Source organism: Cryobacterium sp. TMT1-66-1 (assembly GCF_004403435.1).
Lineage (GTDB): Bacteria > Actinomycetota > Actinomycetes > Actinomycetales > Microbacteriaceae > Cryobacterium > Cryobacterium flavum.
Genome location: NZ_SOGP01000004.1, coordinates 1 through 42,173, shown reverse-complemented (window position 1 = coordinate 42,173; position 42,173 = coordinate 1). Strand labels below are relative to the sequence as shown.

The 42,173-nt window shown below is 63.8% G+C and carries 44 protein-coding genes and 1 pseudogene; 19 read left to right on the top strand and 26 right to left on the bottom strand.

Going from position 1 to position 42,173, the window contains the following annotated elements:
- On the bottom strand, positions 1 to 716 hold a 716-nt coding region (locus E3T29_RS01995), incomplete at its 3' end, for a thiamine pyrophosphate-binding protein (RefSeq protein ID WP_255574942.1).
- On the bottom strand, positions 709 to 1,185 hold the full coding sequence (locus tag E3T29_RS01990; protein ID WP_134343864.1) for a PLD nuclease N-terminal domain-containing protein: 477 nt from the start codon (positions 1,183 to 1,185) through the stop codon (positions 709 to 711). The genes E3T29_RS01995 and E3T29_RS01990, both read right to left, overlap by 8 nt.
- A gap of 72 nt (positions 1,186 to 1,257) precedes the next feature.
- On the opposite strand from E3T29_RS01990, the gene E3T29_RS01985 reads away from it, so the two are divergent.
- Positions 1,258 to 1,575 carry a DUF4229 domain-containing protein gene (locus E3T29_RS01985; protein WP_092340478.1) on the top strand — a complete coding sequence of 106 codons (318 nt, stop codon included), beginning with the start codon at positions 1,258 to 1,260 and terminating at the stop codon, positions 1,573 to 1,575.
- Here the strand turns inward: E3T29_RS01985 and E3T29_RS01980 are convergent.
- Positions 1,549 to 2,433, bottom strand: coding sequence for a 1,4-dihydroxy-2-naphthoate polyprenyltransferase (locus E3T29_RS01980; protein WP_134343870.1), 885 nt, complete (start codon positions 2,431 to 2,433; stop codon positions 1,549 to 1,551). The genes E3T29_RS01985 and E3T29_RS01980 overlap by 27 nt on opposite strands.
- Before the next feature lie 177 nt (positions 2,434 to 2,610).
- The gene (locus tag E3T29_RS01975) at positions 2,611 to 3,750 is read right to left on the bottom strand and encodes an AMP-binding protein (protein ID WP_241987590.1); all 1,140 of its coding nucleotides are present in this window, start codon (positions 3,748 to 3,750) and stop codon (positions 2,611 to 2,613) included.
- A 279-nt stretch (positions 3,751 to 4,029) separates the two neighbouring features.
- On the opposite strand from E3T29_RS01975, the gene E3T29_RS01970 reads away from it, so the two are divergent.
- From E3T29_RS01970 to E3T29_RS01955, 4 genes are read left to right on the top strand one after another with little or no spacing between them, the layout of a single operon-like run.
- Positions 4,030 to 5,007, top strand: coding sequence for an RNA polymerase sigma factor RpoD/SigA (locus tag E3T29_RS01970; protein ID WP_166792308.1), 978 nt, complete (start codon positions 4,030 to 4,032; stop codon positions 5,005 to 5,007).
- Between the two features lie 40 nt (positions 5,008 to 5,047).
- Positions 5,048 to 5,398: an ATP-dependent DNA ligase gene (locus E3T29_RS01965; RefSeq protein ID WP_134343862.1), complete on the top strand. Its 351-nt coding sequence runs from the start codon at positions 5,048 to 5,050 to the stop codon at positions 5,396 to 5,398.
- The gene (locus E3T29_RS01960) at positions 5,395 to 5,649 is read left to right on the top strand and encodes a hypothetical protein (protein WP_134343861.1); all 255 of its coding nucleotides are present in this window, start codon (positions 5,395 to 5,397) and stop codon (positions 5,647 to 5,649) included. The genes E3T29_RS01965 and E3T29_RS01960 overlap by 4 nt, the downstream gene beginning before the upstream one ends.
- A gap of 48 nt (positions 5,650 to 5,697) precedes the next feature.
- Positions 5,698 to 6,702 carry an o-succinylbenzoate synthase gene (locus E3T29_RS01955; protein ID WP_134343860.1) on the top strand — a complete coding sequence of 335 codons (1,005 nt, stop codon included), beginning with the start codon at positions 5,698 to 5,700 and terminating at the stop codon, positions 6,700 to 6,702.
- Between the two features lie 83 nt (positions 6,703 to 6,785).
- On the opposite strand, the gene ccsB is transcribed toward E3T29_RS01955, so the two are convergent.
- The 8 genes from ccsB to E3T29_RS19520 all read right to left on the bottom strand — a co-directional run bounded on the left by ccsB (position 6,786) and on the right by E3T29_RS19520 (position 13,822).
- Positions 6,786 to 7,802: a c-type cytochrome biogenesis protein CcsB gene (gene ccsB, locus E3T29_RS01950; protein WP_134343868.1), complete on the bottom strand. Its 1,017-nt coding sequence runs from the start codon at positions 7,800 to 7,802 to the stop codon at positions 6,786 to 6,788.
- Positions 7,803 to 7,871: 69 nt separating this feature from the next.
- Positions 7,872 to 9,548 (bottom strand): cytochrome c biogenesis protein ResB, encoded by a 1,677-nt coding sequence (locus tag E3T29_RS01945; RefSeq protein ID WP_134343867.1) that lies wholly within the window; start codon positions 9,546 to 9,548, stop codon positions 7,872 to 7,874.
- Positions 9,532 to 10,293, bottom strand: coding sequence for a cytochrome c biogenesis CcdA family protein (locus tag E3T29_RS01940; protein WP_092340483.1), 762 nt, complete (start codon positions 10,291 to 10,293; stop codon positions 9,532 to 9,534). The genes E3T29_RS01945 and E3T29_RS01940 overlap by 17 nt, the downstream gene beginning before the upstream one ends.
- Positions 10,290 to 10,892, bottom strand: a complete 603-nt coding sequence (locus E3T29_RS01935) for a TlpA disulfide reductase family protein (protein WP_134343859.1) — start codon at positions 10,890 to 10,892, stop codon at positions 10,290 to 10,292. The genes E3T29_RS01940 and E3T29_RS01935 overlap by 4 nt, the downstream gene beginning before the upstream one ends.
- Positions 10,889 to 11,533: a histidine phosphatase family protein gene (locus E3T29_RS01930; protein ID WP_092340485.1), complete on the bottom strand. Its 645-nt coding sequence runs from the start codon at positions 11,531 to 11,533 to the stop codon at positions 10,889 to 10,891. Before E3T29_RS01930 ends, E3T29_RS01935 begins: the two co-directional genes overlap by 4 nt.
- A 47-nt stretch (positions 11,534 to 11,580) precedes the next feature.
- Complete coding sequence (locus E3T29_RS01925) at positions 11,581 to 12,687, bottom strand: hypothetical protein (protein WP_134343858.1); 1,107 nt, start codon at positions 12,685 to 12,687, stop codon at positions 11,581 to 11,583.
- Entirely contained in the window at positions 12,680 to 13,216 is a 537-nt protein-coding gene (locus tag E3T29_RS01920; RefSeq protein WP_134343857.1) for a hypothetical protein, read from the bottom strand. Before E3T29_RS01920 ends, E3T29_RS01925 begins: the two co-directional genes overlap by 8 nt.
- A 450-nt stretch (positions 13,217 to 13,666) precedes the next feature.
- Entirely contained in the window at positions 13,667 to 13,822 is a 156-nt protein-coding gene (locus tag E3T29_RS19520; protein WP_166792307.1) for a hypothetical protein, read from the bottom strand.
- Between the two features lie 220 nt (positions 13,823 to 14,042).
- Here E3T29_RS19520 and aspS point away from each other — a divergent pair, with 220 nt between their 5' ends.
- Positions 14,043 to 15,371, top strand: a complete 1,329-nt coding sequence (aspS, locus tag E3T29_RS01915) for an aspartate--tRNA(Asn) ligase (RefSeq protein ID WP_134343856.1) — start codon at positions 14,043 to 14,045, stop codon at positions 15,369 to 15,371.
- Between the two features lie 133 nt (positions 15,372 to 15,504).
- Here the strand turns inward: aspS and E3T29_RS01910 are convergent, their stop codons facing one another.
- The 4 genes from E3T29_RS01910 to E3T29_RS01895 all read right to left on the bottom strand — a co-directional run bounded on the left by E3T29_RS01910 (position 15,505) and on the right by E3T29_RS01895 (position 16,889).
- Positions 15,505 to 15,804 carry a Dabb family protein gene (locus tag E3T29_RS01910; protein WP_092340492.1) on the bottom strand — a complete coding sequence of 100 codons (300 nt, stop codon included), beginning with the start codon at positions 15,802 to 15,804 and terminating at the stop codon, positions 15,505 to 15,507.
- Positions 15,801 to 16,070: a glutaredoxin family protein gene (locus E3T29_RS01905; RefSeq protein WP_134343855.1), complete on the bottom strand. Its 270-nt coding sequence runs from the start codon at positions 16,068 to 16,070 to the stop codon at positions 15,801 to 15,803. The genes E3T29_RS01910 and E3T29_RS01905 overlap by 4 nt, the downstream gene beginning before the upstream one ends.
- A gap of 143 nt (positions 16,071 to 16,213) precedes the next feature.
- Positions 16,214 to 16,312 (bottom strand): 30S ribosomal protein bS22, encoded by a 99-nt coding sequence (locus E3T29_RS01900; protein ID WP_003792170.1) that lies wholly within the window; start codon positions 16,310 to 16,312, stop codon positions 16,214 to 16,216.
- 109 nt (positions 16,313 to 16,421) lie between these two features.
- Positions 16,422 to 16,889: a helix-turn-helix transcriptional regulator gene (locus E3T29_RS01895; RefSeq protein WP_134343854.1), complete on the bottom strand. Its 468-nt coding sequence runs from the start codon at positions 16,887 to 16,889 to the stop codon at positions 16,422 to 16,424.
- A 144-nt stretch (positions 16,890 to 17,033) separates the two neighbouring features.
- Between E3T29_RS01895 and E3T29_RS01890 the strand changes: the two genes are divergently transcribed.
- The 3 genes from E3T29_RS01890 to E3T29_RS01880 all read left to right on the top strand — a co-directional run bounded on the left by E3T29_RS01890 (position 17,034) and on the right by E3T29_RS01880 (position 20,590).
- Positions 17,034 to 18,425 carry a TrkH family potassium uptake protein gene (locus E3T29_RS01890; RefSeq protein WP_134343853.1) on the top strand — a complete coding sequence of 464 codons (1,392 nt, stop codon included), beginning with the start codon at positions 17,034 to 17,036 and terminating at the stop codon, positions 18,423 to 18,425.
- Positions 18,418 to 19,089, top strand: coding sequence for a TrkA family potassium uptake protein (locus E3T29_RS01885; protein WP_092340496.1), 672 nt, complete (start codon positions 18,418 to 18,420; stop codon positions 19,087 to 19,089). Before E3T29_RS01890 ends, E3T29_RS01885 begins: the two co-directional genes overlap by 8 nt.
- Before the next feature lie 115 nt (positions 19,090 to 19,204).
- Positions 19,205 to 20,590, top strand: coding sequence for a cobalamin biosynthesis protein CobQ (locus E3T29_RS01880; protein ID WP_166789820.1), 1,386 nt, complete (start codon positions 19,205 to 19,207; stop codon positions 20,588 to 20,590).
- 42 nt (positions 20,591 to 20,632) lie between these two features.
- On the opposite strand, the gene proC is transcribed toward E3T29_RS01880, so the two are convergent.
- Entirely contained in the window at positions 20,633 to 21,481 is an 849-nt protein-coding gene (gene proC, locus E3T29_RS01875; protein ID WP_104088147.1) for a pyrroline-5-carboxylate reductase, read from the bottom strand.
- 94 nt (positions 21,482 to 21,575) lie between these two features.
- Between proC and E3T29_RS01870 the strand changes: the two genes are divergently transcribed.
- On the top strand, positions 21,576 to 22,538 hold the full coding sequence (locus E3T29_RS01870; protein ID WP_092340498.1) for a cation diffusion facilitator family transporter: 963 nt from the start codon (positions 21,576 to 21,578) through the stop codon (positions 22,536 to 22,538).
- Between the two features lie 3 nt (positions 22,539 to 22,541).
- On the opposite strand, the gene tadA is transcribed toward E3T29_RS01870, so the two are convergent.
- Positions 22,542 to 23,018: a tRNA adenosine(34) deaminase TadA gene (gene tadA / locus E3T29_RS01865; protein WP_206750604.1), complete on the bottom strand. Its 477-nt coding sequence runs from the start codon at positions 23,016 to 23,018 to the stop codon at positions 22,542 to 22,544.
- 44 nt (positions 23,019 to 23,062) lie between these two features.
- Here tadA and upp point away from each other — a divergent pair, with 44 nt between their 5' ends.
- The 4 genes from upp (at position 23,063) to E3T29_RS01845 (ending at position 26,678) form a co-directional block, all read left to right on the top strand.
- Positions 23,063 to 23,695: a uracil phosphoribosyltransferase gene (gene upp / locus E3T29_RS01860; protein WP_134343852.1), complete on the top strand. Its 633-nt coding sequence runs from the start codon at positions 23,063 to 23,065 to the stop codon at positions 23,693 to 23,695.
- 533 nt (positions 23,696 to 24,228) lie between these two features.
- On the top strand, positions 24,229 to 24,933 hold the full coding sequence (locus E3T29_RS01855) for a winged helix-turn-helix domain-containing protein (protein WP_134343851.1): 705 nt from the start codon (positions 24,229 to 24,231) through the stop codon (positions 24,931 to 24,933).
- 330 nt (positions 24,934 to 25,263) lie between these two features.
- Positions 25,264 to 25,725 (top strand): MarR family winged helix-turn-helix transcriptional regulator, encoded by a 462-nt coding sequence (locus E3T29_RS01850; protein WP_370449092.1) that lies wholly within the window; start codon positions 25,264 to 25,266, stop codon positions 25,723 to 25,725.
- A 254-nt stretch (positions 25,726 to 25,979) separates the two neighbouring features.
- Positions 25,980 to 26,678, top strand: coding sequence for an SDR family oxidoreductase (locus tag E3T29_RS01845; protein ID WP_134343849.1), 699 nt, complete (start codon positions 25,980 to 25,982; stop codon positions 26,676 to 26,678).
- 2 nt (positions 26,679 to 26,680) lie between these two features.
- On the opposite strand, the gene E3T29_RS01840 is transcribed toward E3T29_RS01845, so the two are convergent.
- From E3T29_RS01840 to E3T29_RS01820, 5 genes are all read right to left on the bottom strand, one after another.
- Positions 26,681 to 28,144, bottom strand: a complete 1,464-nt coding sequence (locus E3T29_RS01840; RefSeq protein WP_134343848.1) for a cryptochrome/photolyase family protein — start codon at positions 28,142 to 28,144, stop codon at positions 26,681 to 26,683.
- A gap of 1,401 nt (positions 28,145 to 29,545) precedes the next feature.
- The gene (locus tag E3T29_RS01835) at positions 29,546 to 30,655 is read right to left on the bottom strand and encodes a sugar-binding protein (protein WP_092338736.1); all 1,110 of its coding nucleotides are present in this window, start codon (positions 30,653 to 30,655) and stop codon (positions 29,546 to 29,548) included.
- A 62-nt stretch (positions 30,656 to 30,717) separates the two neighbouring features.
- The gene (mmsB, locus tag E3T29_RS01830; RefSeq protein ID WP_370449091.1) at positions 30,718 to 32,058 is read right to left on the bottom strand and encodes a multiple monosaccharide ABC transporter permease; all 1,341 of its coding nucleotides are present in this window, start codon (positions 32,056 to 32,058) and stop codon (positions 30,718 to 30,720) included.
- Positions 32,058 to 33,578: a multiple monosaccharide ABC transporter ATP-binding protein gene (gene mmsA, locus E3T29_RS01825; protein ID WP_092338734.1), complete on the bottom strand. Its 1,521-nt coding sequence runs from the start codon at positions 33,576 to 33,578 to the stop codon at positions 32,058 to 32,060. Before mmsA ends, mmsB begins: the two co-directional genes overlap by 1 nt.
- 144 nt (positions 33,579 to 33,722) lie before the next feature.
- On the bottom strand, positions 33,723 to 34,904 hold the full coding sequence (locus E3T29_RS01820) for an ROK family transcriptional regulator (protein WP_134343847.1): 1,182 nt from the start codon (positions 34,902 to 34,904) through the stop codon (positions 33,723 to 33,725).
- A gap of 394 nt (positions 34,905 to 35,298) precedes the next feature.
- Here E3T29_RS01820 and E3T29_RS01815 point away from each other — a divergent pair, with 394 nt between their 5' ends.
- From E3T29_RS01815 to E3T29_RS01795, 5 genes are all read left to right on the top strand, one after another.
- Positions 35,299 to 36,195: a hypothetical protein gene (locus tag E3T29_RS01815; RefSeq protein ID WP_166792306.1), complete on the top strand. Its 897-nt coding sequence runs from the start codon at positions 35,299 to 35,301 to the stop codon at positions 36,193 to 36,195.
- Positions 36,188 to 36,511 carry a hypothetical protein gene (locus E3T29_RS01810; protein ID WP_134343845.1) on the top strand — a complete coding sequence of 108 codons (324 nt, stop codon included), beginning with the start codon at positions 36,188 to 36,190 and terminating at the stop codon, positions 36,509 to 36,511. Before E3T29_RS01815 ends, E3T29_RS01810 begins: the two co-directional genes overlap by 8 nt.
- Positions 36,512 to 36,756: 245 nt before the next feature.
- On the top strand, positions 36,757 to 37,542 hold the full coding sequence (locus E3T29_RS01805) for an acetoin reductase (RefSeq protein WP_134343844.1): 786 nt from the start codon (positions 36,757 to 36,759) through the stop codon (positions 37,540 to 37,542).
- Positions 37,543 to 38,336: 794 nt separating this feature from the next.
- Positions 38,337 to 39,266 (top strand): TIR domain-containing protein, encoded by a 930-nt coding sequence (locus tag E3T29_RS01800; RefSeq protein ID WP_134343843.1) that lies wholly within the window; start codon positions 38,337 to 38,339, stop codon positions 39,264 to 39,266.
- Positions 39,267 to 39,271: 5 nt separating this feature from the next.
- Positions 39,272 to 39,718, top strand: coding sequence for a hypothetical protein (locus tag E3T29_RS01795; RefSeq protein WP_198417704.1), 447 nt, complete (start codon positions 39,272 to 39,274; stop codon positions 39,716 to 39,718).
- 51 nt (positions 39,719 to 39,769) lie between these two features.
- Here the strand turns inward: E3T29_RS01795 and E3T29_RS01790 are convergent.
- The 3 genes and pseudogenes from E3T29_RS01790 to E3T29_RS01780 form a co-directional block, all read right to left on the bottom strand.
- Positions 39,770 to 40,012: pseudogene (locus E3T29_RS01790) on the bottom strand (helix-turn-helix domain-containing protein); the annotation flags it as partial.
- A 211-nt stretch (positions 40,013 to 40,223) separates the two neighbouring features.
- Complete coding sequence (locus E3T29_RS01785; RefSeq protein ID WP_134343841.1) at positions 40,224 to 41,660, bottom strand: integrase core domain-containing protein; 1,437 nt, start codon at positions 41,658 to 41,660, stop codon at positions 40,224 to 40,226.
- 200 nt (positions 41,661 to 41,860) lie between these two features.
- The coding region (locus E3T29_RS01780; protein ID WP_166792305.1) for an integrase core domain-containing protein at positions 41,861 to 42,173 on the bottom strand (313 nt) is incomplete at its 5' end.

Here is a 42,173-nt window from a genome sequence, read left to right as displayed (position 1 = left end):
CCGGCGCCGTCGCCGGCCACGACCACGGTGCGCGGCCCCGGGGCGAGCAGCATGGCCGGCCCGTCGGGCAGCGCGTCCGGCCCGGCGGCAGGCTCAGCCGCGGCCCCAGCGGGAATCATCGGCAGTCCGACCGGCACCGCAGCCGACAGCGGCTCGCGAAAGGCCAGGTTGAGCTGGGCGGGGCCGGGAGCTGCGTTGACAACGCCGGTGGCAGCATCCATCGCCTGCCGGGCGAGCGCCACGGCAATGGTGGCCTCATCGGGTTCGCCGACCGGTGCCGGAACGTCGAGGCACAGCCGGGTGGCAACCCCGAACAGGCCAGCCTGCACGGTGGTCTGGTTTGAGCGGATGCCGCGCAGCTCGGCCGGGCGGTCGGCCGTCAGCAGAATCATCGGCACTCCGGCATGGTGGGCTTCGAGCACGGCCGGGTGCAGGTTCGCGACGGCGGTTCCCGAGGTCACCACGACGAGGGCGGGCAGACCGGTCTCGAGGGCGAGGCCGACGCTCAAAAATCCGGCGCTGCGTTCGTCGGTGCGCACGTGCAAGCGGATACTCCCGGCCCGTTCCAGCTCAGCCGCGGCCAGGGCGAGCGCCTGCGAGCGAGCGCCCGGGCACAGCACGAGGTCACGCACGCCGAGCCGAACGAATTCGTTCAGGAGGGCGACGCTGAAATCGGTCGCCGGGCTACGGGGGTTGCGGGTGGACCGCTCAGGCATCCCGACGGCCAGGCTGTTCGCCCTCGCCCGGTTCGTTCTTCTTCTTCTTCGTCGGGTCAACGCCGGCCGTACCAGCGGTGCCACCCTTGCCCGGCGTCGGGTCGTTCTTGTCGAGGTCCGCGAGGTCCTGCTCCATGCGACGGATGCGCTCTTGCTGGTCTTTTTCGTTGAACGGACGGTTCTCGCCGCTGTCCGTCTTCACGCTGCCGCCGTTGTTAAGACCACGCAGGAACTCTAAATCGTCATCCGGGGCAACGGAACGAAAGGACCGCGTGGTCGGGGTGGCGCGGCCGTGGCCGACGAGCAGCCAGAGCAGCGGGCCAATCAGCGGCACCAGCACGATGACGAAAATCCAGACCCAGCGCGGCAAGCCGCGAATGCGCTTGCGGTCGAACACAGCACACTCCACGAGGGTGTAGACGGTGAGGATGACCAGGGCTAGTCCTAGTCCGATCAAGAGCTTGGGCATAACTAGATTGTAAGCCGTTTGACCGTGAGAGACATGTGCGCCCACTCAGCCGCGGCATTCTAAGCTGGATCCATGAAATCCGTGGCCCCCTGGCTGTACTACTCCGTGTTGCGCGTCTTAATGTTTGCCGTTCCACTGGCGATTCTGCTGTCTCTGGGATTCTGGCCCTGGGCATCCGCTGTGATCGCCGCCTTGATCGGGCTGTGCCTGTCGTACCTGTTGCTCGGCAAATCGCGTGAGAGCGTTGCGCGCGACCTCTACAAAGCGCGGCACCCCGACAAGGAGCCGGTGAACCCGGATTCCGAGATCGAGGACTCGGCGTTGAACGCCGCTGAGCAGCAGTCCAACCCCGTGCAGGCCAACTCAGAACGCGAAAGCAAGTCCCAGTAGCAGCCCGTAGGCCAGCGCCGCGAGGCTCGTCAGTTTGAGGGCGAGGATGAGTTCCTTTGCCGACGTCGCGGTGATGGTGATGAGGCAGGCGGGCAGGGCCAGCAGCAGAACGAAGAACGTGAAGATTCCGAGCGGGTAGACCAGGCTGAACAGTCCGGAGATCACGAACGGCAGCAGCAGGAAGACGCAGAACACGACCCGGGAGGCCCTACTGCCGATGCGCACGGCAAGGGTGCGCTTGCCGGCGGCCTTGTCGGGCACGATGTCGCGCAGGTTGTTGACCATGAGCACGGCGCAGGCGATCAGCCCGATGGCGACGCCGCCGAGCACGCTCTCGGTGGTGAAGTCGCCGACCTGCACGTAGGTCGTGCCAGCGGTGGCGACGAGGCCGAAGAAGAGGAACACGAATAGTTCGCCGAGGCCGAGATAGCCGTACGGCTTCTTGCCGCCGGTATAGAACCAGGCGGCGGCGAGGGCGACGACTCCCACCAGCAGCAGCCACCAGTACTGGGTCAGAATGACGAGCGTCAGGCCGGCCACGGCCGCGAGGCCGAAGCAGACCAGCGCGACGCGCAGCACGGTGCGCGGGTTGGCGACACCGCCGCCGGTGAGCCGGGCTGGCCCCACGCGAAAGGCGTCGGTGCCGCGAATACCGTCGGAGTAGTCGTTGGCGTAGTTGACGCCGATCTGCAGCAGCAGGGCCACGGCGAGCGCGAGGAGCGCACGCACCGGGTGATAGACACCAGGGCCACTCGCGACGATGGCGGCGCCGGTGCCCAGCAAAACAGGAGCGATGGCGAGCGGCAGGGTGCGCAGGCGAGCACCGGAGATCCAGTCAGAGGCCGTTGCCGGCTTCACCTTCGCCGGCCCCTTGCGGGGCGGTCCGTTCTTATACGCCGGGTGGCCCGATTTGCCGCTGCCCGCGGCCTTACCGGTCTTTGGAGCGCCAAGATCAGCGCCAGCCAGTGTCGCCTGGGGGTTCAATCGTTGTTGTTTGGGCCTGACCGGCCGAGCTCCTTGTGCCACGCCCCCATGCTACTGGCCACTCACGTGCAAAGCGGGCAGCTGCGCGGTCAGCGCTCTGCGGTCGGGCTTGCCCGAGGTGAGCATCGGAATTTCCGCCACCCGCACGATGCGCGCTGGCCTGGCCGCGCGCCCCAGCGCCGCCACAACGGATGCCGCCACCCCGGCATCATCCGCAGCCTCCCCGGCCACCACCACGACCGGCACCTGGCCCCACTTCTCGTGGTCAACACCGATCGCAACGGCCTGTTCGAAACCCGGGCATGAGCGCACGACGCGTTCGACGGCATCCAGGGACACCTTTTCCCCGCCGGAAATGATCACATTGTCGGCCCGACCGAGCACCGTGACGCGTCCGTCGACGATTTCGCCGAGATCGCCGGTGCGATACCAGCGCACGCCGTGCTCCAGCTGAAACCGGTCAGTGGTGCGCGGGTCATCATCGAGGTACCCCTCGGCGAGCACCGAACCGGACAGTTCAAGCTGCCCGTCCACGACCCGCACGAGGGTGTCGCCAATCGGCACACCGTTGTAGATGCAGCCTCCAGCGGTCTCTGATGAACCGTAGGTGCGCACGACCCGCACGTCTTGCTCGGCCGCCCAGGCGATCAGATCGGGTCGAATCGCCTGCCCGCCGACCAGAATCGCGGTGAAGCGACGCAGCACGGCCAACAGGGCCGGGTCATCCGCTGCGTCGAGCAGGCGCGCCAGCTGCACCGGAACCAGCGCAGTGTAGCGCAGCGGCTCGGTCATGGTCTCGGCCAGCCGCCGAAATTGCTGCGGATCGAAGTGACCAGGCGGCAACACGACGGGGCTGGTTTCGGACGCAATTGAGCGCACGAGCACCTGTACCCCGGCGATGTAGTGCACGGGTAGGGCGAGCAGCCACTGGCCTGCTCCGCCAAGGGCAACGGCCGAGGCAGCGGCGCCGGCGAGCAAGGCGTTGGTGGCGAGCATGACGCGTTTGGGTGCCCCGGTCGATCCCGAGGTCTCGATGACGACGGCGACTCGCTTCGGCACGTCGCTGAGAGTGACCGCGGCACTGCCCACCGGCACCGGCAGCACAGCCGGCCCGCTGCCGGCGAGCGCAGCTCGCAACACGGTCAGAAAGTCGAGCGGATGCTCCGGCGCCAGCGCCCGCAGCGCCCTCACGAGTGCGCTGTCACGGCCCGGAAGCCCGCTGAGAAGGGTTCGGACACCTGTTCGCTCATGGTGTCAGCCTACGCGGCGAGGCTGCCGACATCTCAAATTTTGCAACTCGTAAGATTAGGGGTTGAGAAGACGAAAAAACCTCAGGTACTGTGGACCAAGCAAGAAGTCAACCCCTTGTCATCCACCCCGTTCGGGGGTGTACTAATGACTTGGAAAGTACGGGGAGGTCGCCATGAAAAGCACGAACGGCAGCACGAGCAAATGTGGGGGCACAGAGCCATGACAACCACCGTTCAGGAATCACGCACCACGACCGCCACGCCTCGTCGCACCGTCTCCCCGGGTAATTACAACGCCGCCTCAACGGATGCCTTCGGCGATTACCTGCGGCGCATAGGCAAGGGGAGCCTGCTCAACGCCGAGCAGGAAGTCGATCTGGCTCGCCGCATCGAGGTCGGGCTGTTCGCCGAGGCTCGGCTGCTGCAGGGTGTCGGTACGCGCGATTCGGCCGACGAGCGCGAACTCGCCTGGCTCGTGCATGACGGGCGCCGTGCCAAGAATCAGTTCATCGAGGCCAACCTGCGTTTGGTCGTGAGCATTGCCAAGCACTACTCCGGTCGCGGTGTGCCCATCATGGACCTCGTGCAGGACGGCAATATGGGGCTCGTTCGCGCCGTCGAAAAGTACGATTTCATGACCGGCTACAAGTTTTCTACCTACGCCACCTGGTGGATCCGCCAAGCCATTCACCGGGGCATGGCCGACAAGTCGCGCATGATCCGCATCCCGGTGCACACCGCCGAGAAACTCAACAAGATCAAGCGCATCCGGCGCGACCTGACCAGCGTGCTCGACCGCGACCCCACAGCACGCGAAATCGGCGAGGCCGCCCAGCTTCCCGTGCGCGACGTGCTTCGACTGCTGCAATATGACAACGAACCGATCTCCCTGCACACCCCCGTCGGCGATGGTGCCGGGGACATGGCCGAGCTCATCATTGACGATGACCTCCCCCAGCCCGACGAACACGCCACTCTGACCCTGCGGGCTGCAGACATCCGCTATTTTCTCGACACGCTGCCGCCGCGGGAGCGCTCCATTCTGAGGGCCCGGTTCGGCCTCGACGGCAACGAGCCGCGCACCCTCGACCAGATCGCCCATATCGAGGGAGTAACTCGGGAGCGGGTGCGGCAAATTGAGAAGCGCGCCCTGGCCCTGTTGCATGTACCGCGGCTGGAGCACTACCTGAGGGACTAAGGCGCCGACCGCACCGATTGCACGCGAGCAGGAGCGAGACATGGGAAAGCTGACCTACGACTCCACCCTCACCGCGGACTTCGACGATCGGGTACTGGCGCATATTCAGGTTGTCATCGGCGCAAAGCTGCGCCGTGGGGAATCGTTCTACTTCAGTTGGCGCGACGACCCGCAGGCTGGCGACGGCCGCAGCACGATCTGGATGCACCCCGGCATCCCCATCGCCTACAAATACTTCGGCAGTCGCTCACCCACCCTGAACCGCGACTGGATCGAAGTACTCATGGCCACGGCCAATTCGTCCGCCGGATTGCAGATCGTTCCGGAACCCCGCTCTGGAGCCGCACAAACGTCGGCTGCACAATCGAGTTCAGTGAAGGACGAACCATGAACCGCATCGATATTGTCTATGGCGGCAAACCATATTCGATCGGCGGCCGGTCCATTGAAGCAGTCCAGGTGGAGATCGACGGCGCCCTGGCCGCCGGGCTCCCGTACTGGTTGCGCGTGAACAGCGGTGAAGGCCGGTTCGAAGACGCCTATTTGCTTATCGCGCCCGGCATCGCCGTGGCGATGGTCAACGTCAAGCCGAACGGTGTCGATCACGATCACGACGGTGACGAGCTGTACGAACAGGATTAGCGCCCCGCTCTGGCCGTCTATCCAGCCGGAGGCTGACACACTGGAACCATGAAGACCTCACTGGATGCCACGGCCCCCCCCCTGGAAGAGCTTCTCGGTTCCGCACATGTCGTATCCCTGAAACTGTTCGACCGGTTTCGCGGGTTGGACAGCCGGGAAGCACTGCTGTTGGAAGGCCCGGAAGGCTGGACCGAGTTCTCGCCATTCGTCGAGTATGCCGATGCCGAGGCCGCCAACTGGTTGCGGGCCGCGATCGACTTCGGCTGGCAGGGCACTCCCCACGCGCTGCGCACAAGCATTCCGGTCAACGCCACCGTGCCCGCCGTTCCGACCGAGAAGGTGGCCGAGGTACTCGCCCGTTTTCCCGGCTGCCGCACCGCGAAGGTCAAAGTCGCCAGCCCCGATCAGACCCTCGCGGACGACGTCGCCCGGGTAGCCGAGGTGCGCCGCGTGCTCGGCCCTGAGGGGCGCATCCGCATCGATGCGAACGGGCTGTGGAACGTCGACGAAGCCGAACACGCCATTCATGCACTGAGCGCTTTCGACCTCGAGTACGTCGAGCAGCCCTGCATGACCGTGCCGGAGCTCGCCGATATCCGTCACCGCACGACCTATCTGAGCGTGCCGATCGCCGCCGACGAGAGCGTGCGCAAGAGCGGCGACCCGCTTGCCGTGGCCAGGGCCGGCGCCGCCGACATTCTGGTGATCAAGGCGCAGCCGCTCGGCGGCATCCGTGCAGCGCTGTCCATCATCGGCCAGACCGGACTGCCGGTCGTCGTCTCCAGCGCCCTCGACACGTCGATCGGACTGTCGATGGGCGCGCACCTGGCAGCATCCGTTCCGGGGCTGTACTTCGACTGCGGTCTCGGTACGGCGTCGTTGCTGGCCGAAGACGTCACGACCGAGCCGCTGCTGCCGGTCAACGGCGCCGTCCCGGTGCGCCGGGTCGTGCCTGATGCCGCGCTGCTGGCGCAGCACGCGGCCAGCCCCGAGCGCCGCGACTGGTGGCTAGCGCGCTTAGCGCGCACCCACGCGTTGATCGCCGCCGAGTAGCCCGGGATTCTTCCTGCGACAGCGGAAAAACGTTGTTTCAGACCGACCGAAGCAACGTTTTTTCGCTTTCGCGTCGTTAACGGCTACAGGCCCGAATAGGCGTGCAGGCCCTTGAAGAACACGTTGACGATGCCGAAGTTGAACATGACGGCGGAGAAACCGATGATCGCCAGCCAGGCTGAGCGTGATCCGCGCCAGCCGCGGGTCGCGCGGGCGTGAATATAGCCGGCGTAGATGACCCAGATAATGAACGTCCACACCTCTTTGGTGTCCCAGCCCCAGTATCGGCCCCAGGCCTTCTCGGCCCAGATCGAGCCGGCCATGAGGGTGAAGGTCCACAGAATGAAGCCAATGATGCTGATGCGGTAGGCCAGGTTTTCCAACGTTACCGACGACGGCAGCGTGGCCAGAAAACGAAGACGCAGCGCGGATGCGATCGGCCCGCGAGGCGCGGCCGCCCCCTCCAGTACGTGGTTCTCCCGCCGGGACTGCAACAGTTGCACGGCCGACAGGGCAAAGCCCAAGGCGAACATTCCGGTGCCGAGTGACGCCACGAAGACGTGGATCACGAGCCACGCTGACTGCAGAGCCGGCGGCAGCGGAGCGACCTCCACGTAGAACTGCAGGGCGGCAATGCCGAGCAGTACGAGCACGAGCCCGGTAACGAAGGTTCCGAGAAAACGCAGGTCGGAACGGACCAGCACGATCAGGAACACGGTCATGATGAGCAAGGTGCCCGTCATGGCAAACTCGTACATGTTCGCCCACGGCACCCGATCCGCCGCGACACCGCGCATGATGGTCGCCGCGAGGTGCAACGCCCAAGCCAGCACGGTCAGGGCGACGCCCACGCGAAGGCTCGACGACCGGCCGTATGGCAGCGCGGCGTCATTGTCCATGCGGGCGCTGATCCGGCTCAGTACGGGCCGCTTCAGCGCCGGTCGCTCGAGGGTTCGGGTGCTGCCGACGGAGGCGGCGGAACCCGCTGATGAGGCGGCATCCGCTTCGATCGAATCGGCCTCCTCGATCGCACCGACGGCACTGGACCGGCGGGCCAGGTCGATCGCGAAGGCGATGAAGGCGAGGGCGTAGACGGCCATCGCCGAATACAGCGCGTAGAGCGAGTACGAATTGAGCAGTGCGGAGTCAGTCAGATTCACAATGTAAGCCTAAGTCGATTCGGGGGTGGCGGCGACGGTTTGGTGGGAGTTGAGCAGTTTCAGGTGCCGGTCGGCTACGGCCGTGACGGCGGCCTCGAGGGCCGGGTCGTCGCCGCGGGCGAGGCCGGCGTACTCGAGCTGCACGGTGCCGTCGGCGCGGGTCGTTGCCTTCACCCAGACTCGGCGGCGCGGCACGAGCAACCCGGTGAACAGGCCGAACAATACGAGCGTGGAGAAGGAGATGAGCCAGATCTGCGTCGGGTCGTAGTGAATATCGAAGCTGGCAAAGCGCGAAACCGACTTGGTGAAGTCACCGGCGGCCGACGCGGCCGGGTCATTGTCGACGAAGCTGACCGTGCCGAGGCCGTTCGGCAACTCAGCTGAGGCGCCCGGCTTGAGTTCGATCGATTCGACTCCGGTTTTGCCGCCGGTCTGCTGGGTCAGAGTGTCGGTGACGAGCGAATAGACGGATGTCGGCACACCGGCATCGAGACCGAGGTCGCCGGTGTACACGTTGAGGGTCAGCAGCGGATATTCGAGATCGGGATAGCTGGAGAAGTTCGCTCCCGACGCCGCTTTGTCCTGGGTGGGATAGAAGAAGCCGATCATGCCGAGCTGTTCGGCCAGGCCGTCGGGAACCTTCACGATGCCCAGCGAGGTGAGGTTGGCGTCCTGCGGCAGGAACGGCACCGAATCGGAAAACACGACGGTGCCGTCGGGGGCCGTGACCTGAATGGTCGGTGCGTACCCGTTGCCGAGCAGGTAAATACTGGTGCCGTTGGTGCGCAGCGGTCCGTTGACCTTGACGACGCCGGGCTCTGGAGCCTCACCCCTGGGGGTGACAGTGACGTCGGCGGTAAAGTCGATCGGCTGCCCGTAGGCCTGCAGGTTCTGCTGTTCGTAGGAGACCGAGAAGTCGTCGAGGCTCAGCGTGTACGGGTCGAGGGTGGTGTCATCGAAGAAGCGCCCAGGGTTGAAGGAGTCGTAGGCGAGCAGGGTGTTCACGAAGGTCTGGCCTTCAACCAGCACGCGCTGGCCGGCGAAGCCGTAGCCGCCACCGACGCCGACGGTCACCAGAATGCCCACGAGCGCCGCGTGAAAAACGAGGTTGCCGGTTTCCCGTAGGTACCCACGCTCGGCCGAAACGGATGATTCGGTGTCGGAATCGAAGCGGGCGACGCGGTAGCCGCTGGATTTCAGGACCGTGCGGGCGTGGGTGATGGCGGTGGCGGCATCCGCTTGCGCCGGCGCGTCTCGTTCGGTGAAACCCGATAGTCGGGAGAGCCGGGCCGGCGTGGTCGGCGGCTTGGCGCGCAGGGCCTGAAAGTGGTGCTTGGTGCGCGGAATGACGCAGCCGATGAGCGAGATGAACAGCAGCAGGTAGATCGCCGAGAACCAGGCCGAAGTGTAGACGTCGAAGGCCTGCAGCTTGTCAAGGTTCGGCGCGAGGTCGGGGTTGTCGGCGAAGTACTGGGTGACGCCGTTCGGGTCGGAGCTACGCTGCGGCACGAGCGACCCTGGAATGGCCGCGATGGCGAGCATCAGCAGCAGGAACAGCGCGGTGCGCATGCTCGTGAGCTGACGCCAGAACCAGCGCAACCAGCCGGTCAGGCCAAGTTTGGGCTGCACGACGCCGGGCCCCTGTGTCTGCGGGCGGGAATCGTAGTGGTCAGATGGCCGGGACAAAGTTGCCAATCACCCCTTGCAGATCGAGGAGCCAGGTGTTCCAGATGCCGCTCACCATGAGTACTCCGATAACGACGAGCAGAATCCCGCCGAACAGGTTGATGGCACGAATATGCCGTTTCAGGAATGCGACCGATCCGGTGGCCCAGTTGAGTCCGAGTGCGATCAATAGGAACGGAATTCCGAGGCCGAGAGAATAGAACAGGGCGAGCAGGCCGCCCTGCCAGGGCGATCCGGTGCCGAGGCTGAGCGAGTTGATGGCGGTGAGGGTGGGGCCGGTGCACGGCGTCCAGCCGACCGCGAAGACCGCGCCGAGCACCGGCGCTCCGGCCAGGCCCATCTTCGGGCGCCAGTTGGTCTTAATGGTGCGTTGCATGGCACCGAACTGCCCGACAAAGACCAGGCCGAGCAAAATGACCACGACACCGGCAATGCGGGTGATCAGGTCGCGATAGGAGTTGAGCCAGAACCCGGCGGCACCGAACACGACTCCGGTGAGCACGAACACCACGGTGAAGCCGAGCACGAACAGGCCCACGCCGGCGAGCAGCCGGGTGCGGCCGCGCCGGTCACGCTTGGACGCGCCGGTGCGTCCATCGGTGAAACCACCGATGTAGGCGAGGTACCCGGGTACGAGCGGCAGAATGCACGGCGAGGCGAAGGACACCAGCCCGGCAAGCAGTGCGATGGGAATGGCGAAGAGCAGCTGACCGCTGAAGACGATCTCTCCGAAGGGATTGTTCACTCGGTCGTGCCAGTCTCCGCGATCGTGTCCCGAATCAGGGTTTCCAGAATGGACGGCGAGGTGACCTGGCCGAGAATGCGCGCAGCGACCCGGCCTTCGGCGTCGAGCACGAGGGTGGTGGGTACCGCGTTGGGCGGGATACTGCCGCTGAAGGCGAGCTGCATGGCTCCGGTATCGACGTCGAGCACCGAGGGGTAGGTCACGCTGTAGGTGTCGTTGAAGGCGATGGCGTTCGGCGCCTGGTCGCGCACGTTGACGCCGAGAAAGCTTGCCCCGTCGTTTTCGAACTGGGCGTTCAGGCTTTGCAGGTCGGATGCCTCGGCGCGGCACGGCGCGCAGCTCGCGTACCAAAAGTTGACGACGAGAACTTCGCCGAGCTTGTCAGCACTCGTCACGGTCTCGCCCGTCTCGGTCACGCCGGAGAAGTCGATAGCGTCACCGCGATCGGCGAGGGCGATCTCGGTGACGCTGCCGTCGCCGGCGATGAAGCCCTTGCTCGAGCCCTCCCGGTACTGGTCGGCGAGCGGGTCAGAAGAGCAGCCGGCGAGGAGCAACGCGGCGGCCGCGAGTGCGATCAGTGGAAGGCTGCGGCGGTTCATACGGCACCCACATCGTTGCTCGGGTCGAGAAGGGCCAGTGCCGGGCTGGCGTAGGCGGTTTCGGCGAAGTGATCGCCGTGCCAGGAGAGGGTGGTGATGCTCGACAGGTCGCAGCGGCGCTGGCGCGGGTCATGGGCGAGCCGCTCATGGGCGAGGGAGCGATGCACCATCCAGATCGGCAGCTGGTGGCTGACCAGCACGACGTCGCCCTCGTCGACCGAGTTCCAGGCCTCGTCGATCGCCGCAAGCATCCGCTCGGAGACGGCGCGAAACGGTTCGCCCCAGCTCGGCTTCAGGGGGTTGATCAGGGCCGGCCAGTTGCGCGGGTCGCGGAGCGCGCCACCCTGGCCGCGCATCCGCTTGCCTTCAAAGACGTTGGTCGGTTCGATGATGCGTTCGTCGGTGTCGATCGACAGCGAAAAAGCTGTCGCGACCGGGGCGGCCGATTCCTGCGCGCGCTGCAGCGGCGAAGCGATGACGCGCACGACCGCGCGGCCGCGTTCGACTAGTTCGTCGGCGGCGGTGGCCGCCATGAGCACGCCCAGCTCGGAGAGCCGATAGTTCGGCAGCCGTCCGTAGAGCACGCGTTCGGGGTTATAAACCTCACCGTGACGCACGAGATGCACTTGACTGGCTACCACCCCACTAGTCTACGGAGGGGCCAGCCTTGAAACCGCCGTGAGAGCGCTCAGGCGTCAAGAATGCTGATGCTCCGAGCGAGGTCATCCACGATCGGCAGCAACTCGGTCATCAGCGCAATGTTGAAATTGGCGGCGATCACCACCACGTACAGGTCGTCACCCTTCCACGCATACTGCGCAATCGCGGCAATGTCATGATCGGGCTCCCCGACGTCGGCGTAGCGGATGGTGCGCACCCCGTCACCGAGCAGCTCCGACGAAAACGTGGTCGCCGTGACGGGGCTCGTCGCCGCGGGGTCGTGCACCGCCGCGAGGTCCTCGAGGGTCAGCTCGGATGAGCTGGCGGGGTACAGCACGCTCACAAAGAAGACGTACTCCGCCGGGTTCGCCAGGTAGACAAAGCGGGACTCGGTCTCCGGTCTGTCATTTGCGATCGAGTGCAACGATTCATCGATCCAGCTCGCGGTCGCCGCATCGAGGGTATAGGCATCCGTCAACAGACCCGTGACTGTGCCGGCCCAGGCGTCGAGATCCGCGAACGGGTTCCACGGCCATTCCTCGGGAACGTAGAGCCACAGGTCACGATCAAAGTCGACCCGAATGGTTGCTGTCATGCCCAAACCACCGATTCCATCATGACGTCGAAGAGCTCGGGGAGCGCTTCCACAATTGGTTCGAACTCCGCGATCGGCGCTCCGGAGACCGAGAGCGCTGACACCAGGAAGCTCCCCGGTGCGCCGGGGACCGGCCCTGGTGCGGGCGACCGTCGCGTTCGGTCCACTGGGCTGCATTCGTTCCATCAAAAGGGCGACGGCAGTGTCTGACGGAACGTCGGTGCGCACCTCGCTCATCACGATTCCCACTGAAACTGGAACCAGCCACGGCATCGCCAGTGGAAACACGAGGTCAAGCCCACCGGCTCGGCGCGCTTCGGCCGCGATGGTGCGCAGGCCGGCCCCGAGTCGTTTCTTCTGCGGGCCGTACGTGTCAGTGGGCAGGCCGGCAAATTGTCGGTCGACCAGATTCGTAATGGCAGCATCCGCCGAGTCGCCTACCGGAATCAGAACCCAGCCCGGGGAAAGCACGAGTCGGTAGGCGCATCGAACACGCGGCGCCGATAGTGCAGCTGGCTGCGGCGAAACGGATTCAGGCATCCGCCGACGCTGGCTTCCCTGCGCGGCGAGTGCGCACCGATGGGCCCTCACGCCAGGCCAGCGGAACGAGATGCACCCAGCCCAGGATGTCGCGTACGACGAAGACCAGCCACGCCACGAGGTAGACAAACAACGCCAGCGTGCCTTCGTTATGGATGCCGGGAGCCCCGAAATAGGCGGTGCCCAACGGAATGGAGAACAGAAAGGCCACGAAGGCAAACCAGGCGAACGTGGCGCGCCCCGGTTTGGGAAACCGCCGCAGTGGCAGCGGGATGGTCCAAATAGAGAGGAACAGCATTCCGGCTGCCGGGATGAACAGCGTCCACGATTGGGGGTTGAACGCCGGATACTCGGCGCTCCAGCCGAAGAACCCGCCCTGTTCCTCGGTCGGCGTCGAGCCGGTCAGGAGCCCGAGCACCGCGATGACGAGCGCTGGCCCCATACAGACAATGACGAAAAACACCAGGGACCCGAAGAACACGCGGTCCGAGACACGGAGTGCCATCTTCTGCCAACCCGGCTTCACCATGACGATCCCACTCTCCATGTTGCCTGGTCGTTGACCTGCTTGTACCACTCGTCGAGGGAGGCACCCGCGTTGAGGACGGGGCGGTTGCTTCGCTCACCGCGTCGGAATAGTGGTCGGCCCAGGACTGAGCGATCGCTGCTTCGCCCGCCGCGTAATCACGCGCATCGATCGCCTGCCGCGCCAATGTCTGGGCCGTTTCCAGGGAATCGGCGTAGGCGGAGAGCGACGAGCCCGCCGTTTCATAGCGGCCGTGCAGCTTTTCCAGCCGGCCGGCGACGTCGCCGGACAGCTCCACGAGTGCCGACACGGCCTCGCTCCGGCCCAGGTCATCAGAGGCAATGAGCCGGCGCAGTTCGGCGGCCGATTCGCGCACGGCATCCGCAGTCAGTGTGTACCTGGTCGCCGCTGAGCGCACGCTGGTCGGGTCGCCCGGGAGCGGATCGTAACCGCTCACGACGGAGGAGTTTCAGTCAACGCTCGAGCGGGTTCGGAATCCACCGATTCGAAGCCGTCCGCGATGGATTGCCCCATCGCATGCATCTGCGTGAGCTGCTCGGTCAGTTCGTTGCGACGGTCGTCCCACTTCGAAGAGAAATCGTCGATCACGCTCGCCAAATGAGCATGCCGACCATGCGCCCAACTCCGCGCTGACTGCGCTGGCATCGCTGAGGCCGCAACGAACGGCGTCGAAATTCTCGGCGAGGCCGCGAACGGCCCCGGTATCGACCTCAAGTTTGCTCTGCGTCATGAACCGTCCCTCCCGAACCACACTCTACCGGGAGGCCCTCGGCGGGTCCCCGCGAGCGGCTCCGGCTAAGCTCGAACAGTGACTTCGCGCGTATTAATCAAGAACCTGTCCGCTCTCGACGACGGCCCCGTATCGGTGTCCGGCTGGGTCGATACCGTTCGAGACCAGAAAAAGGTGCAATTCGTCGTGCTGCGCGACGAATCCGGTGCCGTGCAGCTGGTCAATCCCCGCACAACGGATGCCGATGGCCAGGTCGTCGCGGACGAACCAGCTACCAGCATCTCCGGCCTCGCCCAGGGAACCTTCGTGACGGTCACCGGGCAGCTCAAGCACGACGAGCGAGTCAAGCTCGGCGGCATCGAGATCAAGCTGGCCACCCTCACCGTGGTGTCCGCTGCCATTCCCGAGACGCCGATCGCGGCCGACTCGAGCCTCGACAAGCGCATGGACTGGCGCTTCCTCGACCTGCGCAACCCCAAGCAGAACCTCATCTTCCGCATCCAAACCACGTTCGAGCACGCGCTGCGCACGTACTGGATCGAGCACGACTTCATCGAACTGCACACTCCCAAGCTCATGGCGAGCGCGAGCGAGAGTCGCGCCGAGCTGTTCGAGGTCGGCTACTTCGACACCAAGGCGTACCTGGCGCAGAGCCCGCAGTTCTTCAAGCAGATGGCCCAGTCGGCCGGCTTCGGCAAGATCTTCGAGGTCGGGCCGGCGTTCCGTGCTGACCCCTCGTTCACCAGCCGCCACGCCACCGAGTTCACCAGTGTCGACTCCGAGATCAGCTGGATCAACAGCCACGACGACGTCATGCAGCTGCACGAAGACCTCATGGTCGCCGGGTTCACCGCTGTGAAGGCCAAGCACGGCGACGAGGTGCTCGCCCTGTTCGACGTCGAGGTGACCGTTCCGAGCACCCCGTTCCCGCGCATCCCGTTGGCCGAGGCCAAGGAGATCGTGAAGAGCCGCGGCTACGAGGTTCCCCGCGACGACGACGACATGGACCCGGAGGGCGAGCGCCAGATCGCCGCCTACGTGGCTGAGAAGTACGGGCACGAGTTCGTCTTCCTCACCGACTACGCCTCGAGCATCCGTCCGTTCTATCACATGCGTCACGACGGAGACGCGTCGATCACCAAGAGCTACGACCTCATCTTCAACGGCACCGAGATCTCCACCGGCGCCCAGCGCGAGCACCGCATCGAGGTGCTCGAAGCGCAGGCGATCGAGAAGGGCCTCGACCCGAAGGAGATCGAGGGCTACCTCGACTTCTTCCGCTACGGCGTGCCGTCGCACGGCGGTTTCGGCATGGGCCTGGCCCGGGTGCTGATGCTCATGCTGCACCAGGCGAGCATCCGCGAGGTCACCTACCTGTTCCGCGGCCCGACCCGCCTCGAGCCGTAGTAACCCCGCCGGGCCGGTACATAATGCCGGTAAAATTTGCGACACGCCAGCCCGAGCATCTGGCGTGTCGCAAATTTACCGGCATAGCCCACGCCAGCGGATGCCCCCGCCCCGTCACAGAGATCGGCGCCGGCTAGACCTCGAGGTCCACGGCCAGGCGATCAGCAACGACGGTGCGAATGAACGCGCCGACCTTCTTGTGCTCCGGGTGCTTCTGGTAGCGGTCGAGGGCCTCGAGGTCGTCGAAGTCGGCGATAAGCGCGACGTCCCAGTTTTCGTTACCGGCAACATCCGGCCCAACCGTCAACGCCCGAATCTCGGGAACGATACCCACCAGCGCCTCCAGGCCGGCCACAATGCCTGCGGCATCATCGGCCTTCTTGCGGGGCGTGAGTGCGGTGAGCTTCCAGCAGACGATGTGGCGAATGGTCATGAGACCTCCAGTAGGGCGGCGCGCAGGCGCACGGGATCGATGCGCCAGTAGTTGTGCACTTTGCCGTTGATGAGGAGCACCGGGATGTCCTCGAGGTACAGCTCGTGCAGTTCGGCGTCATCGAGAATGGAACGTTCCTCGAACGTGATCGTGGGCGCGCCAGGGTCGCCAGCGAGCTTGGCGACGACACTGCCGACCAGGTCGCGTGCGTCGTCGCAGAGGTGACAACCGGGCTTGCCGATCAGGGTCAGGTGTGCGGTGGCCATTGTCCCAGCCTAGGGCGACTTGCACGTCGAGACGACGGGCACGGTGGCGCATCGACCAGGGAACGGTCGGGGACAGCAAAAAGCGCCAGTCCCGAGGGGCTAGCGCTTTGCTCGATGAGCAGTTAAAAAACTACGAAGTCGATCTACTTTTTATTACGACGCTGGTGGCGAGTCTTGCGAAGCAGCTTGCGGTGCTTCTTCTTCGCCATACGCTTGCGTCGCTTCTTAATTACAGAACCCACACGGACCTCACAAGTATTGGTTTAGTCGCGGGGCCCGCGACTGACACGAAAACACCATTCTACCGGACAAAACCCGCTCCAACTACTCAGGGGGCGGATCGGGCCTGATCTAGCCGTTTCTGCGCCACTTTTTCGCGGTGGCATCTTTGACGACGTGTGACATTTGCGAAGCGTCAGCGAAGGCCTTCCCGATCGCCGAAGCGAACGCACGCTGCTCTTCTTTCAGGCCAGCGTCGGCCTCAAGATCGGCGTTCTTGACGGCCTGGTCGAAGTCGACGCTGAGGAACGGAATCAGCCAGTCCTCGATCTCTTCAAGCGGTGAATACTCCAACCGGTAGAACCGGTGCTGCCCGTCTTCACGCACGGCGACCAGGCCGGCTTCGCGCAACACCTTGAGGTGTTTGGAGACGGTCGGCTGGCTCAGACCGAGGTGCCCGACGATGTCGGACACGCTCAGCTCGCCTCGAACATCCCCGGAGGGACCGCGAATTTCGCCCGCGGGAACAGCGCGCTCCAAGAGGATGCGCAGGATGTCCCGCCTTGCCGAATCCGCCACCACGGTAAAGATGTCTGCCATAACTTCAGGGTAGTCATTACTGCTGGGTAATCACCACCGCTGCGTAGTACCATTTCAAACTGGCAATAGTCGCAGGTCAATCGGGGGTTCCAGGTGTTGTCTCGAACCGGAACTGAACCATTTTTTCCGCGCCCACTCTCCATTTTGGTGCGCCTCCGCGATGGCGTGGATTCGCTCGCCCACAAGTCGCCATCGCGCTTCGCCATTCTGGTGTTCAGCGCGCTCATCCTGGTGTTCACGGTGTTGTTCTCGCTGCCGATCGCCTCGGCCGATCGCACGATCACGCCCCTGCACGACGCGCTGTTCACTGCGGTCTCTGTCATCTGCGTCACCGGCCTCACCACGGTCGACATGGCAACGCACTGGTCAGCGTTCGGCAACATTCTCGTGTTCGTCGGCGTCAACATCGGCGGCATCGGCGTTCTGACGCTCGCGTCCCTGATGGGACTGGTCATCTCGCGGCGGCTCGGATTGCGCGCCAAGCTAATGGCGGCCAGCGACTCCAACCCCTCCCGCATCCATTCCGGCCCGGTCAACGAGGGCCAGACCGTTCGGCTCGGCGAGGTCGGCAGCCTGCTGTTGACCGTCGCGATCAGCGCACTCGTCATCGAGGTCGGCGTTGCAGCGCTGCTCTTTCCCCGCATGCTGCTTGATGGCGTCGCGATCGGCGAAGCTCTGTGGCACAGCTTCTATTACGCCGCGATGGCGTTCACCAACACCGGGTTCAACCCGAACTCCGGTGGACTCGACCAGTTCGCCGGCGACTACTGGTTTCTCGGCGCGCTCATGATCGGTGTATTCCTCGGCAGCCTCGGGTTTCCGGTGATCTACGCCTTTGCGCGCGGCTGGCGCAGGCCGCGCCGCTGGTCGGTGCACGTCAAGCTCACCCTGGTCACGACGATCGCCCTGATGATCCTCGGCATGATCTTCTACATCATTCTCGAGTTCGACAATCCGAAGACCTTCGGGTCACTGAATGCCGGCGACACCATCTTTCAATCGTTGTTCATGTCGGTGATGACGCGCTCGGGCGGTTTCGCAACGATTGACATCAGCGACCTGCACGGGTCGAGCCTGCTGCTCAGCGACATGCTCATGTTCATCGGTGGCGGGTCGGCGTCGACCGCTGGCGGTATCAAGGTCACGACCCTGGCCATCCTCTTTCTCGCCGCCTTTGCCGAAGCACGCGGCAAGCAGGAGATGGAAGCGTTTGGCAAGCGCATTCCGAGCGACATTTTGCGCCTCTCGGTCAGCGTCGTGCTGTGGGGCGCGACCACCGTCGCCGTCGCCAGCATCCTGATTCTGCACATCTCGAAGCAACCCTTCGACATCGTGCTGTTCGACGTGATCAGCGCCTTCGCGACCTGCGGACTGTCCACCGGACTTACAGCGGACCTGCCGCCTGAGGGCGTCTACGTCATGGCGGCGACGATGTTCATGGGCCGGGTTGGTACAGTGACTCTCGCGGCAGCACTGGCCGCAAGCCACAGCAGGCAACTGTTCAAACGCCCGGAAGAGAGACCCATCGTTGGTTGATCGCATCAAACACGACGCCCCCGTGCTCATCATCGGGCTCGGACGGTTCGGCGCAGCCACGGCCGGCCAGCTCGACCGACTGGGCCGCGAAGTACTCGTCGTCGACACGAGCGAGGCGCTCGTATCCAAGTGGTCGGAGCGCGTCACTCACGCCGTTCAAGCGGATGGCCGTTCTCTCGAGGCCCTGCAACAAATCGGCGCGCAGGACTTCTCGATCGCGGTCTGCGCCGTCGGCTCATCGGTGGAAGCCAGCGTGCTCATCGTGGCCAACCTGGTGGACCTCAAGATCCAGCAGATCTGGGCCAAGGCCATCTCCAAGTCGCATGGCAAGATTCTTGAACGCATCGGCGCCAACCACGTCATCTACCCCGAGGCCGAGGCCGGCGAACGGGTCGCCCACCTGGTGTCGGGTCGCATGCTCGACTTCATCGAATTCGACGACGATTTCGCCCTCGTGAAGATGTACCCGCCGAAGCCGATCCGCGGCCTCAACCTCATTGATTCCGGGGTGCGCCGCAAGTATAACGTGACCGTCGTCGGCGTCAAGAGCCCCGGAAAACCGTTCACCTACGCGACCGCGGAGACCGTCGTCTCCAACCACGACCTCATCATCGTGTCCGGGGCCGAGGCCGATATCGAGCGGTTCGCCGCGCTCGGTTCCTAGCTCTCCCCCTATTTGGGGGAGACGACCGGCTAGTCTCCTATTTACGGACATTTCTCGCAGCAGCTCACCCGAGGTTGCGCGCTGACGACGTGTGCGCGAACGGAAAGGCTCACCCATGTCACCCGACGTGCCCGCTCTTGCCAACACCCCGGCCGATATTGTCGCCGCAGTTCAGACCGACACGACGGGCGAGGTGACCATCGATGGTTCCCGCCGCCGCGTCACCGGCACCGATGAAGCCGGAGTTCGCGAGGAGATCATCGGCCTCGTGGTCGAGACTGCCCGGAGCCGCGGAAAGTCGGTTCTGCTGCGGGTCAGTGACGAGCAGGGAGACTGGCCGCTGACCGTGCATCCCAACGGGAGAGTCGAATCCGCCGGACCGGTCGTCGTGGTCGGCCGCCCGAAGCCGGCGAAAACTGCGCCCCTGCCCGTTGTGAGCGACATCGAGAAACCGACGCCGTTTGCCACGCTGCTGCAGCCGCCCGTCGCAGCGCCGGCGAGCGCCCTATTCGAGTCGCTGTTGGCGCCCCCAGCGGATGCCACGCCCCCGTCACCCGCAGCGTCACCCGTTGCGCCCAACCTGGCCGACTTTCTCAGCTCCCGGCCACCGGCACCAGCCGGACCGGCCGAGCACGGCTGGCAGGGCGCCGTGCGCCGCCTCAGCGGCGGCCTGGTCTCACCCACGCCGAGTTCCACCGAGCGCAGGCAGCGCACCGCCATCGCGGCCGTGCAGCGCAGCTTGAACGGCCCGCGCACCATCGTGGTGCTCAACCCCAAAGGCGGAGCGCACAAGACCACGGCGACGCTTCTCATTGCGGCCACCTTCGGCATCTACCGTGGCGGCTACACGCTCGCCTGGGACAACAACGAAACCATGGGCACGCTCGGCGTTCGCGCCCAAGCGGCCAGACACACCAATACCGCCGTCGACCTGCTGCGCGACCTCGACCGGTTTGGCGATGCCCGTTCCCGGGTGGGCGACCTCGACAACTATGTGCGCTCGCAGGGCGACGCACAGTTCGACGCGCTCGCCTCCGACCTCGACCCGGCGGGTGCTGCGAGCATCGACGACGACGCTTTTCGCAAACTGCACACGACGCTGAGCCGTTTCTACCGGGTTCTCGTCATCGACACCGGCAACAACATGCGAGCCAGCAACTGGGAGGCGGCGGTCGATACCGCCGACCAGCTGGTGATCGTGTCGACCATTCGGGAGGACACCGGTTACGGTGCGGCGTCACTGATCGACGGCCTGCGACAGAAGGGCCACGCGGACAAGGTTGCCCAGGCGGTCACCGTGCTCGCCTCGCCGTCGAAAACCGCTGACGAGCAACTGTCGAAGCGTCTGCACGACCACTTTCGCCAACTCACCCGCACGGTCGTCGACGTGCCCTACGACGCCTCACTGGTCGGTGGCGGCCCGCTCATCATCGACGCCCTGGCACCGCACACCCGTGCAGCGTGGCTGCAGGCGACGGCGGCCATCGCGGAAGGGCTGTAATGCGCGCACGGCTGTAATGCGCGCACGGCTCTAGCGGGAGGCCTACGAGGCGGCGAGTTCCTTCGCACGGGCGAGTGCGGCATCCGTTGCGGCGTCGAAGAGCTCCTTTAGGCCGCCCTTTTCGAGTTCCCAGACGGCACGCTCGGTGGTGCCGGCCGGGCTGGTCACCTGGCGGCGCAGCTCGCTCGGCGACTTGTCGGAGACGGCGAGCAGCGCGCTCGCGCCGAGGAAGGTGCCGTTGACCATGACGGCGGCCTCTTCGGGGGTGAAGCCCTTGCTAATAGCCGTTTCGGTGAGCTGCTCGATCAGGTAGAACACGTAGGCCGGGCCGGAACCGGAGATGGTGCTGAGGGCGTCGAGCTTGCTCTCGGGCACGACCAGCACGTCGCCGACCGTGGCGAACAGGGCGCGGGTGAGCTCCAGGTCGGCGTCGCTCGATCGGGTGCCGGCGCTGATGCCGGTGACGGCCATGCCGACCACGGCCGGGGTGTTCGGCATGGTGCGGATGACGTGCACGGTTTCGGGCAGGAGCGATTCAAAGGTGTCGATGGTCACGCCGGCCGCGACACTCAGAATGAGCGTGCCGGGTGCAAGGGAACTGCCGATTTCGGCCAGCAGATCGGCGACCATGTAAGGCTTGACGGCGATGATGACGATCTGAGCGCCATCGATGGCCTTGAGGTTCGCATCCTTGTCGACCTCGGTCGCGTACGCGGTGACCCCCTCGGTGTCGGCCAGCTCAGCGGCCTTCACCGCGGTGCGGTTGGTGACCCGGATGCCGCCCGTGACGGTCACACCGGGCTTCAGCAGGCCGGCCAGAATGGCGCGGGCCATGGAACCGGCGCCGAGGAAGGCGATCGTGGGCAGAGTCACGTTCTGGGAAGAAGTCATCCGACCAGTCTACTTTTTTGCGCTCTCGGGACGCCCAAAACGGCCAGCCCGGGCGCAGCCTTCGACCGCAGACGCGCGGTTCTAAGATGTTTTCATGAGCGCATCCGGCGGAAACAAAGCAATCGTGGCAGCATTCGCGGCAAATCTGGGCATCGCAGTGACCAAGTTCGTGGCCTGGGGCTTCTCCGGATCGTCGTCGATGCTCGCCGAGGGGGTGCACTCGGTAGCGGATGCCGGGAACCAGCTGCTCCTGTTGCTCGGCGGTCGCAAGGCGAAGAAGCGGGCCGACCTGGAGCATCCGTTTGGCTATGGCCGGGAACGCTACGTCTACGCTTTCGTGGTGTCGATCATTCTATTCTCGATCGGCGGGGTCTTCTCGCTCTATGAGGGTTTCGACAAGCTGCAGCATCCGCATCCGCTCGAAAATGCCTGGCTGCCGATTCTGGTACTCGCCATCGCAATGGTGCTCGAAGGATTTTCGCTGCGCACCGCGATTCGGGAGTCGAATCACACCCGCGGCACACAGTCCTGGGTGCAGTTCATTCGCCACGCCAAGGCGCCAGAGCTGCCCGTGGTGCTGCTCGAAGATGTCGCGGCTCTCACCGGCCTCGCCTTCGCCTTTGTGGGGGTCGGCCTGACCATCCTCACCGATGAACCGCTCTGGGACGCCGTGGGAACTCTCTTGATTGGCGCACTGCTCGTTCTGGTCGCGATCATTCTCGGGATCGAGACCAAGAGTTTGCTCGTGGGCGAGGGCGCCAGCAAGAAGGACTTCGACGCCATAGAAGCGGCCATTCTGAACGGCCCGGAGACCAAGCGCATCATCCACTTGAAGACGCTCTACCTCGGCCCGGACGAGATTCTGGTCGGCGCCAAGCTGGCCTTCGACGGCGAGCACCGGTTCGCCGACGTCGCAACCGACATCAATGCCGTTGAAACCCGAATACGCGCGGCGGTGCCGCTGGCCCGCACGATCTATCTCGAACCCGACATCTTCTTCGACCCGAACCTGGCCAATCCGCCCACCGACACCTTTGTGATCAAGGGCCTGGAGTAGGCCTCAGCGCGCGGCCCGACGGGCCGGGTCCTCGAAAAACTCGCGCAGAACTTCGCCGCACTCGGCGTCATTGACGCCGGCGAACACCTCAACCCGATGGTTGAGCCGGCGGTCGCGCAGCACGTCGTAGACCGATCCGGCCGCGCCCGCCTTCGCGTCCCAGGCGCCGAACACGACCGTGGGCACCCGGGCGGCGAGGATCGCGCCCGCGCACATCACGCAGGGCTCGAGGGTGACGATCAGGGTGGCGCCGGTCAGGTGCCAGTCACCGGTGTGCGCGGCGGCCTGCCGGATAGCAACGACCTCGGCGTGCAGGGTCGGGTCCTGGTGCAGTTCCCGCTCGTTGCGGCCGCGCCCGATCACCACGCCCGCAGCATCGATGACGACGGCTCCCACCGGTACGTCGTCGGAGGAGAGCGCCGCGCGCGCCTCGCTGAGGGCGAGCAGCATCCACTCTTCGTGTTGATCTTGTGCACGCATGTGTCACCTTAAGCCGGGGGATTGCCTCTAGTAGAATTGAGCCTATGCGAGTCCATGTTGCCGACCACCCGCTCATCACGCACAAGCTCACCGTGCTTCGCGATAAGGACACGCCGTCACCGCTGTTCAGATCGCTCGTCGAGGAGCTCATGACGCTACTCGCCTACGAGGGCACCCGTGGCGTGCGGGTGGAGGCCGTCACCGTGCAGACCCCCGTGTCTGCCGCCCAAGGCGTGCGCATCAGCGACCCGAAACCGCTCGTCGTGCCGATTCTGCGCGCCGGCCTCGGCATGCTCGAGGGCATGGTCAAGTTGCTGCCGACCGCCGAGGTTGGCTTTCTGGGCATGGCGCGCAACGAAGAGACTCTGCAGCCGACGACCTACGCCGAGCGCCTGCCCGACGATCTCTCGGATCGGCAGTGTTTCGTTCTCGACCCGATGCTCGCCACCGGCGGTTCGCTCATTGCCGCCATCAACTTTCTATTCGACCGCGGCGCGGTCGACGTGACGGCCATCTGCATCCTGGCCGCGCCGGAAGGGCTCGCCGCCGTGGAGAAAGCCCTGGCCGGCCGCGAAGTGACGATTGTGCTCGGTGCCGTGGACGAGAAGCTCGACGAGCAGGGCTATATCGTGCCCGGCCTCGGCGATGCCGGCGACCGGTTGTACGGCCTGGTCTGACGCCCCGGCCTTCCTCCTGATCGACGAGACCCGGCCGGCGCGCGCAGGTTCTGCGACCGGCAACACGCCAGACCCGGTTCACATCAATAATCTTTGATTGATTAGATCTTGAGCACGGAATATTTCACAAAGTCGTGATTGTGCACGGATTCGCCGAAATGGGCGGTGCCCCGCGAACGTGGTGCGCGTCATGCGGCGACTTACCGCGACGCCAAATTGACACACGGCGTCACATTCCGCTTTACTCGCAGGTATGACAACCAGCGCACGCCCCCTGACCTCCCTCGAGGCCCCCGGGACTGCCGCCATGATGATGGCCGGCACCCCCGCCATCCGCTGTTGCCGAATGTGCCGCTAACCGAGACTTCCCCCTAGGCGTCCTGTTCCTGACTGATTTCATTCGTCAGACCGACGCCCCGAGCGCTTGTTTGAAGCACTCGCCCTCCGGCCCCACGGGCCTTCCGGAGCCACCACGAAGCAGCGCTTTCGCGCATCCGTCGAGCTCCCTTCGATCGAACAGTCAAGGACCCCTCATGTCTCTCGCACACATCCACGCCACTCGCCCCGCCCACTTCAACCGCCCCGAGCTGACCCTGGCTCCGCCGGTTGCCGCACCGCGCATTCGCGCCGTACCGACCGGCACCGAGGCTCGCGGCTTCGTGCTCTACGTCGGCATCGACGAGGCCAAGGCGGCCGCAGCCGGCACGAGCCTGAACCGTATCGTTGAGGCGCTCAAGGCCCTGGCCGCCGGCATCGCTCCCTCCGCCGAAACCTATGCCGCCGTCGCACTGGCACCGGAGGGTGCTGGCGGACGCGACGTGGACGTCGTGCGTCTCGCGCTGCAGGACCCGTCCGCACTTGCTGCGCACCGCGCAGAGCCCGAAGAGCTCGACCGCGCTCGCAGCGGTGTAGTCGTCGACATCTCCCGCAAGCGCGTCAGCCTCGACAACGAGACGGCCGCGCTGACCTACAAGGAGTTCGAACTGCTGCAGTACCTCGTACTGCGCGAGGGCCGCACCATCGACCGGGCCGAGATCATCTCCGCGCTCTGGAACTCCGCCGATGAAGAAGACACCCCGAACGAGCGCACCATCGACGTGCACGTTCGTCGCCTGCGCTCCAAGCTCGGGCGCTACGAAGACATCGTGCGCACGGTGCGCGGCGTCGGCTATCGTTTCGACCGCCACGCGGACGTCGCCATCCGCCAGTCGACCACGCCAAGCCCCGACCTGTTCTAAGCCGGTCTGGCGGGCATCGCGTGATGCCGCGTTAACGGACTGAGGGTCAGTCGCAGAGGCTACGACTGACCCTCTTCCCTTGCACCAAGAGTGTCCTGCAATCACATTTCACGTCTTCCGCCACAGCAAACGGTTGACGCACCTAAAACATATAACGAATAGGTAACGGGCGCCACCTTTCGTCAACAAAATCACCTGCGAGTTTCATGCCAAGAACCTGACCGTTCTCCGGCCTCGCAGATGCTGGCCCACGGCCCGCACGGTGCCCGCGCCCCCGCTCGAGTCTCTATTCTTGGAGAACGACATGGTAAACGAGGCAAGGAGCCGCAGGTGGTGGATCGAACGATCGCGGTGGGCGCGTGGGAGTCCCTGTTTCGGGCCCAGGTCGCCATCATGCGCAGTCTGGCGTCGAATTTTCCCTCCAAGGAAATCTCCCTCAACGAGTACGACGTGATGTTCAACTTGTCTCGGCAGCCGGACCGGCGCATCCGCTTGCGTGATCTTAACCAGCACGTGCTGCTGACGCAGCCGAGCGTGAGCCGGCTCGTGGACCGCCTCGTCTCGCGCGGCTATGTGCACAAGCACACCGACCCGACCGACGGGCGCGGCGCCATCATCGAGCTGAACGATGCCGGCCTCGCGCTGTTTCGGCGGGTCGCCGTTGATCACATGAGGTCGATTGCCGAGCGGATCGGAGAGACGCTCAGCGAAACCGAGCTGGAGCAGCTAACCGTGCTGTGCGACAAGCTGCGCATCGATTGTCCCAGCGACGACGGGGCGGGCCAGGGCTAGGCGAAAGGTGGGGCGATGGAACGAGGGCCCTACCCCTCGTCCCACCGAGGCAGTCCCTCGCAGGAATGCCTTCCTCACCGGGCGCCCGAACATTGCCCGGTGAGAAACTCGGGCGCAAGCACGTATCGGATCTTTGAAAGATAAAACAAATACAGACTCGTTGAGTTTTGCTCACGTCTGCCGATCGTATCCCAGCTTGGGGGTGGAAAGCCTAATCTTGCGCAACCACACAGCATCCCGTCTACTCTGACACTATGACTTCTCTCGCCGGCTCATCCATTCTCGTCATCGGTGCCACCGGCGGTTTGGGCCGTGAGATCGCGCGACTCCTGAGCGCGGATGGCGCCCTGCTCACCCTGCACGGTCGCCATCCGGAACGCATCAGCGAGACCGGAATCGCCGGAGCCCCCGTCACCGGCGACCTGCGGGATCCGGGCACGGCCGCCCAGCTCGTGGCCGCGGCCCTGGCCGCTCATGGCCGCCTCGACGGAATCGTGAACGCTGCCGGACTCGTCGCCTTCGGACCGATGGCTGAGGTCTCGGACGAAACGATCGATGCTCTTCTGGCGGTCAACGCGACGGCACCCATGCGCCTGCTTCGGGCCGCCTATCCCGCCCTGGTCGAATCCTCCGCCGCGCATCGCGATCCGTTCTTCCTCACTCTCAGCGGAGTGGTGAGCGAGAGTCCGACTGCGAACATGGCGGCGTACTCGGCGTCGAAGGCCGCCCTCGCGGCATTCGGCAAGGCGGCGGGCCGGGAATTGCGGCGGGACGGCATCCGCTTTCTCGATGCCCGACCCGGGCATACCGAAACCGGACTGGCGACCCGACCGATCCAGGGGTCAGCGCCACGGCTGCCCACGGGATACAGCCCAGCGAATGTCGCCCGTCGCTTGGTCGACGCGATCATCGCCGGCGAGCGCGACCTGCCGAGTACCGCTTTCGCCGGGTAGGCCTACCAGCGGGTACGCGCACGCTCCTGGGCGACAACCGCGTCGCGGTCCCCGAGCCGCCTCAGACCGGCTAGTGGCTGAGCCATGCGGTGATTACCCCGGATGCGCGGTTCCACGCGATCGAGGAACGCCCAGTAGCCAGCCGTGAATGGGCAGGCCTGTGGGCCCAGCCTGATTTTCGGATTGAACCGACAGCTGCCGCAGAAATCCGTCATCTTTGCAATGTAGGCGCCACCCGAGGCGTAAGGCTTCGTGGCGACTATTCCGCCGTCCGCGTGCTGGGACATACCCACAACGTTTGCCGGCATAACCCACGGCGTTCCGTCGACGAAGGCATTGATAAACCAATCCGACAGCGCCGACGGCTCATATCCCCTCTGAAGCGACCAGTTGCCGAGAATCATCAGACGTTGAATATGATGCGCCCACCCGGTGCGGGACACTTCATCGAGCACGTGACTCAAACACCGCGCTTCGACGGCAGCACCATCCAACTGCAGGAACGCTGGCGGCAGGGGCTCGTGGGCGGCGAGGAAGTTGCTCCGGGCAACGTAGTTCTCACCGAGGTGCCAGTACAGGTGCCAGACCCAATCCCGCCAGCCCATGATCTGGCGCACCACCGCCTCAACGCTCGCCAGCGGCACGCCACCGGCACCGTAGGCGGCGACGACAGCGTCGATGACCTCCTGCGGGTGCAGGAGGCCCAGGTTGAGTGGCACGCTCAGCCGCGAGTGTGCCATCGTGCTGTCTCCGGTCAGCGACGCGTCCTCAAAGGGCCCAAAGTCTGACAAACGGGTGTCAATGAAATCATCGAGCGCCGCGAGCGCTTCCGCGCGGGTCGCCGCGAAACGACGCGGACCATCCGCTCCGATCAGGTGCACTCGGCCGTCCCTTACGAGCTCGTCGAGGTCGCGACGAACGTCGTCGTCGATGTCATCCTCCACCGGAGCCCACGGGTCGGGCAGGCCGAGACCGACCGCATTTCGCGGGGGCGCCTGTCGATTGTCGTGATCGAAGTTGAAGCGGCCGCCCTCCGGCTCCGGTCCCCGCATTAGGACGCCCGTTTTCGCTCGCACGTGTCGGTAGAACTGCTCCATCACGAGTCGGGATGCCGGTCGTCCGTCAGCCCAGCGAGCAAAGTCCTGCTCGCTCGTCACGAACCCCCTGCTGGGCAAAACGGATGCCCCCAATTCGGCGACCAGGGCGCGCGCACCCCACGACGTGGGGTTGATCACCTCCAGTTCGCGACCGGCGAGAACGTCCCGATAGTGCTCTGCGCGCAGGAACTCGACGCGATCGCCCAACTCGCGGGCTCGGTGGCGAAGCGCACTCAAGATGAGGTGCGCCTTGGCCCGGTGATACGTGCGGCGCTCGAGAACGGCAGACGCCTCAACCAGCACAATCGGCCCGCCGTCGTCGTAGTGCGGGCCGAGTTGGTCAGCAAACAGGAAGCGGGGAAGGGACACGAGACCGATTCTACGTAGGTTGCGTCGGCCTGGCCAGATTCTCACAAAAAAGCCCCGCTCGACGTAACGTCAAACGGGGCTGAATCTGTGCGCCCGAAGGGATTCGAACCCCCAACCTTCTGATCTAGGGTCGTGGTTTTTGCCACTATTTAATACCGATCAGCAGCGTTCAGGTTTAGCGGTCTGATCAGGCTTTTGTGGACTCCCGTTGCCAATTGCGGCACTGGTCCGGGAGCCCCATAGTGGCGAACGCAATGTGGCGCATGGCGGGCCAAAGTGGCGAACCGTCTTCACCTGCCGCGACGGCGACATCGCCAGCCGCCGTCACGCTTACGGTAGCAAACACGGGATTCGAGCAGTGCGCCCGCCAACATCGGGATTCCAAGACCCATGGTCTCTTCCATGTAAATACGGATACTGCCTTCCGTATTTTTAAGAAAAAGGCAATGATGAGGTCATCATCCTCTCCGAAGATCCGGTCGCGGCACGCACCTGGCGCTCCGGATACGCCAGCCTCGCGCAAACCTACGCCGACCTGTGGGCGAGCCCAGGATGGCAAGCCGCCGAGTTCACCCGTGCGCTGAAAGCAAAACTATTCACCGACGCCGATTGGGAGCAACGCACCAGTGCCTAACCTCTACGAAGACGAGAACGGAGTCATCCGCGCACTCGTCGACCGGCTGGGTCACGACCTCGAGCTGGTGGTCCGACCTCGAGAAGGTCGTTCAGCCCAGCGCAGAAGCTGACGCACCTCGCCGCGTAAGACGCGGCTATCAAGAACCACAAGGGCGGCGCCTATCTGCGCACCGAAGGGCTGTATACCTCGCAGATCACGGAATGGCGCAAGCTGCGTGACGCCGGTACTCTTGCGGGGAAGAAACCCGGTGAGAAGATTGGCCGGTTAACGCCGGAGCAGGCGGAAATCGCCCGGCTGCGCCGCCAGCTGAGCAAGACCGAGCAGCGCCTCGAGACGACGGGGGTGGCGTTCGAGATCATGTCAAAAATGCACGAGCTACTCGAAAGTCTTTCGAAGAGCTCGCGGGACGAAACACCGTGCGCGTAGCCGTAATGACCGCCTACCGCGAACTGGCCAGCCGAGGAACCTCCACTCGCGTCGCGGCCGATCTGGTCGGGATGCCCCGAGCGATTCAGTACCAGCCACGCACCAAAGATTCTGACCATTCCCGCGACGGCATGGATCAACAAACCAGCCGACAAACCCACCGAGAACGACGGGCTCGAACTAGCCGCCTAAACTCCCACTGGCCTCATTCACCTTGATAAATTCCGCTGCGTCCGAAAAACTTCCGCAACCACAGAGCGTCGAGTGCGCGATGGCGTTAACGGGCGAGACCGGCCAGCCCCGAGGGGGTCGACCGGTCTCTTCGTAACTAACGGGTGCTACTTGGTGAGCTGAGACAGCTCGGGGTTCTCCGCGTACGCCTCGACAGCGTTAGCCGCGGTAACGATGACTGGCGTGAGCAGGTCAGCGGGGACGATCTTGTTGCCGTTGTCATAAGACTTGGTGTCGTTGACGGTGGGCTTGTCGCCAGACTGCAGAGCGGATGCCATGGCGATGGCTTCTTTGACCAGCGCGCGGGTGTCCTTGTAGATGGTCGAGTACTGTACGCCGGACATGATCAGCGGGATCGAGGCGGCCTCGGAGTCCTGACCAGTCACGACGGGGAGCTCAGCCTGGCCGGCATCCTGCACCGAGGTGATGATGGCGCGGGCGAGGGTGTCGTTCGGCGAGAGGACGCCGTCGACGGACTCGGTCTGGTACGTGCCCTGCATGAGGGTGTCCATGCGACGCTGGGCATTCTCCGGCTTCCAACCGTCGGTTGCCGTCTGGCCAATGTCGGTCTGGCCGGAGACGATCTTCAGGGTTCCGTCGTCGATCTTCGGCTGGAGTACGTCCATGGCGCCGTTGAAGAAGACCGCGGAGTTCGAATCGTCGGCGGAACCTGAGAAGAGCTCTACGTTGTAGCTGGTCTTGTCCGGGAACTTGGCGGCCATGCCGTCGAGGAGAGCCTGTCCCTGGAGCTGCCCAACCTTGAAGTTGTCAAACGCGACATAGTAGTCAACGTCGTCGGTGTTCAGGATGAGGCGGTCGTACGCGATAACGGTCACGCCCGCGGCCTTGGCGTCAGCGACCTGGGTGCTGAGCTGCGCGCCGTCCTTGGCGCCGATAATGATGACCTTGGCGCCGTTGGTAACCATGGTGGAGATCTGCTGCTGCTGGTCGGCGACCGCGTTGCTGGCACCGGCGTACTGCACGTCGCCCTTGAAGCCAGCGTCGGCTAGTCCCTTTTCGAAGAGGCTGCCGGCGAGGACCCAGTTCTCACTGGTCTTGTCGGGAAGTGCGACGCCGATGAGGGAGTCGGCGCTGAAGCCACTGGCGGGCGCGTCGGTTCCTGCCGCGCTGCCGCGTCCGGTGTCGGAGGAGCAGCCGGTGAGGCCGAGTGCTGCAACTGCCATGACGGCGGTCGCAGCAAGAAGGATCTTCTTCATGAGGTTGTCTTTCTTTCTGTGTGTGGTGGTGAAGGGTGGAAGTTTGAATCAGTGGGTGAGAATTAATTCTTGAGGTCGGCCGGCACCGCGGTGTCCGGCGTTCCGCCGCCCGGCGTGACCTGCGCTGAGGTGGAGTTGTCGGTTAGCCCTTGGCCGCTCTTGTTGCGCGTCATCAGCCCGATGATCGACGGACGTCCCTGTGACTTGTTGTAGACGTCGACGCCGACGGCGATCAGGAGTACGAGGCCCTTGATGATCTGCACGAGGTCGGACTGGATGCCTTTGAGCGCCAGTCCGTTCGACAGCACGGCCATCACGAGTCCACCGATGATGGAGCCGGCGACGGTTCCGATACCGCCGGAGACCGCCGCGCCGCCAATGAACACCGCGGCAATCGCGTCGAGCTCCCAACCGGTTCCGTCGAACGGTCCGGAGGCCTGCGAGCGAGCGACGAAGATCATGCCGGCCAGCGAGGCCAGTACCGACATGTTCATCATCACGAAGAAGTTGACGCGCTTCGAATTGACGCCCGACAGCTCAGCCGCGTGCTTGTTGCCGCCGACCGCGTAGATGTGGCGTCCGATGGTCGTACGGTTCGTGAGGAACGAGTACGCCACGACCAGCACGGCGAGGATGATGCCGGAAACCGGGAAGCTCGTGCCAACGCGACCGGTGGCGAACAGGTAGGCGGCCACCAGGACGACGCCGCCGAGGATGAGGACGCGGAGCACACTGAGCCAGACGGGATCGGATTTCGCGCCCATCACCTTGCGGGTGCGGCGGCCACGCACCTCGAGGCCGATGAGGATCAACACGACGAGAATTCCGAGGAGCATCGTGGCATTGTTGACGCCGAAATTCGGCCCGAACTCGGGGAGGTAGCCCTTGCCAATGCCCTGGAAGCCCGTGCCGACGGGCACAGTGGCCGAGTCGCCGATGAACTGGTTGCCACCGCGCCAGATGAGCATGCCAGCCAGTGTCACGATGAACGCCGGGACCCCGATATAGGCGACCCAGAATCCCTGCCAGGCGCCGATCAGCGCACCGACAACGATGCCGAGGATAATCCCGGCCCACCACGGGAAGTTCCAGTCCTGCATGGCGAGGGCAACGATGATGCCGGTGAAGGCCGCGACCGATCCGACCGAGAGGTCGATGTGGCCGGCGATGATCACCATCACCATGCCAATCGCCAGGATCAGGATGTAGGAGTACTGCTGCACGATGTTGATGATGTTGCCGGGCTGCAGCGTCTTACCCCCCGTCCAAATCTGGAAGATGATGATGATGACGACGAGGGCACCGAGGATGCCGAACTGCTTGAGGGAACCACCGCCGCCGAACAGTTTCTTCAGGTCACGGATGTTGGATCGGCCGCTTTTCTCAGTATCGGATGCGCTCATTACGCGACTACTTTCTGTGAGTCCGAGGTCATGCTGCGCATGAGGGTTTCGGGATCGGCCTGGGCGACCGGGAGTTCGTTGGTGATTTTTCCTTCAAAGATCGTGTAAATGCGGTCGGAGACGCCGAGGAGTTCGGGCAGCTCAGACGAGATCATGATGATGCCAGTGCCCCGCGCAGCGAGGTCGCGGATGATCTGGTAGATCTCGGCCTTGGCCCCCACGTCGATGCCACGGGTCGGCTCGTCGAGGATCAGCAGGTCTGGATCGGTGAACATCCACTTCGCCAGCACGACCTTCTGCTGGTTTCCGCCGGACAGCTTGGTGACACCCTCCTCGACTGTGGGGGTTTTGATGCGCAGGCTCTTGCGATACTCCTCAGAGACCCGCGTCTCCTGCAACTCGTTCACCACGATGCCGCGGGAGATTTTGCCGAGCTTGGCCGACACAATGGAGCGCTTGATGGTGTCGAGCAGGTTGAGGCCGAGCGACTTGCGGTCTTCGCTCACGTAGGCAATGCCGTGGCCGATCGCCTCGGAGACGGTGCGCAACTTGATCTCCTCACCGTCCTTAAAGACCTGGCCGGAGAGGAACTTGCCGTAGGAGCGGCCGAACAAGCTCATCGCGAGCTCGGTGCGGCCGGCACCCATCAGCCCGGCGAACCCGACGACCTCGCCTCGGCGCACGGTGAAGCTCGAATTCTTCACGACGAGACGCTCGGTGGTGAGCGGATGCTGCACCGTCCAGTTGCGCACCTCGAAGAAGACCTGACCGATTTTGGCGGAGTGCTCGGGAAAACGATTCCCGAGCGTACGCCCGACCATGCCCCGGATGATGCGGTCTTCGTCGACGCCGTCGGCCTTCACGTCGAGGGTCTCGATCGACTTACCGTCGCGGATGATCGTGATCTGGTCGGCGATCTGCTCGATCTCGTTCAGCTTGTGGGAGATCATGATCGACGAAATGCCCTTACCCTTAAGACCGAGGATCAGGTCGAGCAGGTGCTGCGAGTCGTTTTCGTTAAGCGCGGCGGTGGGCTCGTCGAGGATGAGTAACTTCACGTTCTTGTTGAGAGCCTTGGCGATCTCGACGAGCTGCTGCTTGCCGACGCCGATGTTCTTGACCTGGGTGTCTGGGTCGTCATCGAGTCCGACACGGGCGAGCAGTTCGACCGAACGGCGCTGGGCCTCAACCCAGTTGATGATGCCGCCTCGGCCGGGCTCGTTGCCAAGGAAGATGTTCTCTGTGATCGAGAGCTCAGGGATGAGCGCAAGTTCTTGGTGGATAATGACGATGCCGGCGGCCTCGCTCTGCTTGATGTCGCGGAAGCGCACGACCGAGCCCTCGTAGACGATCTCGCCGTCGTAGGTTCCGAAGGGGTACACGCCGGAGAGCACCTTCATCAGCGTGGACTTGCCTGCACCGTTCTCGCCGCAGATCGCGTGGATCTCTTGGGCTCTGACGGTGAGAGACACCTTGTCGAGGGCCTTCACGCCCGGGAATTCCTTGGTGATGGACTGCATCTCCAGGATGGTGGGGTGACTGTTGTGAGACGTCTCCACGTCTGACCTCCTCGTCTGGCAGGACCACAATATTGTGCCCCATTTCTAGAATCTAAACCCCACGCCCGTTGTCGTCAACTTGTGAACACAAAAACATGGCAACGATCAGCTTAGGGCGGGGTGAATCCCCGAGTGTTGCAGCACGAGCGCCGCGCCGCCGAGTGCCTCGGCTCGCTCGCCCAGCGACGACATCACCAATTCCGTGGTCTCCACGATCATCGGCACGGCGTAGCGCTGGAGTCCGCGGCGGATCGGACTCAGCAGCATCTCGCCCAGATCGGCCAGTGGACCGCCGACAATGATGGTGTGCGGGTTGACGAGGTTGGCTATCGCAGCGATCGACCGGCCGACGGCGAAGCCGGCGTCGTCGACCACGCGGATGGCGCGTTCGTCGCCCGCGAGCACGAGGCGCACGATGTCGCGCGTGCGCACCGGCCGATCGAGGGCACGCGAGAGCATGTCAATCATGATGGCCGTCGAGGCCACCGTCTCAAGGCATCCGCGGTTGCCACAGCGGCACAGGAGCCCGTGCTCATGGATGGGAGTGTGGCCGATTTCACCGGTCAGACCGATGTGTCCAAGGAACGGTCTTCCGTTGAAGATGAGGCCAGCGCCGATGCCGGTGCCCACCTTAATGAAGACGACGGTGGGCGTGCCGGCGTGCGGACCCCAGGTGGACTCGGCGAGGGCGCCGAGGTTGGCGTCGTTCTCGAGGTACACCGGCAGCTCGAAGCTCTCCTCCACCATTCTGACCGTGACGCCGACCCACTCGGGCAGGATGGCACCTCTGACGACGGTGCCCGTGCGGCTATCGATGGGCCCGGGCACGCCGACGCCCACGCCGAGCACGGCCGAGCGTTGCACGCCAGCTTGCAGGAGCGTGGAGGTGAGCAGGTTGGCTGCGATGTCGAGCGCCTCGGCCGCCGTGTAGCCGAGCGGGATCTCGACGTCCTTCTCGCCGATCACCCGGTAATCGACCGTGGCCACGATGATGCGCACATGGCGGCGCCCGAAGTCGATTCCGACCGAGACCGCGCCGTCGGTCGACTTCAGGCTGACCAGCTGGGCACGCCTGCCGGAGCTCGTGGTGGGCGACGTCGAGACCAGTCCGCGCTCGACGAGCACTTTGACGATGTTCGAGACCGTGGCGTTAGAGAGCCCCGTATTGCGGGCGATATCGGCCTGCGTCGTGGGTCCGGAGGAGACCAAGTTGGATAGGATTCGCTGTTGGTTCGACAGTCGAAGGGCGCTCTGCGACCCTGGGTTCCTTGTTGGTCGAACCGGCATGTATCCAAGAGTGCCGCATTTTGACGATGTCGTCAATAAATGAACGCACACGTGGCCTTGTCATCGACGATGACGAGGCCACGTTGCAGAGGAGTACCTGTTTCGTGAGATTTTGAACGTTCTTCGCTGAGCTCCCGTCAGTGAAGGAACCCGCCGGTTTGAGGAAGTTTCGCTCTACCCTTGACGGGCTGCTACTCCAACCCTCGTTGCAAGGCCTGTAAACGAAAAAACCCCGCCTTACAGGCCTAAGGCCTGATGAGACGGGGTTTAGCTGTGCGCCCGAAGGGATTCGAACCCCCAACCTTCTGATCTAGGGTCGTGGTTTTCGCCATTATTCGACGTTGATCAGCAGTGTTCAGATTTCGCAGCCTGATCAGGCTTTTGTGGACTTCCGATGTCACTTTCCGCACTGGTCCGGGAGCCCCATAGTGGCGAACGCAATGTGGCGAATTGCGGGCCAAAGTGGCGAACCGTCTTTAACTACAGTGACAGTGACAGCGACATCGTCAGCTACCCTACGATCATAAACGCGGGATTTGAGCAGTGCGCCCGCCAACATCGGGAATCCAAGACCCATGGTGCTCTTCCATGTATATACGGATGCTGCCTTCCGTATATTTATGAATTCAGCAATGATGGTGCGATGAAGAACGTGGAGATAGTCTGGCGCACATTGGCCGACGCCGCGCTGGACGATCAACGAGACTGGGCCAGCATCGGCGCTATCGCCGACGCAGCTGCCGTAGCGCCGTCCACCACTCATCAGGCGCTGGGCCGACTTCTCGACATCGGAGCTGTTCGCGCCAATTCGCGTCGCGGTTACACCTTCGTCGCGCCGGAAAAGCTTCTCGAAGCTTTCGCCGCGCACCGCAACCTGCCTGCCTGCCTGCCTGCCTGCCTGCCTGCCTGCCTGCCTGCCGACACGATGGTGTCAACAACCCTGCCGGCTACCCAAAACCTTCTTGACGACGTCGAGGGCGACTACGCGCTGAGCGGCAGCAGCGCTGCTGTGCACTACCTAGGTGGCCGCAACACTTTCGCCGATCTCGGCCGCCGGATCGTTTACACCACCCAAGCACATGCGCAGGCTGACTTTCCTGTGGGCGATGAGGTCATCATCCTCACGGAAGATCCGGTCGCGGCACGCACGTGGCGATCTGGATACGCCAGCCTCGCGCAAACCTACGCCGACCTGTGGGCAGGCCCGGGATGGCAGGCGGCCGAGTTCACCCGCGCGCTGAAAGCGAAACTATTCACCTACGCCGATTGGGAGCAGCGCGCCAGTGCCTAACCTCTACAAAGACGAGCATGGAGTCATCCGTGCGATCGTCGACCGGCTGGGTCACGACCTCGAGCCGTCGATTCTCATCGGCGGGTGGGCAACGTTCGTGCGAGTCGGAGACGAAATCAGTCTCGACATCGACCTCATCACCTCCCAGGAGAGCCGCCACAAACTCGAACAGCTGATGACCGACCTCCCGCCCAGCAATAACCACCAAGGAGGAAAGCTCCGGCAACAACCGCGGAAGGTCAACTCGCCGCTTCACCCGTGTCCACTTACCGGGGGCAAGGCCAGCCGCTATCCGGCTCCGACAGGCGAGCATTAGTTAGAAGGCGGCGGCCTGCGCCGACGATCCCGCGCCGTCCAGCGTGCCCGACAGTGCGTTCGGCGTGGCGCCGGCTTCGCTCGCGGCCCACCCGGCCAGCATCAAGCCTGCAATGGCGGCACCGGCCAGCGGATCTGTCGCTAGCCTTAATGAGTCCGAACGGTTGTCTGACCGACACCGTCCGAGCCGCGGGTCAACGACGCCAAACGGCGCTCAGCATGCCCGAACCAGAAATGAGAACCACCATGACCGTTTCGAACAAAGTCGCACTCGTCACCGGAGCCGGACAGGGAATCGGACGCGGCATCGCACTCCGCCTCGCCCAGGACGGCTACGACATCGCCGTCGCCGACCTCGACTTCCAGGCCGAGAAGGGCGCCGGTGTCGTCGCCGAAATCGTGGCTCTCGGACGCAGGGCCGTCTTCGTCACCGCCGACGTCTCCAACCGCGACGACGTGTTCGCCGCCGTGAACACCGCGGCCGAGAAGCTTGGCGGGTTCGACGTGATCGTCAACAACGCCGGCATCGCGCAGGTCACACCCATGCTCGAGATCACGGCAGAAGACATGGAGAAGATCTTCCGCATCAACGTGAACAGCGTCGTCTGGGGAATCCAGGCCGCGGTCGCGAAGTTCGACGAGCTCGGCCACGCCGGCAAGATCATCAACGCCGCTTCCATCGCCGCCATTCAGGGCTTCCCCATCCTCGGCGCCTACTCGGCGTCGAAGTTCGCCGTGCGCGGCATCTCCCAGGCTGCCGCCCAGGAGCTCGCACCCCGAGGCGTCACCGTCAACGCCTACGCCCCCGGCATCGTCGGCACCGGCATGTGGGACCTCATCGACGAGAAGCTCAGCGCTATCAACGGCAAGCCGCGTGGTCAGAACCTCAAGGAAAACGTCGAGGGCATCGCACTGGGCCGTATCGAGACCCCGGAGGATGTCGCCAAGATCGTGTCGTTCTTCGCTGGCCCCGACTCCGACTACGTGACCGGCCAGGTCCTACTCGTCGACGGCGGGATGCTCTACAACTAGAGCCCGACACGCTCGGGAGAGCGACGCCCAGTGACAAACGGATGGTGGGGTCGGGAGCAATCCGGACCCCGCCATCCGCGCGCGTGCTGGGTACCCCTAGGGAGATTCGAACTCCAATAACCGTCCGCTCAGTGTCGTCGATGGCGTCAAGAGCCGCGCGGATTCAACGTTTTTGGGTCACAGTGAGGTATCCAGATTCACCCAAAGTTTTTCAAGTGCAAAATGTGGGCACGCTTGCGAGGATCACGCGTCACCTTGCCGGCGTCGCAGTCGCTACGCGGCACCGGTGTATCCTCCAGCGAAGTACCCCGACGGGAACGCTCATCGGGATCAGTCGACGGCTCTAAACCGTTCAAGCCCCGCACGTGTGTTGTCATCCACAACAAAAGTTGGGTCCATCAGAAAGCCCCGCAGTTCATCACCCGCACGCGCCCCCACAGAGCGCCGCGACCGATACTGGCGATTATGACAAGTGATAATGCCTCTATAGCAGAATCTGCCGATTAAGCAAGCGTGATTGAGCCTTCTTAGGAACTGATCACCGAGCGGCGATCGATGGAGTATGTACTGACGCCGAAGCGTTCACAGAATGAAGTGGCAGAGAACAGTAACAACGTCCCGTGCGGCCGGTTATCACTTTGCTCGCGACCTGTAGTCGGCGTGTCGTGCGGACCCACATCGACAACGGATGCAACCAGAGCCGCTCGGACCAGCCTCCGTACAAAACCCTTAGCTGGGTTTCGCGACGCGGAGAATCGACGACCAGCGTCAGTCGTCACCGCTACTGTAAGCGCATGGCAGTTGTAACGATCGACAGTGAACCAGCACCTACTCCCCCGGTTGCGGCCGACAAGGTTTTCGTCGTTCATGGGCGCAACTTGGCCGCGCGGGACTCAATGTTCGTTTTCCTCCGCTCCTTGGGCCTCAAGCCGCTCGAGTGGACTCAGGCCCTCGCACTCACTGGATCGGCATCGCCATACATCGGTGAGGTTCTCGACAGGGCTTTCGATCACGCCCAAGCGATTGTCGTCCTTATGACGCCAGACGATATTGCGTACATTGACCTCCCTTACGCTGACGGCGTCGACGACCCAGAACGGACGCCTACCCCGCAGGCACGCCCCAACGTCCTCTTCGAAGCCGGCATGGCCATGGGACGCAACCCAAACCGAACTGTTCTCGTCGAGCTCGGCGCCATTCGTCCATTCAGTGACGTTGCCGGCAGGCATGCCGTCCGGCTGAACAACTCGCCTCACACGCGGATAGACCTAGCGAATCGGCTGCAGAACGCTGGCTGTCCGGTCGACCGAACAGGCGCTGATTGGATGACAGCAGGCGACTTCACACCGCCCGACACCTCAAACGGACTTACTCGGGCCCGCAGAATCGCGAGCAACGACCGTAGAGGACCACGCGTAGACGCACGCTGGATCAGCAACGGAAGCGGTCACTTCGACGAGCTGAAAGTCACCAACAATGGTTCGGCACCACTCTTCAACGTCACATTTGATGTCCCCGAGGGATTGAAGGGCATCACCTTTCACCAGGACGGGCCGCTGAAGAGGCTGCCCGCCGGAAAAAGCTTCACCGTACGCGTGGACGCCGCTGGCAAACACACGATGGGTGGTTCGATAGTGCCCGATCAATTCGACATCCTTGTGCTCGCTGAGCTCGAAGACAGCACTGCATTTCAAGAAGAAGTATTCATCGATATGAATGGATAGGCCAAATGAACATTAGTTTTCCTCTGGATCTAGATGGCTTTCTTCGACGCGAGTGCCCACATTGCGAACAAGAGTTCAAGTGGCATCACGGCAAGACCGAGGAAGCTCCGCAAGACTTCGTCTATCCGGACGTGCATTGGTGTCCCCTCTGCGGCCAGTCTGCAGCTATCGACCAATGGTGGACGCCGACACAGCTGGACTATCAGCGGGCTGTAGTCGTCGGTCCTCTCATGGATCAAGTAGCTGACGAACTATTTAGTGGAATCAGCGATAGTAAGAACTTCAAGGTGACGCGCGCATCAAGTCGGCGCGAAGTTCCGGACCCTCTCGTCGAGCCCGATGACATGATCATCGTCGAGCCCCCGTGCCATCCCTGGGAGCCCGTCAAAGTGGATGACGATGCCAAAGCTCCCTACTTCTGTCTCATTTGCGGAGCTTCCTTCACGGTCTAGGCGTGCGAAGCTGAACCCGTGACCCGGTGCCTCACCTGACGCAGGAATGTCCTAACTCCGAGAGAAAAGTTTCGCTCCGTCCGAACGAAGCTCCCCCGCCGGTGAAACGTGCCGATACAGGGTCTGCCGGGTGATACCGAGTTCCTTGCACAGGTCGCCAACCTGTGTTTCCTTCTGCCCCATCGCGGCCATGGCCAGGCGTACCTTCGCCGGCGTCATCTTGAACGGGCGCCCGCCGGTCCTCCCCCGTGCTCGAGCCGCGGCAAGCCCAGTAACCGTGCGCTCAGCGATGAGGTCATGGACACGTGTTGACCAGGTGGCGTTAACACGACCGAGTCGGTCGAGTTTCCAGACCAGGAGGGTTTCGCCCGTGCGGAGGGCCTTCAAGTGGCGAGTAGGGCTTGTGGGTAGCGCCAGTCCAGGGACTTGGTGTGTAATCGCGTGACATCGTGGACAGTGGATCTCAGAACTTCGTGGACGCTGGGTCTCACGGCTTCGTGCACAGCTACCGTCCTGGCTCACCGAGCACTGCGGGGAGATCAGTCTGGCGCTGGGCGAACTGTGTCTGATATTCCGCGTTCTTGCGTTCCCAGGGTTTCGTTGGGTGGGTCACGCCCACGCCTTGGATGGAGTATGAGGCAACGTATCGGCCTCGGACGTTTAGCGCGACCATCGGCAGCGGGAATGAGAACACGATCTCAGCGGTGACGGGATCGGTGGGCAAGAACGCGTCGTCGGTGATCGTCCGGTAGAACGTGCGGTCGGCGTACGTCGTCGGCAGGGAGACCTGGTAGCCCTGAAAGTAGACCTGCCGGTTGGCTTTGGTGACCTCCACGAGTGACTGATCCGCTGTTTGTGGCCGTGCGTTGTCGTCGGGCATAACCTGCCCGGACTTGGAGATCGTCAACGACGCCCGGTGAAGGTCTGACTGTCGTCGCGCGCGAGCCTGCCGGTACTCCGAGGCTTTCGCTTCCAATACCGACAGCGGGATCGGCTCGGTCGCTGGCGTGTGCTCGAGCAAGTCCCACGCCGCCCGCGGCGTAGCTTGTTCGAGGGCTTGATGCGGTCGGCGGTTGTTGTAGTGCTCCCGGAAACGGTGGATCCGGACACGGAGATGCTCGAGAGTGGCCGGCCGGTCGGCGTCGAGGAAACGGATCAACGTCTGGTGGGAGCGCTCGTTCTTGCCCTGTGTGGTGGGCTTGCCCGGCAGCGCGCTGATCGGCATGGTGCCTTTCGATGCCAGAAAGATCTCCACGGAGCCGATCGTGCCTGCGCGCAGCTGGTTGAACGCCAGCGAGTTATCCGGTAACACTTCCTGGGGTGCCCCGCATGCGGCGATTGCCCGTTCGAGGACGTCCTTGGCATCAGCACTGTTCTCATGACGCGAATACGCGGCGGAGCCCACGTCGTATCGGCTTGCGTCGTCGAGCAGTTGATATACCGTGACGGTTTGCCCGTTCGCCAGCCGGTACTCGAACGCGTCCAGTTGCCACAGCGACATCGCCGTCGCGCGCACGAACGGGATGTAGGACGACTTCGGTCGCTTCTTTGGTGACGCGTCCACCTGCCCGACGCTGGCCAGAAGACGTGCGATCGTCGCCACCGACGGGACCTTCCCTCCAGGGAACCCGCTATCCATGGCCGCTTCGTAGTAGATCGAGCGGGGACCATAATCCCAGCCATCAGTCTTGAGCTGTTTGCGGATCTTCACCACCTCATTCACGACGACCTGCCCATAACGCCGGGCTGGGACGTTCGGGGCGCGGGAGCGTGGGTGCAGCGCAGCAGTAGCCTCGTGGACAGCTCGCCCGCGGATCTTGTAGAACACGCTCCGAGAGATCTTCAAAAAGCGGCAGAACGCGATAATCGACAGCGCGTGAGGCTGGGTCGGGTCGTAATTCATGATCGCGGCACGAGTCTGGGGTGAAAGAGAATTCGTCATTCCCTGACTATGACCGCCGCAAGTGTCTCCGATGCTGTGAGACATCGTGTCCACGATGTCATGAGATCGTGTGTCCACGATGCGCTGAGACAGGACACACGAAGCCATGAGACCCAGCGTCCACGAAGTTCTGAGATCCACTGTCCACGATGTCACGCGATTACACACCAACTACCTGGACCCCTGAACCGTCCCGGGTTTCATGCCGCCGTTTTGTTGGCGGCTTCGATATTTATCGGGCCGTTTGTTCCAGCGTAATAGTGGAGCTCATATTCAGCCGGTGGCATGTTCCCCAGGGCGCTGTGTAGACGCCGATTGTTGTACCAGTCGAGCCAGTCGAAGGTGAGTTTCTCGACGTCGGCGAGGGTCTTCAGCGGACCGGTTATGAAGGGTGAGTTCTTCGCGACGGCCTCGTTCTTGTAGAGGCCCATCACGGTCTCGGCGGCCGCATTGTCATACGCGTCACCGACCGTGCCGATCGATGCGACCAATCCCTCGAGCGCTACGGTCTCC

Bases quoted from the DNA above. Each gene is read 5' to 3' on its own strand.
- E3T29_RS01990 (WP_134343864.1), bottom strand. From the start codon at position 1,185: ATGCCCAAGCTCTTGATCGGACTAGGACTAGCCCTGGTCATCCTCACC.
- E3T29_RS01985 (WP_092340478.1), top strand. From the start codon at position 1,258: ATGAAATCCGTGGCCCCCTGGCTGTACTACTCCGTGTTGCGCGTCTTA.
- E3T29_RS01970 (WP_166792308.1), top strand. From the start codon at position 4,030: ATGACAACCACCGTTCAGGAATCACGCACCACGACCGCCACGCCTCGT.
- E3T29_RS01965 (WP_134343862.1), top strand. From the start codon at position 5,048: ATGGGAAAGCTGACCTACGACTCCACCCTCACCGCGGACTTCGACGAT.
- E3T29_RS01960 (WP_134343861.1), top strand. From the start codon at position 5,395: ATGAACCGCATCGATATTGTCTATGGCGGCAAACCATATTCGATCGGC.
- E3T29_RS01955 (WP_134343860.1), top strand. From the start codon at position 5,698: ATGAAGACCTCACTGGATGCCACGGCCCCCCCCCTGGAAGAGCTTCTC.
- ccsB (WP_134343868.1), bottom strand. From the start codon at position 7,802: ATGGCCGTCTACGCCCTCGCCTTCATCGCCTTCGCGATCGACCTGGCC.
- E3T29_RS01935 (WP_134343859.1), bottom strand. From the start codon at position 10,892: ATGAACCGCCGCAGCCTTCCACTGATCGCACTCGCGGCCGCCGCGTTG.
- E3T29_RS01925 (WP_134343858.1), bottom strand. From the start codon at position 12,687: ATGCCTGAATCCGTTTCGCCGCAGCCAGCTGCACTATCGGCGCCGCGT.
- E3T29_RS01920 (WP_134343857.1), bottom strand. From the start codon at position 13,216: ATGGTGAAGCCGGGTTGGCAGAAGATGGCACTCCGTGTCTCGGACCGC.
- E3T29_RS01910 (WP_092340492.1), bottom strand. From the start codon at position 15,804: ATGACCATTCGCCACATCGTCTGCTGGAAGCTCACCGCACTCACGCCC.
- E3T29_RS01905 (WP_134343855.1), bottom strand. From the start codon at position 16,070: ATGGCCACCGCACACCTGACCCTGATCGGCAAGCCCGGTTGTCACCTC.
- E3T29_RS01895 (WP_134343854.1), bottom strand. From the start codon at position 16,889: ATGGCAGACATCTTTACCGTGGTGGCGGATTCGGCAAGGCGGGACATC.
- E3T29_RS01880 (WP_166789820.1), top strand. From the start codon at position 19,205: ATGTCACCCGACGTGCCCGCTCTTGCCAACACCCCGGCCGATATTGTC.
- proC (WP_104088147.1), bottom strand. From the start codon at position 21,481: ATGACTTCTTCCCAGAACGTGACTCTGCCCACGATCGCCTTCCTCGGC.
- E3T29_RS01870 (WP_092340498.1), top strand. From the start codon at position 21,576: ATGAGCGCATCCGGCGGAAACAAAGCAATCGTGGCAGCATTCGCGGCA.
- tadA (WP_206750604.1), bottom strand. From the start codon at position 23,018: ATGCGTGCACAAGATCAACACGAAGAGTGGATGCTGCTCGCCCTCAGC.
- upp (WP_134343852.1), top strand. From the start codon at position 23,063: ATGCGAGTCCATGTTGCCGACCACCCGCTCATCACGCACAAGCTCACC.
- E3T29_RS01855 (WP_134343851.1), top strand. From the start codon at position 24,229: ATGTCTCTCGCACACATCCACGCCACTCGCCCCGCCCACTTCAACCGC.
- E3T29_RS01845 (WP_134343849.1), top strand. From the start codon at position 25,980: ATGACTTCTCTCGCCGGCTCATCCATTCTCGTCATCGGTGCCACCGGC.
- E3T29_RS01835 (WP_092338736.1), bottom strand. From the start codon at position 30,655: ATGAAGAAGATCCTTCTTGCTGCGACCGCCGTCATGGCAGTTGCAGCA.
- mmsB (WP_370449091.1), bottom strand. From the start codon at position 32,058: ATGAGCGCATCCGATACTGAGAAAAGCGGCCGATCCAACATCCGTGAC.
- mmsA (WP_092338734.1), bottom strand. From the start codon at position 33,578: ATGCAGTCCATCACCAAGGAATTCCCGGGCGTGAAGGCCCTCGACAAG.
- E3T29_RS01820 (WP_134343847.1), bottom strand. From the start codon at position 34,904: ATGCCGGTTCGACCAACAAGGAACCCAGGGTCGCAGAGCGCCCTTCGA.
- E3T29_RS01815 (WP_166792306.1), top strand. From the start codon at position 35,299: ATGTCACTTTCCGCACTGGTCCGGGAGCCCCATAGTGGCGAACGCAAT.
- E3T29_RS01805 (WP_134343844.1), top strand. From the start codon at position 36,757: ATGACCGTTTCGAACAAAGTCGCACTCGTCACCGGAGCCGGACAGGGA.
- E3T29_RS01800 (WP_134343843.1), top strand. From the start codon at position 38,337: ATGGCAGTTGTAACGATCGACAGTGAACCAGCACCTACTCCCCCGGTT.
- E3T29_RS01795 (WP_198417704.1), top strand. From the start codon at position 39,272: ATGAACATTAGTTTTCCTCTGGATCTAGATGGCTTTCTTCGACGCGAG.
- E3T29_RS01785 (WP_134343841.1), bottom strand. From the start codon at position 41,660: ATGACGAATTCTCTTTCACCCCAGACTCGTGCCGCGATCATGAATTAC.